The following is a 55,395-nucleotide window of genomic DNA, read 5'->3' as shown; positions in this document are numbered from 1 at the left end:
AACGATGTCAACTATCAACTACACGACGGCGGCGGCATCCTGTTTCGACGCAGCCTGCGTCATGACTGTGGACCAATTCGCGCCTGGAGCTTGAAGAAGAACGGGACTCAGTGTCTTCTGCAGACAACTTTCAGGAGAATTCATGTCGGGGAACTCTTTTCAGCAACGGGTCTGGCAATGGGTCGTTGCATGCTTCCCGCCCCATTCCCATGCCGATGCACGGGAGCGGACCCACCGCTTTCTTGAGGAAGCAGTGGAGCTTGCGCAGGCGAACGGATGCTCCAGGCAGGATGCGCAGGATCTCGTCGACTACGTCTACAGCCGGGCGCCGGGAGACCGCGCGCAGGAGACCGGCGGCGTACTCGTGACGCTCGCCGCGCTCTGCAACGCGAACGGCGTAGACATGCAGGAGGCAGGAGAGCGCGAGCTGGATCGGAACTGGGCCAGGATCGACAGGATCCGAGCGAAGCAGGCCGCCAAGCCACATGGTTCAGCACTGCCGCAATGAAGTTTCATCCCGCTCAGCAGCGTCGCACAAGCCTCAAGGCTCATTGTCAAAGTCGCGGACAGTAGCGAGAATCGTATGCAGATTTCCTACGATACCGCAGACCTGAAGCGATGCTGTCAGAAGCGCGAGGTAGCCGAAGAACGCTTCGGTCGGACCTACGCCGACCGCCTGGTTTCGGAAATCGCGGACGCCGAGGCATTCGACTACGTCGATGAGTGGCACCAGATTCTTGGGGGTAACGTGACGACCTTTGCTGACAATTCCTTTCAAGTGGTGATCGGTTCGAGCTACATGGCGACCTTCGTCAGCGTGGACGAGAACGCAGCCTTCGACGTGAATGGACGGATCGTCTGGGCAAGTGTTGAATACATTAAGTTGATGTCCATATCGGAAGTACAATGATCGAAGAGCACGCAACAGCGAATTGGTTTTCGAAGCCAGGCGACTCGATACGGGCGATCATGCAGCGCCGCGAGATCGGCGCGAACGATCTCGCGCAGTGCTTCCGTGACGGCATCGAGACGGTTAGGACACTGCTCGACGGATCGCGCCGTATCGACGAAGAGACCGCGAACACTCTGTCCGAGGCGCTAGGCGCATCACCGAAGTTCTGGCTAAAGCGTCAAGAAAATTTCGAAGCGGCCGTCCATCGTGCGGTCATACAGGTTCAGGAAAGCGGCCTCGAGGACGTTCTACTGCGCCTTCCTGCTCCCGGACGAAAAGCCGGCGGGAGGTTGTCGTCCGAGAAGCGCGCGGAAGAAATCCGCAAGCGGCTGGTCTTCTACAACGTTCCAAACGCTGAATCCTGGACTGCTCGCTACGGCCGGTTCGTTGGTGAGACCGACTACCGGACGTCCAAGTCCTTCGCCGCGAAGGAAGACGCCACTCTGCTGTGGCTGAGACGCGGCGAGCTCGAGGCCGACATGGTCCAGACGCGGGTCTGGAATACGGGAAACCTTCTGGATCGGCTCGAGGCGATCCGAAAGCTTTCGATGATCAGGCATCCCGAGGCTTTCCTGCCGAAGCTTCGCACCCTGTGTGCCGAGGCTGGGGTGGCCCTCGTCATCGTCAAGGCGCCCGAAGGGTGTCGGGCAAGCGGCGCGATCAGGATGGTCGACCCCGACAAAGCCATGCTTCTTCTCAGCTTCAGGTACAAGCGGGATGACCAGTTCTGGTTCACCGTCTTCCATGAAATAGGACATCTCGTCCTCCATAAGGCGGATACGTTCGTCGATGACGACGCCGTTCCTAGCGACGCCGACCGGGAACAGGAGGCCAACGAGTTCGCGGCCGAATGTATCATCCCACCGCTGAGGGAATCGGAGTTCCAGCGGGTTCCTCCGAAAAGGGACGACATCCTTCGGTTCAGCGTGTCGATCGGCATCGGCGCGGGCCTCACGGTCGGGCAGATGCAGCATCGCGGAATGCTAGGACCGGACAAGTTGAACTACCTGAAGAGAACTTGGGATTGGGCTCAGATCAACCCGGTTCGGGTCTAGCCCTTGTAGTGGACGAAGGACGAAGGACTTTTCTGCCAGTTGCAGAGCGCGTCCTCCATAACCGCCATTCCGACGTCGAGGCTGGCGTCCAGCTCGTCGAGCCAGTTCTGTAGCTGAGTTTCGGTCGCGACGCCCTGAACCGAACCCGTGAAAAGCAGTCGCGCTCCGGACGCCGGCCCGGTCGCTCCTTTCAGATACGCCGAACCCGCCTCGATCGGGGCAATTCCGTATCGGCCGATCATTGCCAAGTAGTCGAACTTCGCCAGTCGACCGAACGTCGAAACCTTCATGCTCCGATACAGCGCGTCGAATATCTGCGTGGGATCGTTTCCCGTCTGCTGGACCATGGCGGCGAAGAACGACTGATGGCCGTCTTCACCGATCCATGCGAGATAGCTGTTCAGAACGCTGCCGAAATTGCGGTTGGAATCCGGACGAAGGCTTTCGTACTTTCGATGGTTACCGAACTTTCCGCCGACGTTTGTCCAGTTCTGTGCAAGCCATTCTATCATCTGGTCGGGATCCGAGCTCACAGTCAACCAATTCCATGTGCCTTGCCCCAGCCGGCCATAGACTTGCGTGAGACGGAGCCAACCAGTCGATGCCGGCCGGGCGAAATGGGTCATGAGGAAAACCAGCCATGCGGCCTCCTCGACGTCGCCATGCTGGAGTTGGTACACCACCGCCCGCTCAGGATCGAAGGCGCCCGAATTTGGATCGGCCTTGGCGGCGCCGATCTGCTTTTCCTGGACCCGGCGATAGTAATCCTCGCGCCGCAGGCTGGCGATGAACTGCATCGCCAGGGTGCTGCGGCTATCGTCATCTGCTACGCCTGGCAGGTCGCGAACGGTCTGGGAGTGCGTTTGGAGCGCCTGCCGGATCTCATCCCATCTACCGCTTCTTGTCGGCCACATCGCAATCTTCTCCAGAAGTCTTTTTGCCTGCATTTCTTATCAGTCGAATCTTGCGGCGTCGTTCAAGAAAGGTCCGGTAAACCTCGTGGTGGAATTCGCCCTTAAGTGCGTCGAGATCTTCGAAGCCTGGCGCGTCCTCCTTCTTCGTCGCCCAAAACACCTGCAGCAGCCGCACGATATCAGCCCAGTACGGATCCTCGAACACCTTCACGGCGTCAATCGTCTTTCCGCTGCGCAGTTCGGCTTCCGCGTCCATCAGGCGGCCGGTCAGCGCAAATGGATCGCCGCCCGGCATCGGTGGCATCTCGATCGTCTTCTGATGGCCCTCGTGAATGTAGCGCTTCATCGCCTCCATCGACTCGTCATAGACGTGCATGCTCGCCGCGTAGTGGAGATAGTTCCCGAGACCGACGCCCAGCCGCGAGGCCATCATTTCCTGGATCATGGTGAAGCAGAACACATCATGCGGGAGTCCTTTGTAAGCGTCGTTTGAACGCATCGTCACGGACATGTGGAGCCGTCGCTCTCGGATCAGAAACTGCAGCGCGGTCGTGCAAGGAATCTCCCTGTGGTAAACATCATTGTCAGCGGCGTCGTAGAGTTGAATGACAGCTCGCTTGGACGTCTGGTTCTTTCGCAACAGGGAAGTGATGTTCTCCAACTGATTGATGCTGCCGCGCATGGCGTGGATCCTTGGGCCATAGGCACCGGCAAGGACACCATCCTCCGCGTCATCGGCATAGTCCGGAATGTAAGCCTTGATGAAATCGAGTGTGTTGAGACCAGCGAGGTACCATAGAAGCTCGCCGAGCGCACTGAAAGGCTTGCCTCGGTCCTGGGATCGGCTGATCCGTGCTCGCGGATTGGTCATCCGGAAGAAGACGCCAAGCTTCTCCTTCATGTCGCCGCGTGAACCTGTGTTCACGGCTCCTTCGGCATCGAGCGCTTTGTACAGCTCGATCATTATCTCGTCGATGCCTTCGCCCTCAAGCAACATTCAGCGCTCCGAATCTTAGCACGATCGCATCTTATGCGATGCACCAGTGAATGGAACTGCTACCTGAGCTTGTTCAGGCCTTTTGTTATCGTTCGATGGGGTGCCTCGTATTGTGAGGCGAAGTCATGTCATTAAGCCGAAGCGAACAGATCTTCGCGCGTTGCCCGCCGCAGGGATTCGTAGCACTGCGGCGGACAGACCTGATCCGCCACAGCACCGTCAATGAAGCGACCACCGAAGTCGTTTAGATAGATCAATTTATGCCTTCAGAACCGGCTCCCGCCGCAATTCCAATTTCCGGTCGACGACGAGTTCTGCAGCCATTCTCATCAACTGAGCCTTCTCCTTGTTCAGGAGTTCCTTCGCCGCTCGATATTCACGCGCCAGGATTGAGCTAATTTCCGCATGAGCTTCGGTGGGCGCTATGAACAAGGCGTCGATCTCGTTCCTGTCCGCATGGAACCGAAGGCTCTTGCCCATCCCATAGGATAGCACGAGTTTCGTCGCGATCTGGGTGGCGGTGTCGAGGTCCGAGCCCGCGATGCCGGCGCCGCCGATCGAGCGAGATCCTTGGACGACTTCCTCCGCAGCCATCCCGGCGAGCGATATACGAATCCTTGCAAGCAGCGTCGCTTCGGTAGGCAGGATTTCCTCTGTCATATGGTAGTGAGTCCTTCCTCCCTCCTGCATGTCGGGTCCCTCTTCCAGGACGCTGTCCTCCAGCTCGACGACAATTCCATCGGCCAGCTTGCTAGCGAGGGCAACAAGCGCGTGACCGCATTCATGAACCGCCATCCTAAGGACGATGGATTCAGGCAGTCGCCTTCTAACGGGAAGGCTGGCCCTCACGTCGTCGAGGGTCGGCGCCCGCCCATTGCTTCGCGCGGTCCGCTTTGCTCTCCGGGCAAGCTTCCGAAGATCGGCCGGCGTCGCAGTTCGGAGCCGGTCGGTAATCTTCCGGATTTGCGCGACATCGATCACGTTTGATAGATGATGTCGGAGGATTGCCGCTCGCTCTTCCTCGTTGGGAGGGTCGATATGGACATGTTCCTCCAATCGTCCAGATCGAAGGACGGCGGGGTCGACGTCCTCGAGGCGGTTCGTGGCACCTATGAGGATCACGCCCTTCATGTCGACGAGCCCGTCGGTCAGTTCCAGAAAGCAGTTCACCACGTTGGATTCATAATAGGTATTCTTCCCTCCTGAACCTCGTCGTCCTATTCCATCCAGTTCGTCAACGAAGAGAATGGCGCATCCCTTGGAGCGCGCCTCCGCAAAGGATCCCCTCATCGCCTGAGCATGTCCCCGAGATGTCCCTCCCCGCTGCCCTGCCATGCCGCAACCGACGTCGCGACGAGAGGAACTTCTAGCTCCGCGGCCAAAGCCTCAGCAAAAAGGGTTTTGCCGACCCCCGGAGGACCGATGAGGACGGCGCCATGATCAACGTCACTCCACTCCAAAGCGTTGGCGTTCCAATCTTTCAAATCGCGTTTCAGTGCAGTCACCCAAGGCCAAGCCGAAGCGAAACCCGGCAAGTCACTGAGTTTCTGCCTCGAGGTTAGATTAATCCGTGCCTGTAGTGCCTCTGCGAGTTCATCGCTGGAAAACGATTGGCGCCCGGCGAAGGATTCGACGACGCCGAGATCCGCCTGGGAAAGTCTCCAGACGAGATCGGTAGGAAGCGAAGAAAGGCCGGCGAGACGGCGCCCCGCAGCAATCTGACGTGGGGTAGGGTTCGAGGCATAGACGATGACGTCCGCGGCCTGCCGTACCGCTGGAGGGACGATGTCGAACGAAGTAGAAAGGATGATCAACTGGTGATGAGCACCCAGGGTATCGACCCAGCCGGCCCCCAATTTCCTGGTGGACGGTTCCAGAACCCGGACAGTGCGTCGCGACGCGTCATTGTGAAAGAGCGCCCGTCGATCTCCCCGCATTAGGAGTTCGGCGGCCTTCGCATATCGATTGATCCATCTGGCATCTACGATGACGATGATGATCCCGCGGGTGTTTCCCCTGAACTGACCGAACGGGCGCAATGTCGCGCGCAGTGAGCTGTGAGCAAGAAAATAGCCGAGGTTACGGCGGAGATCTTTGAAAGCGGCACGTGACATATGATGTTTCATGCGTCGAGCCTCCTGTCCAGCGACGCGTTCGCCAGTCGGTACCACCGATTCAGCGTTCTGACGAAAGACTGTCCGTCTTCTTCGAAATAAGCGAAGACTTCGCTTGTCAGGATGACGCCGCCGTCATGCAGGACGGGATGTCCGAAAACGATTCCTTCCAGGCAGGGCGCCTTTCTTGCGGACCAGCGGAATCGCTCGAGCGATGGCAGATCCTCACCAAGGTCAATTGCTCGAAGGTTATTTGCCTTCAAGCGCCGTAGGTCGTCGGCCAGGCTCTCCAGTCCGTCGATGTCCGCCAGCAGTCTTGCGTGCATGATTCGATTTTCCATTAAAAGGCGTTGCGAAAGGATTCGTGATCGCGTCCGAATAGAAGCTGAATGCTTCTTTTTGGACGCCTTGAGCTTCCGTTGTGACGCCCGTAGCTTCCGGCGTCAAGATCCTGCACCTACCGAATTGCCCGCCGCAGGCATCCATGCGAATGAATCCTTATGAAGGTACCACCAGCGATCGTTTTCACCCTTGCGAGAGAGTTCTTGGGACTGACCCAGCAGGACGTCGAAGTTCATTCCCGGATTTCACGATCAAGCATCCAACGGATAGAGCAAGGTAGGCACCGCCTCCTCGACACAGTCATCAGATTGCAAGAGTTCTATGAAGAGCGAGGTATCGTCTTCCTTCAGCCGGCAGACGGGCGCGGATGGGGAGTGGTGAACAACAACCTCATCACCTTGGAAGTTCAACTCGATAGACATCCATCAGCCGACGGTCGAATTTCATAGCTCGATATCGCGAAAAATTGCCAAGACACGCAGTATCCCTCGCATACAATGGCAGTCGCGTAACGATGCGGAATGCGAGCGGAGCTCGCATACATCCTCCCATCCCGCGCTTCAGCCTGCCATGTCGGAGATCGATGTCAACGGCGCTCGGGCAAGCCCTCGACCGTCCTTCGGCCCTCCGGGTGACTTCGATCTCCGACATGGACTCCGAGGCTTATCGGGACGGGGAACATCGTTTCCGCCTGACGGCGGGTTCGACCCCTCCTGGGGATCGAACAGGGAACGGATGGACAAGACGGTAGAACACACATGTCAGGCTTCGTCGGACCCGCGATTTTTTGTGCATCCATTGCCATTGTCGGGATACCTACAGAACGACGACCTGCTCTTGTCAGCCAACAAGTGGGCTCTCTGAACACACGACCAGTTTCCTCGAGCCCCTCGTAATCGCGACGTAGAGGTTCTTCATGTTCCTCTTAGGAACATTGTCGAAGTCGGAAGCATCCAGGATGACGGCAACGTCGGCCTCCAGTCCCTTGAACAGAAGCGGACTGCCGACCGCGCGTGGCGGCACGCGCCGTCCCAGCATCCTGCTCTGCTCGCGGATGCGGATGGTCGCTGCGAGAAATGCGTCGGGTTCATTCGGAGCGGACGAACGTAAAGCGTTGATGCAGACGCGGAGAATCTCCGGCCGGTAGGTTCTTGCCCCTGGGTTGTTTTCGAGCGCTTTGAAGAGATCGATGAGGTGCTGCGCGGAGCCCGTCGCTTTGTAGTCGATAGCCGCGAGCTCCGAAGCGGTCGCATCCTTGCGCCCGGCGCCTCGCTCGAGGACGGCGACCCGCCTGATCAGCTCGTCCTTGGATACCTGCGTGGTGAGTTGCGAGGCGAAGGACAGGACGTATTCAAGATCACCGGGCCGGTCGAGGACGACACCCGCGGCAAAGTCAGTCAGGTCGGTGAGGTCCACCGCCTCTACTGTGACCGCTCCGGGCGTCTGCATGGCGATCCGCTGCTGAAGCCTCTTCTGATTTCCCGCGGCCATAATCAGGACCTCGCCTCCGCGCTGCGGTGATCTCGCGTTGCAGGCCCGGCGCCGTTTCTCTTCGTCGTCATCACCGTCGAGATGAACCCACTCGACCTCCGCGGGGGCGTCCCGAAGGTCAATCTGGTTTCCTGCCAGAAGGGTCTTGCGAGCATCTAGCAGCCACTCTCCGAAATTTTGTGCGCCCGCGTTGATCCACCGCCATGGCGTCTTCAGTTCACCGACCTCGAAGAAGTTCGAGCAGACGTCGTCGTTCCAGTCCGGGTGGTCGCCGTTCCAACTAAAAATCTCCTGCATCGGATCCCCAAGCACGACCGTGGGGAGGATGCCGGAGAGATGGCAGGCGATGGCGTGCTGCTCCCGGCCGCAGTCTTGATACTCGTCGACGATCAGCCGGCTATAGCTGGCGGCCAGAATGTCGTCGATGTGCTGGCCGTGTAGAAGTTCGACCACCGCGTTTTTGATTGCCGGGTAGTCCTTTCCAGGAATCTTCAAATCCAGATGCCTGGCATCGATTCCGGACCGGCCTGGAAACGTTTTTAGCATTCTGAGCGCCCAACCGTCCAACGTGGCAAGCCGGTACGACGACGCACGGACTTCGGCACGTTCCAGCCTCGCTCGAAGTGCGGCGACGCCTGCATTCGTGTGCGTGAGGATCAGTATCGGCTTATTCCCGGAATGCCTTGCAAGGGAATCCGCAATAAGCTGGGTTTTGCCGCATCCCGCCGGCGCCGTCACCGAGCCACAACGGATATCGAGAAGGTCGATCTCGTTATCAGCCATTGATGGTCCAGTCCCGAAGCGCCTTCACGATCTTTCGGAAATCCTGGTCGGATTCCGCCCAGTAGGGCACGACGACGTCCCGGCCGATCTCCTCCATATCGGACACGGTCTTAAACCAGCTCTTCTTGCCTTCCTTGTTTCCCCCGGCGGCATTTCCAAGCGCAAGCCTACTTGCAGCGCTCAGTTCCCCTTCTCCGATTTCCTTTCGCACAACCTCGAGCGTCACCTTGTTGTCGGAGTAGCTTCTGAGCTGGCTGTCGACTTCCTGCTCGGACCTGTCCTCCAAGGATCTATACAGAAGGATTTCTACCGCCTTCACGGGCAGGCTCTCGAACAGCTCCACCTCCAGCTTCCTGCCCTCGCGCCATTTGAATATCCTGCCGTCCAAAGCCTCGAAGGCCGTCTCCTCGACTTCTTCGGGACGATAGTCGTCGTCGCGGAACGTTGCGGTACGGTATCCCATCCTCTGGAAGGCCTGGGCACGGGACATGATCTTCTTGTAGCCACCTGCGTCGACAAGGCAGGTGCCCTCGGCGTGCATGGACTTCTTCCCGGCGTCCGACAGGTATTGGTCGACGCCTCGCACAAGGCCTACTTCACTCGCCCCCTCGCATACCAGCACGGAGCGAGCCAGGAAGGCCTCTGGATGGACCCTGAGGGTTCCTTGCAGATCAGGATGATCGCCCGCCCATAGCACGTGATGGCCGCCGGCGATTTTGCGAACGATGAATAGCTGCCCGACGGCGAGCTCCCGGACGGCGATCGGCGAGTGGCTCGTGACGAAGACCTGGAGTTTCGAATCCTTGTTCTTGGCGCCGAGGTTCCCTAGGAAGCGGATGATCCGATGTGGTTCCAACCCGTGCTCGAGTTCGTCCACGAGCAGGAGCGAAGATTTGCTCGCGTTCCTTTGCTGCAGCCCAGAAATCATCAGGCGAGACGAACCGATTCCCAGCTTCTTGAGCGGAACGCCCACCTCGTCGTGCAGCGAGATCGTGCCGGCAGTCACGGAGACCGCATGCGCTTCCAGCTCCGCGCGGGCCTTTGCACCGACGTCAATGCCAAGCTCTCCCGCCACGGTAGTGACGATGTCCAGCGCCTTGGTCAGGTTCTTGTCGGCGTCCTTGCCAAAGACCTTCCTCGCCTCCCGCGCCGCGGCCAGGAGCGCCGTCGAGGCGTCGGCGGTCTCGTCGGAAAGCTTGTTGAGGATGGAACCTCGACGCCATGAGAGATTATGGTCGGACAGGACTCCGATGCGAACGGGCGCGAGGTCGACACGGTCCGGCCACAAAAGATTCCTGCTCTGGCCGGCGGCTGCAGCCCGATCGGATTGGAGCGACCAGATAGGCTCGAGATCGCTCTCCACGCGCAAGTTCAGCGTGATGACGGTTTCCAGACCGACCGTAGGCTCGTCGTGGATTTCCATCTTGTCCTTGTCGAAGCCGCGAAGATAGATCCCATAAGTCTCGACTGACATAAGGGGTGGCGCGAGGTCGCCCAGAGTGATGGAGATGTCGATCGGGGCGCCCACTTTCAGCGCATGGAAATCTGCATCCGTGAACTGGGCCGTCCGTCTCGCACCTACGCAGAGGTCGATCGCGTCGAGGATGGTGGACTTGCCGCCGTCGCCAGGGCCGATCAGGCAGTTCAATCCCGGTTGCGGATGCCACTCCAACGATTGGATGCCACGGAAATTCAGTATTTCGATCTTTCGGATCGTTGCCATGTCTGCCTGCGAGAATCATTATGTTCCACCGCAGTAGTTCATGCCCCACTAGGAACAGCAACCGGGAGAATATCCGGCTGAGATTTTCCCGCACGGCATGGGCATTCTGGTCTAGGACTCCTGCGCCTAGTACATGACCGACGTGGATCGGCTTGATCGATCACGACTCAAAGAAGACGAACCGATTGGGGTATACTTCGGTCTTCCCATCGCAAGTAATCGTAATGTGATAGATATCGGCGTCCCTGATAGTTACGGTCATTTCGTAGCCGGCCGGGAATAACTGATCAACGCGACGGAAGAAATGTTTCGCGACTCCGGCGTCACTTCCGAGATGCTTGTTCATCAGTCTTTCGATCCCCACGACGTCCCAGGCCTCGTCGTGGCTGCCATCGGGAAGCGTGAGAAAGTGCAGCGTTTCGTCGAAGACGAAGGACGTGAATACCTCCATGTGGGCGGTGCTTTCTTCCAAGATAAGTTTCCGATCGACGTGCGCCGGTGCAACTTGCACCGGATTGGACTTGCTTTCAGGCTTCGCTCGAGAGGGAATGAGCCGCCGGTTCATTCGATCTGAGCCTCAGGGACACGTCTCTGTCGAGCGACCTCGGATCTGGTCTGACCCCCCTGCCAAACCCGGCTTCTGACCCCACGAGGATGACCCTGTCGATAGCCCTTGTTATGGCCGTGTAGATCATTGCTCGATCCATATTCGCCGTCGGCAGGACGGGCATGACCACGTTCCGGAACTGGCTGCCCTGAGCCTTATGGACGCTGATGCAGTAGGCGAGGCTGAGCTTCTGGATCTCGCCGGCGCCGATCGAGTGCCTCTTCCCGTCGAATACGGCGACGACGCTATCACCATAGAAGCCGTCCACCACTCCCATCGATCCGTTCCACAGGTGGCGGTCGTAGTCGTTGACAGTCCAGATGCATGGGTCGCCTTCGGCAAATCCATTCATGGCGCTGAATCCGGCATTCGTTCTCAGACCGTGGAAATGAGCATTGATAAAATCGATTCCCGCGACGCCGCCATATACTGCCGCCACGACCTGCACCTCCTCGCTCTGGAGATCGTGAAGAATGTCTTCGATGGTTTCGACGATGCGGGCCTCGGGCGCATCCGCGAAAGTGCAGCCTGCTCGCTCGCGGTTATACGACGGAACTTGCGGGGCCCGGCCCTCGCGTATAGCGACGGAAACCCGAGGAATGCCGCTTTCCTCCGACGCCCTTAGAATCCTGGTGAGTTCTGTCTTCGGTATCCGACTCTCCAGGACGAGACGATGCAAGGTGAGACCGAAACCGATCGGCGGGAGCTGAGCCGTGTCACCCACCAGAAGGCAGCGGGCGTCTTCCGGAAGATGAAAGAGTATGCGGTAGAGCGTAGGAAGATCGAGCATCGAAGCCTCGTCGACTACCCACGAGGGTGTGTCGACCGAGCTCGATACGCCCATCGGCGACGCCCTTCAGCCAGGACGCAACGGTCTGTGCAGGCCTTCCCGTCGCCTCGGCGATCCGTCCCGCGGCCCGTCCGGCGATGGCGAGCTGAAAGACGTTCATGCCGAAGTGGCGGGCACCTGCGTTGATTGCGCGGAGCGTAGTGGTCTTGCCTACGCCGGCGCCGCCGATAAGGAGGGAGAAGGCGTTCTTCAAAGCCATTCCGACTGCGTCGCATTGCTCGTTCGTCAGAGATCTTGATGGATCGAACCTCGCGAGGAAGCTGGCGACGTCTTCGGAGCGAATGCCGTCGAGGAACAGGTCATTGCCGACGGTGCGCCGGACATGGGCGTCGATCCGGGCTTCGATGAATCTCTCCATGTAGGCCGCGCCGGCAGGTTGAAAACCACCGTCAATAGAGATCGCGGCCCCGTCGGAGACAGCAAGTTCCACCGCCGTCAAAGCATCTTCTTCGGACACGCACAGTCGTTTCGCCACCAGACCCACCAGAACTGGTCCCCCGCACCAGGTATGTTTTCGGTCGAGGCGGTCGTAAAGGATGCTCTCTACAGCAGCAACGAGCCTACGGGGGTCGCTCCCGCTGACGCCCAAAGCCGTAGCCACCCTGTCGACCTGCGGCCATGTGCAGACGGTCAGCAGCCGGTAAGGGTTGTCCTTCATCTTCGAGACGGCCTCGTCGCCCCAGAAGGCGACGGCTTTACGGGCGACGTTCAGCTCGATCCCCTGCTCGTCGAAGAACACTACACAGTCGGCGAGCGCCTGCTGATTGCGCCAGGCCTCGACGACGATTGCGGCCTGATTGCGGTCGAGCAGTTCCGACAGGCGGTGGAAATCGCCGTCCCCAAGAATCGCATAGAGGTCCGGTCCGAACGTCTCCCACAGACGCTGGGCAGTGGCCTTACCGACGCCGACGAACTCCGGTCGAGAGGCGAGGAATTCCACGATGTGATGCCCGCGTGGCATTTTCGTCATGGGATCACACGCCTGCCTGTCAAGGTGGCATGCTCGTACCTTGCCAACCTCCGCCGCAGCTCGTAGTTCTCACCGCGTAGTGAGGCGAGCTGCTGCTCAAGAATGGTGATACGCGCCTTGTCGGCTCCGTCCCGTCGCGGCGGCTCTGGAGCGGCTGGCCCATCAAGCCCCAGCGCGACGACTGCATCGCTGAGCCTCCTCTCGAAGCGCTTGTTCTGGGTGAACGTCTCCCGATTGAACCCGCACGCTGTGGCGACGGCCGTCTTGTTGACCTTACCGCCCCGGCTTGGCAGCTTCAGGCCAGCGGCCTCTATCTTTTCGAGGTAGGCTTCGAGGCGGATGAAGTGCTCCTCACTGATCTGTTGGAAGGAGTTCTGGCTCATCGTTCCTTCACACTCCCGTCGCGGTCCACGTCAGGCAGTCGTCTGTTCAGGTCCAACTCTGAGATGCCACGGCTCCGCGCGTTGTAAAGCCATGTCGCGAACTTCTCCTCGAAGCGGCCCCTCTCGGCCTCGATCACGGCAATCTTTGCTCTTAGGCTTTCAATGGTGTTCTGCAAGAGTTCGATTTCAGGCCGCGGCGCCGTATCACGCGGCTTATCTGTCCGCAAACGATCCTTGGCCTGCTGATACGCCGTCTGGATATTCTCCTGCTTGGCAAGGCCTTGTCGTGTAAAGCTTCGGCGGAGAAGCCTTTCCACGCGCTGCAGTAATCGCTCCCAGGTTAGATCGCCGCGCCACGAAGTCAGCATATCGACGATCCGTTCGATTTCATCGGTCTTGAGACGGGCCTTTGCCACCAGTCAATCCTCCCACATGTCCACCAAGGCATCGACCAGATCGTCATCCACACTGCCGGCTCGGGAGGAACGCTCATTGACGTCCCTGTCGCGGAGGGCCATCGCCACTTCGCCATCACGCGATGCACCTGGGAGACTCATTACGGTGCCATCGGGAATCGAGGGATCGTCATGCATTGAGAGCATTAATCGCATCTTGGCGATGCTAGCCTCGTGAGAGCGAACCCATTTGTCGGCTCCAACGTGACCCTCACCCATAGCCCGGATGGCGTCATCGAGCTGTTTCGCGCTCAGTACGAGGCGTTTCGATACTCTCTCCTGATGCTTCACGTCGCCTTTGATAAAGACGTTCTCGGAGCAGTCAATGCAGTGGCCATGCGTCTCGCACGGAAGGAGTGAATAGTCATGTACACAGATGCCGAGTTCCGTTGTTAGGGCTGCACCGATCCGGGCCTCGGCGAACTCCCGGCGGTCGACGGGCCGGTTGATGCCGACCATCTTGCCTTCCTCGAACATGGGGCCATTGCCGGTTCCGTCATCCAGCGCCGCCCTAATCTGACTCAAGGTCTCTTCGGGCGTCACATGATTATAAGCCTTGTTCTGCGGGACTTCTCGCCCGCTCCACTTGGCGATGTCGAGATCGCTCATGCCCTTCAACTGAGCGACCGTGTTCAGCCAATGGCGAAACGCGTGGCTACTGATCTTTATCGGGCTGCCATCGCTTTCCGTGTAACCAAATCGCTCGAATACGCTCGGCTTCCTCCCCCCGTCGTGTCCGGACAGCCAATGGTCGTAAGATTGGACGGTCCCCTTCTCGATCAGCGTCCGATAGGTTCTCTTGTCGGAATGAGCCTGGTTGCCGAACAGGACGATAAGCGTTTCCGAGTATCTTTGATCGTCGTAGCGGTTGAGGTGAGGAAAATCTCCCGGCAGATCTTTGAGGTGCACCGCGGCCAACGACGAGATGCGCGCTTCTTTCATGAAGGGCGTCTTTCCATCGGACCGCCATTCAACCCCTTGCACGTTCAGCCACCGGGCCGCGTCTTTGGCCGGACGAATATCCATCAACCGCACAAGGCCGTCTTTCGGCAGCCAGTCAGACGATCTGAACTTCTCGAGATCGCCGGGTAACCACAACTGTCCTGGATTCTTCTCGTACCACGCCGCTACCAAGCGAGCCTCGGCACACATTTCCCGGATCCGAGCGACTGCCTCCTGTACGAGCGATGCCATCAGCGTCGGCACCCACTTCACCTGCGGCGGGTGTCCCTTTCCGGGAAAGACCCGAATGCCGTAAGTGTCAGATGTATCACCCGTGGCGGGATCCTTTACCTTATCGTAGACCTCGCAGTCTTCTCGGAGCTGAAGGACTTCGTGGATGCGTATGGGGATCGATACGAAGATGGCAGTGATGGCGGAGTAGAGACGATCGACGAAGCTCTCCGAGTTCCGATAAATATGCGCCAACGCGAGGAAGGCTTCTGGACTCGGAAGCTTCTGTTCTCTCCATTCCCTCGCCTCCTTGCCTATCTCCTCAGTCTTTTCCTTTGGCTTCCTCACCCCGTGCTTCCACTGGAAGGGCGCGTGGAGGAACTTGCGGTCTATGCAGAACCGATAGACCTTCTGGATGGTCACGGCGAATTGGTAGTGCCGCCCAGGTCCTACCCCTTCTTGAGCCATGGCGACGGCCGCGTTGAGGACGCTGACATTCAAGGATTCGATGCGCGGTTCGAGATTCAAACATCTGAAGCTCGCCTCTATCAACTGTAAGGCTCCCAGGCGCTTGACCGTGGGCTCGAAGAGGACCGGCGACGTCGAATGATGATATCTGACGTAGGCTTTGGCGAATTCCCTGAATTGTCCGAGGAGAGGAGCTCCACCGACCACCTCCTGCCTGTTAGTAAGCGTCGTATCACGATTGTAGTACGCTAGGACACGGCTGTCCCGGTTCTGCCCTTTCGTGACGAAGGAGGATCCGACCTGCCAGATGTCTAAGTCCCACTCGTCGTTCGACACGAGAGCCTCGATCTCCCGTGCCAGGGCAATGAACTTGGCAACGCGTTCGGACGGGTTCGTGGCCTCGTCGCCGGTGAACTCATGGACCGTGCCGCTCATGCCACCAGCCGCTCCAGGGAGCAGAGCTGAATAACTTCGGCCGCTGCAATGATTGTCCGATCCCTGATTGTGAAGATCTTGCGCGATATTCCATCCCCCTCCATGCGGTTGCGATCGGCGATGAGCGCGGCCATGAATTCCTCGTGCGGCCCGTCGATCCATGGTTGGAAGTGCCGGCACGTATAGCATGCGTATGGTGCGGCCAGACCACAGAAGCTCATCTGCCCGCATGTCCCAAGAGGGTCGGTGACGTTGTCGATAAGGGCTCGGTCGTAGATACGACTGGTTCGATCGCCGCCGCGTCGAGCCTCACCTTCCGTCTTTACGACGACGCCCGCGAAGGCTTGGGCGAGAGGCGCGAGCTCCATGGCGAGGTGCCGATCGAGACGCAGGACCATCGAAGGGCTAGCCTCGAAGTATACTTCGACGTTCTGCGTGTCCGAATGGTCCAGCAGCTCCGCAACGGTCCACTTGTCCTTTCCGTCGTCGACGGCGCGCTGAGCGAGGGTGATCCTAAACCGCTTCGTATTCCCCTTAAGACCGCTTAGGCGGTCGATGGTGCTGTTCACCGCAGCGCCAATGGTTTGAGCGGTCCGGTGGTACTCCAACCCCGGCATAAGGCCAACTTGCCTTGACATAAACAAAGGCGCTTCACCAGGGCGCAGTCGCAGGGTTTCCGGCCGAGCTCTGTTTTGATCGATCACACGTTCAAGCAGCGCCCCGACATCCTTGCTGCAATACCGAGTCTTGAACTGACCTCGAATTCCACTGCCTATCTGTTTCGCTCGCGGGATGCGGAGCGCGTATGACTTGCCCTCGCTGTTTTCGATTACGAGGAGGTCCTTCTCCTTCATTGCGGCGATCTGGATCGGACGACAGCCGTACGCCAGGAACAACCAGACGACTGCGAAACGGAACAGACTAATCTCGCCGCGCGCATATGAATCGTTGAGGGCAGAGTGGATACTCAAAAGCTCTATGTCGTTGAACGCTCCTTGCTTAGAGTCGCGAGTGCGGATCGAAGTGCCCTTGATATTGCCGCGGATGGTCGAGCTGTCGAGGTACTCGAGCAACTCTTCCGAGGCGATACCGAAGCCGAGCCTGCTCATTTCCGTGAGGAAGATACGAACAACTCCAAGCTTCCACTCTGTCCCCTCGTTGAGCGTCGCCTTGAAAGTAAGAACATGGCTGAGTTCGATGCGTTCGCAACAAGTATTCAACCGCGAAAACACCGATCGATAAAACAAGAGGAAGTTTCTGAAAAGGTTGACTGAATGGGCGAACGATGCCTCCTGAAGCTTCGCTATCAATAGCCACTTGAGCCGCAGGACTATCCCTTCCGAGAGACGGTCAAATTCGTCGAATTTGAAGATCTGCCTATTGGAAAGGCCACCCAGCGACCACTGATTTAAGTGAGGATGAAAGGTTACTCCATCGCGTGTGATTGCCTCCGTCGGAAGCCGCGGGAGGTCGTCGGAACCGGCAGATCTACGAACCGACGTCATACGTCACTCTCCTCACTGCAAATTCGAATGTCCAAGTCTCCTTGAATTTCGGCAAGGAACTCGTCCGACCTCCGCCGTATGGTACGACGCAGATAGTGCTGAGCTGTCGAATCGCTCCGCCACCCCATGAGCCTCTTCCTCCACTTGATCTCGTCTTCCGGAGAGATGGTGCCCTTGAGGTCGATCAGTTCAGAAAAGGCATCATTCCACGAGTGGCGCAACGGATGCGGCCCTATCTCATCCGGCAGTCCAGGAACACGTTTACGTATCGCCAGGAAGATCTTATTGACGTTTGAAAGCGACATTGGTTTGCCGTCGGGCATGCTGACAATCAGGAAGGGATTCAGCTTTGCGAACGGTAGTTTCGATCGATACTTGACGACCCATTCATGAACCATTTCCGTGGCGCGGGCGCTCAACGGCAGTATCCGCGCTGCAGTCTTGGCGGCTGGTTTTTCCCGGCGGTTGTCTTGCTTGTCATCCGGCCGTCGATGCACTGTGACAGAGCCCTTTGCCCCGCTGAGCGCCAAATCGGCTACGTAGAGACCCAGAAGCTCTCCGCGCCGAATGCCGAGCTCTATGAGCAGCCTCACGATGAGATAGTTTCGGAAGCGTACTTCCGTTCGGAAGGGGTTCTCGGGGTGGTCCGGCTCAAGGATGGTCAACAGCCGCTGCACCACCTGCGGGTCGACGCCCTCTCGCTGTCCGACATCGTCGCGCTTCGGCGCTCTGATGCCCCGAATGTACGCTCTAATTCGATCGAGACATTCCCGCCGCATCTTGTCGTAGGCCAACCATCGATCAGGCCATTTTTGAAGTTCGGCAAGGTGGTCAGCGCTCGTGAATTCGAGGAACCCATAGATCACGTTCAGTCGGTTTCGCTTCTCGGCCGATACAACTGAACGCCCTCGCTGCGGCTTTGCCCGCTTCACCAGTTCCACGACATTTGAAGAACGCTGTTCAAGTTCGGGAAGTATGTCCGCCAGGTACCGGCCACAGAAACCGGTCAGATCAATGATTTCACTCAGGGACAGGAAAACGCCTTCCCGGAGGCGCCCGTGGACATCGATATCCCGCAGGTCCGCCCAGAGGTAGAGGTGCATCAGCGACCGGAGTTGGTTGAACATGGTGTTTGGCTGATGGCCGAGAGGCCGACTGCTCGCCATGATCCAGAAGGTGGCAGCCTCGAGAGGCAACCCGGCGTCCGCTCGCACCAAAAAGGGCATGCGCTCGCCGGACGAAAAAATCGACCATCGAACGCTGTAAGGATTTTGCGAAGACTTCAGCACAAAAAGCTCCCACCGAAACAACGGTGAAAGCTACAAATTATAATCCATTTGTCAATGTATGAACTAACTGGAGTCCTGCCGACACGTCAACATATTTTTTTCTTGCCGGCCTAGATTTTCTTTCAACCTGCTCCCAGGCCTGACTTTCGCACTGGATAGCGGTAAACGGCTGGGGTGTAAGTTTACGGTGTTAGCAATTCCTCTACTAGGTTTTGTAGCGCGACGGATCTCCGGTCAAAGAAAAAGCCGTAAGTCGTTGTCTCTAAACGACTTACGGCTCTTAGTTGACAAAAGCGTTGACGCTCCCTCCTAGAACGGGATGTCGTCGTCGAGATCGCGCGAGAAATTGCCGCCGGCCGGCTGGCTGCCGGAAGACGGACCGCCGCGGCTCGCACCCCCCGCAGCAGGCCTGCGCTCGTAATCGTCGCCGCCGCCGAAGTCGTTGCCGCCGAAATCGCTGCCTACCCGATTGCCGCCGCCACCGCCGCCGAAACCAGCACGGTCACCGCCGCCCTCGCCGCGACCATCCAGCATGGTCAGCGTCGAGTTGAAGCCCTGAAGCACGATTTCCGTCGAATAACGGTCGTTGCCGGTTTGGTCCTGCCACTTGCGGGTCTGCAGCGCGCCTTCGATATAAAGCTTGGCGCCCTTCTTCACATATTGCTCGACGACCTTGCAGAGGCCCTCGTTGAAGACGACGACCGTATGCCATTCGGTCTTCTCGCGGCGTTCGCCATTGTTGCGATCGCGCCAGGTTTCGGACGTGGCGATGCGAAGGTTGGCGATCGGCCGGCCGTCCTGCGTCCGGCGGATTTCAGGATCAGCCCCCACATTCCCCACCAGGATTACCTTGTTCACACTACCAGCCATATTCGTCACCTCATCTGCCGCCCGGTAACGGCACCAAAAATCAATCGCGGCACTCTAGCCCATCGGACCCAGCCATTGGGTCTTTGCGATCTTTAATCCACAGGCAAATTTGTTCTTTATTTGTTCTATTTTATTCCTATAGTGCTGTCAACCGACTCGGGAACGGCGTTGCACGGCAGCAGTTTCGTCTCGACAGTCGTGGATCAATCACTACATAAGGGCCTTCGATCCTCCCGAGAGCATGAAGATGAGCGAACTGAAGAGCATTTCCATACGTGGTGCGCGCGAGCATAATTTGAAGGGCATCGATCTCGATTTGCCCCGCAATTCGCTGATCGTCATGACCGGCCTGTCCGGTTCGGGCAAGTCTTCGCTCGCCTTCGACACAATCTATGCGGAAGGCCAGCGGCGTTATGTCGAAAGTCTTTCGGCCTATGCGCGCCAGTTCCTGGAGATGATGCAGAAGCCGGATGTCGACCAGATCGACGGGCTTTCCCCGGCAATCTCCATCGAGCAGAAGACCACCTCCCGCAACCCTCGCTCGACGGTCGGCACGGTCACCGAAATCTACGACTATATGCGCCTGCTTTTTGCGCGCGTCGGGGTGCCCTATTCGCCGGCAACGGGCCTGCCGATCGAAAGCCAGACGGTCAGCCAGATGGTCGATCGCATCCTCGCCTTCGAAGAAGGCACGCGTCTTTATATTCTGGCGCCGATGATCCGCGGGCGCAAAGGCGAGTACAAAAAAGAACTCGCCGACCTGATGAAAAAGGGGTTCCAGCGCGTCAAGGTGGACGGCCAGTTTTACGAGATCGCCGACGTCCCGGCGCTCGACAAGAAATACAAGCACGATATCGATGTCGTCGTGGACCGGCTCGTGGTCCGCTCCGATATCGCCGCGCGCCTGGCGGACAGCCTTGAAACCTCGCTGAAGCTGGCCGATGGGCTGGCGGTTGCCGAATTCGCCGACAAGCCGCTGCCGCCGGAAGAGACTTCGGCCGGCGGTTCCGCGAACAAATCCCTCAACGAAACACACGAACGGGTGCTGTTTTCGGAAAAGTTCGCCTGCCCCGTTTCCGGATTCACCATTTCGGAAATCGAGCCGCGGCTGTTTTCGTTCAACAATCCATTTGGCGCCTGCCCCACCTGCGACGGTCTCGGCTCGCAGCAGAAGGTCGATGAAGCGCTGATCGTGCCGGAGCCTGCCCGAACGCTGCGCGACGGCGCGATTGCGCCCTGGGCGAAATCCACGTCGCCCTATTACAACCAGACGCTGGAAGCGCTGGGCAAGGTTTTCGATTTCAGGCTTTCCAGCCGCTGGAACGAGCTTTCTGCGACGGCGCAGAAAGCCATCCTCGAAGGCACCGAGGAAAAGATCGAATTCCACTATGCCGACGGCGCCCGCTCATACAAGACGGTCAAGAATTTCGAAGGCATCGTGCCGAACCTCGAGCGCCGCTGGAAGGAAACCGACAGCGCTTGGGCGCGCGAGGAGATCGAACGCTATATGTCAGCGGCCCCCTGCCCGGCCTGCAACGGCTATCGCCTGAAGCCGGAAGCGCTGGCCGTGAAGATCAACAAGCTGCATATCGGCCAGGTCACGGAGATGTCGATCCGTGTTGCCCGTGATTGGTTCGAGGTGCTTCCGGAACAGTTGAACGCCAAGCAGAACGAGATCGCGGTCCGCATTCTGAAAGAGATCCGCGAACGCCTGCGGTTCCTGAACGATGTCGGCCTCGATTATCTCAGCCTGTCGCGCAATTCCGGCACGCTCTCCGGTGGCGAAAGCCAGCGCATCCGGCTTGCCTCGCAGATCGGGTCCGGCCTGACTGGGGTGCTCTACGTGCTCGACGAACCGTCGATCGGCCTGCACCAGCGCGACAACGCCCGGCTGCTCGATACGCTGAAACACCTGCGTGATATCGGCAATACGGTGATTGTCGTCGAGCATGACGAGGACGCGATCATGACCGCCGACTACGTGGTCGATATCGGCCCTGCGGCCGGCATCCATGGCGGACAGGTGGTGGCCGAAGGCACGCCCAGCGAAGTGATGGCCAATCCGAAATCGCTGACCGGCAAATATCTGTCGGGCGAGCTCGGCGTGCCGGTACCGGCGGAACGCCGCAAGCCGAAAAAGGGCAAGGAGATCAAGGTTTTTGGCGCCCGCGGCAATAACCTCAAGAATGTCACGGCTGCCATCCCGCTCGGCGTCTTCACCGCCGTGACAGGCGTGTCCGGCGGCGGCAAGTCGACCTTCCTGATCGAGACGCTTTACAAATCCGCCGCGCGCCGCGTCATGGGCGCCCGCGAAATCCCGGCCGAGCACGACAGGATCGACGGTTTCGAGCATATCGACAAGGTGATCGATATCGACCAGTCGCCGATCGGCCGTACGCCGCGTTCGAACCCCGCCACCTATACCGGCGCCTTCACGCCGATCCGCGACTGGTTTGCCGGCCTGCCGGAGGCAAAGGCACGCGGCTACCAGCCGGGCCGTTTCTCGTTCAACGTCAAGGGCGGCCGCTGCGAAGCCTGCCAGGGCGACGGCGTCATCAAGATCGAGATGCACTTCCTGCCGGACGTCTACGTCACCTGCGACGTCTGCCATGGCAAGCGCTACAATCGCGAGACGCTCGACGTCACCTTCAAGGGCAAGTCGATCGCCGACGTGCTCGACATGACGGTCGAGGAAGGCGTCGAGTTCTTCTCGGCAGTGCCGGCGGTCCGCGACAAGCTGCAATCGCTCTTCGATGTCGGTCTCGGTTACATCAAGGTCGGCCAGCAGGCCAATACGCTTTCGGGTGGCGAGGCGCAGCGCGTCAAGCTAGCCAAGGAATTGTCGAAACGTTCGACGGGGCGCACGCTTTATATCCTCGACGAGCCGACGACCGGCCTGCATTTCCATGACGTCGCCAAGCTTCTGGAAATGCTGCAGGAACTGGTGAACCAGGGCAATTCGGTGGTGGTCATCGAGCACAATCTCGAGGTCATCAAGACAGCCGACTGGATCATCGATATAGGCCCGGAAGGCGGCACCGGCGGCGGCGAAGTGGTCGCAGCCGGCACGCCCGAGCAGATTGTCAAGGAAAAGCGGTCCTATACCGGCCACTTCCTGAAGGAACTGCTGGAGCGCCGACCGATGAAGAAGGTGGAAGCGGCGGAGTGAACCTCCGCACAAGGGAGGCAATTCATGACCAAAGCCGGCACAATTCGCACTGGCATCGGCGGCTGGACCTTCGAGCCGTGGGAAGGCACGTTCTATCCTGAAAAACTGGCGAAGAAGAAACAGCTCGAATATGCGGCCAGCAAACTGAAGGTCATCGAGGTCAACGGTACCTATTACGGTTCGCAAAAGCCCGAGACCTTCGCCAAATGGGCATCGGAAGTGCCGGACGGCTTCATCTTTTCGCTGAAGGCGAGCCGCTTCACCACCAACCGCAAGGTTTTGGCCGAGGCGGGAGAATCGATCGAGAAATTCCTGACTCAGGGGCTGACCGAGCTTGGCGACCATCTCGGGCCGCTGCTCTGGCAGTTCGCGCCGACCAAGAAGTTCGAAGCGGATGATTTCGAAGCCTTCCTGAAACTGCTGCCGAACAAGCTGGACGGGCTGAAGCTGACTCATGTGGTCGAGGTCCGCAACGACACGTTCAAGGCGCCGGAATTCATCGCGCTGCTGGCGAAATACAATATCGCACCCGTCTGCGCCGACCATTTCGACTATCCGATGATCGCGGATGTCACGGCGGATTTCGTCTACGCGCGCCTGCAGAAGGGGTCGGACGATATCAAGACCTGTTATGCGGAAGAGGATATGAAGGTTTGGGCGAAAAGGCTGGAAACCTGGGCGGAAGGCGGTGTGCCGGACGATCTGCCGCTGGTTGACGAGAAGCGTGAAGTCAAGAAGGAGCCGCGCGACGTCTTCGCCTTCTTCATCCACGAGGGCAAGGTGAACGCGCCCTATGGCGCAATGGCGATGCGCGAACTCCTGGAAAGCCGAAGCTAGGGATCCAGCCAGATGCGGGCATGGGCGGCGAGGTCTTCGGCCGTCATGCCCCTGCCTGCCCGCTTGCCGGCTTCGCCATGCAGGTAGACGCCTGCAGCGGCCGCCTCGAATGCGGGCATGCCTTGGGCGAGCAACGCGCCGATCATGCCGGCCAGAACGTCGCCGGAACCGGCGGTTGCCAGCCATGGCGGTCCGTTGGTGTTGATGTAGGCGCGTCCGTCGGGGCTGGCGATCACCGTATCGGCGCCCTTGTAGACAATGGCGGCGTGGGCGCGGGCGGAAGCCGCCACCGCCTTTTCCACCTTGCTCAGGTTGCCATCCGCGGCGATGTCGGGAAAAAGCCGGCCGAATTCGCCCTCGTGCGGTGTCAGCACCAGATGGGGCTCTCCGCCGGCAAAGGCATCGAACAGGTCCGAAGGCTTTTCCTTGAAGGAGGTAATCCCGTCTGCGTCGAGCACCAGCGGGCGATCCTTAAGCGCCAGCGCGAACTGTCGTGTTTTCTTGCCGACGCCAAAACCCGGTCCGAGCACAAAAGCGGCGAGTTTTGCCGAACCGAGCCAGTTTTCCAGATCTTTCACCGTGTCGACCGGATGCAGCATGATTGCAGTCAGCGAGGCCGCGTTGACCTGCATGGCATCGCTCGGCGAGCCGACGGTCACCAACCCTGCCCCCGCCTTCAGGCCCGCTATCGCCGACAGCCGAGCCGCACCGGTCTTGCCGGCCTCTCCGGAAAACACGGCCAGATGCCCGCGTCGGTATTTATGAGTTTCGCTTCCCGGCTCAGGCAAGAGACTGCGCCACAATTCCGGTCGGTTTTCCCTCGTCTCGCCGGCAACCTCACGGATGACACGGGCAGGAATGCCGATATTGAAAACCTCGATGTCACCGCAGAGCGACCTCCCCGGCAACAGCAGATGTCCCGGTTTTCGGGTCATGAAGGTGACGGTATGCACGGCCTGGAAGGCGGCCCCGAGCGGGACGCCACGCCTTCCGCAGAGACCGGACGGCAGGTCGACGGCGATAACCGGTATCCGCGCCTCGCCGACATTGCGGATCACATCCGCGACGATGTCGGGCACGTCGCGCGTCAGGCCGGCTCCGAACAGCGCATCGACCACCACGTCACCCGCGATCGGCCGGTAGGTCTGGAGCGGCTCAGAGGGCAGATTGCAGTGCTCGCGCGCCTGCCTGGCATCCCCCGTCAGCTTCTGCGGGTCACCCAGATGATGGACGCGAACGGACGCGCCGGCTTCGGCAAGCGCGCGGGCCGCCACATATCCGTCGCCGCCGTTGTTTCCGGGGCCGCACAGCACGGCAAAACGCAACGCGCCTGGAAATTGTCGAAGCGCGGCCGCTGCAACGGCCTGCCCTGCCCGCTCCATCAGATCGAAAGACGGAATGCCGTATCGGGCAGAGGCGGCGTCCGCCGCCGCCATCTCGTCGGGTGTGAGGAGCAATGAGCCAAGCGAAGCATCCATAGGCGCAATTGAACGGAAAGCTGATCAGAAAACAAGCGCCGTCTCGCCACCCAGATAGACATAAAAATTATGCAAATGCCTAAATTTAAGCCATCACATAGCGTACATTTATAAACTCTAAAATATCGAAAAAACTTCGAAAAACTCCGATTCTTGTGCCGCAACGCACAAATTTTGAGAAAAACGGAAGCGATTTTGTCGCTGAAGCTGCTGTTTTGTCGGGAATTAGTGAAAAACCCTATTATTCTTTTGAAAGTGTCGTATGAGTTTGGCACGATAACTGCATTGGCATGGGCGAGCGGGTAACAGCCTGCTTCAAGAGAGAAGCGGAGATATGGTTTCTCATGAAAAAGATCGAAGCGATCATCAAGCCTTTTAAGCTGGACGAAGTGAAGGAAGCCCTTCAGGAGGTCGGTTTGCAGGGTATTACAGTGACCGAAGCCAAGGGTTTTGGCCGCCAGAAGGGCCATACCGAGCTCTATCGCGGCGCAGAATACGTCGTCGATTTTCTGCCCAAGGTCAAAGTTGAGGTCGTCCTGGCGGACGAGAACGCGGATGCCGTCATCGAAGCCATCCGTAATGCGGCACAGACTGGACGGATTGGAGACGGCAAGATATTCGTTTCCAATGTGGAGGAAGTCATCCGCATCCGCACCGGTGAAACGGGCGTGGACGCCATCTAAACGCCCCCAATAAACGCCCTAGGGCCAAAAGGCCGGGGTTTCATCGTCATCGTACATCGAGGAAGGTCATATGACGAGCGCAAGCGAAATCATGAAACAAATCAAGGAAAACGACGTCAAGTTCGTGGACCTGCGCTTTACCGACCCCAAGGGCAAGCTACAACACGTCACCATGGACGTCGTCTGCGTCGATGAGGACATGTTCGCCGACGGCGTCATGTTCGACGGTTCCTCGATCGGCGGCTGGAAGGCCATCAACGAGTCGGACATGGTGCTGATGCCCGACCCGGCGACGGTCCACATGGATCCGTTCTTCGCCCAGTCGACCATGGTCATCTTCTGCGACATCCTCGACCCGATTTCCGGTGAAGCCTATAACCGCGATCCGCGCGGCACCGCCAAGAAGGCAGAAGCCTATCTGAAGGCATCCGGCATCGGCGATACCGTATTTGTCGGCCCGGAGCCGGAATTCTTCGTCTTCGACGACGTCAAATACAAGGCCGACCCTTATAACACGGGCTTCAAGCTCGACTCGTCCGAACTGCCGTCCAACGACGACACGGACTACGAGACCGGCAATCTCGGCCACCGCCCGCGCGTCAAGGGCGGCTACTTCCCGGTTCCGCCGGTCGACAGCCTGCAGGACATGCGCTCCGAAATGCTGACCGTGCTCGCCGAAATGGGCGTGGTCGTGGAAAAGCATCACCACGAAGTGGCATCCGCCCAGCACGAACTCGGCGTCAAGTTCGATACCCTGGTGCGCAACGCCGACAAGATCCAGATCTACAAGTATGTCGTGCACCAGGTCGCCAATGCCTACGGCAAGACGGCGACCTTCATGCCGAAGCCGATCTTCGGCGACAACGGCTCGGGCATGCACGTGCACCAGTCGATCTGGAAGGACGGCAAGCCGACCTTCGCCGGCGACGAATATGCCGGCCTTTCGGAAAGCTGCCTCTTCTATATCGGCGGCATCATCAAGCATGCCAAGGCGATCAACGCCTTCACCAACCCGACGACGAACTCCTACAAGCGTCTCGTCCCGGGTTATGAAGCGCCGGTTCTGCTCGCTTACTCGGCTCGCAACCGCTCGGCTTCGTGCCGCATCCCCTTCGGCACCGGACCGAAGTCGAAGCGCGTCGAAGTCCGCTTCCCGGATCCGCTGGCAAACCCCTATCTTGCCTTCGCCGCCATGCTGATGGCCGGCCTCGACGGCATCAAGAACAAGATCCATCCCGGCAAGGCCATGGACAAGGATCTCTACGACCTGCCGCCGAAGGAGCTGAAGAAGATCCCGACCGTCTGCGGTTCTCTGCGCGAAGCCCTCGAAAACCTCGATCGCGACCGCAAGTTCCTGACCGCCGGCGGCGTCTTCGACGACGACCAGATCGACGCCTATATCGAGCTCAAGATGGTGGAAGTCATGCGCTTCGAAATGACGCCGCATCCGGTCGAGTTCGACATGTATTATTCGGCCTGATCCGACTGGGCGCGATTTCGCGCTTGGCTGCGTTGAGAACGGCGGGCCGCAAGCCCGCCGTTTTCCATTTCGCCGAGCCTTGTGGCTTGCGCCTCCATTGCCGGTGTGCCGATGACCTCCCCCAACTCTCCACGACCGCGCCCGACCGACTGGGTGATCTTCGCGCTTGTTCCCGTGTTCTTTTCCAGCAACCTGATCTTCGGGCGCGGCGTGATCGGCGAGATCGGGCCGTTCATCACTGCCTTCATCCGCTGGGCCGGAGCAACGCTGATCATCGTGCCCCTGCTGTATTTCGACTGGGCGGCCGCCTGGACCTTTGTGCGCCGGCATACCTGGCTCTGGCTGTGGCTGGGTTTCCTGAGCATCGGCATCAGCGGCGGCTTGGTTTATTGGGCGCTGACGCTGACGACGGCATCGAACGCGACGCTGATCTACACGACCTCGTCGCTGTTCATCATCCTTTTCGAATGGCAGTTTTCCGGTCGCCGGATCGGCGGCCGGGAGCTTTTGGGCATGGCGGTCGCATTCGCCGGCGTGGCGGTGATCGTGCTGCGTGGCGATGTCGGCGCCTTGGCGCACATGGATTTTAATGTCGGCGACCTCGGCATGCTCGTGGCGGCGATCGCCTTTGCGATCTATTCGCTCCTGCTGCGCCGCCCGGCGGCCCAGGCGATCCGGCCATTTACGCTGTTCGGGCTGATCGGCTTTTCAGGGTCGCTCCTCCTGCTGCCCCCGGCACTCTGGGAACTCTTCCATGGCGGGCTTCTGCCGACGACGCTTTCAGCCTGGTCGAAGATTGCCGGCATCATCCTGTTTGCCTCGCTCGCAGCCTTCTTCTGCTTTCAGCATACGGTGAGGATATTTGGGCCGGCGACGGCGGGAGTGACGCTTTACATGATGCCGCCGGTCTCTATCGTCATGGCGGTGATATTCCTTGGCGAGACTTTTGAAAGATATCACGCGCTCGGCATCGTTCTGGTGCTTGGCGGCATAGTGCTGGCGACGACCCGACCGCGGAGGCTTGCTAAGCCTTAAGTCTATCCCGTGGAACGAAGCCGGCCGGTCTGCATTAATCTCTTGATGTCGGAGAATTTTATTCCCACATTAGGATGCGAAAGGACATCGCACCATGAAACAACGCAACGCTAAATTTACCATCGGAGAAGTGGTCCGCCACAAGGTCTTTCCGTTCCGGGGCGTCGTGTTCGATGTGGATCCGGAATTCGCCAATACGGAAGAATGGTGGAATTCCATTCCCGCGGAAATCCGGCCGAACAAGGACCAGCCCTTCTATCATCTCCTCGCGGAGAATGACGAGACGGAGTATGTGGCCTATGTTTCGGAGCAGAATCTGGAACACGACGAAAACGATGCTCCACTGCGCAATCCGCAGGTCTACCAGATCTTCGATCGCGGCCCGTCCGGTCAGTTGAAGCCCAAGATCATACTGGCCCACTAACCTCTATTCGCAACATCCAGAAAAGGCGTCGGCATTCTGCCGGCGCTTTTTTCATGTCCAGAATCAGAAAGCCCGGCGCATGGCCGGGCTTCGAACTGTCGGTTCCGACTGGAACTTACTGACCCTGCTTTGCAGAGTTCTGGGCGTCTTCCAGCTTCTTCCGGGTCTCTTCTGCCTTGCGCTGCATGCCTTCTTCGAGGCTGCGCTGGCTCTGAGCGATCTGTTCCTGCGGCATGGCCGGACCGTCGAATACGCCGGTGAAGCCGGTGAGCGGAACCTTGATCGGGTTTGGAGCGCGGCGGAAGTTGATCGAGGTGAAGACCACCTCGCCGCCCTTCTTGAGGCTGGCGATCATCGCGTCCGTCAGCGGCACTTCGGCGGTGCACTTGTCCGGAAGGCAAACGATGTAATCGAGCTTCTGGCCCTTGCCGCCGTCGATCTGCATGACGATGCCGGGCGGCACGAGGCGCGCGGTCGGTACCGAAACCTGCATGATCTTGCGGTTAACCTTGCCTTCAACCGTGATCAGGCCGACGGCGGTGATGAGCTGACCGTTCTGGGCGGCAATGACGTTCTGCACGACGCAGAGATCGCTGTCGTCCTGCTTGGTGCAGGTCTTGAACCAGCCGAGCGGCGGTGCACCAGGAGCGGCCGCGGCCGGAGCATCCTGTGCAAGGGCTGCAACCGGCAGCGCCATCGCGCCGGCCGAGAGAGCGAGAGCGGACATCGCCGTCCGCAGAACTTGGGTTGCCTTAAGCATCATAACGAGATCCGTCTCCTGAAATCCGCTGGGTACGGCAGACGCCGTCAACTCCCTCGGGGTGTCCTACTGCCTGTGACCTGTCGGTCAAATGAGGCAATTGAATGACCCGCCCGTGTGGCCAACCTGTTACATCGGGCAGACATCGATATCCAGTCCTTCTTTCGTATTTTTTGACAAGGAGTTAACGTCGGCGATCATTCTTTTGCACATGGCGGTGGTTGGTGGGCCTCATGGCATGCGCTATTTTGCAGGCGAATCAGCGAGGATTTCACCGCCATGGGTCCCATGCGACGCTTTCTCCCCCTTATCGCCGCGCTTGCCATCAGCACCCCAGCCCTTGCCGAACCGGTCCATGGGGTAGCCATGCACGGCAGTCCGGCGCTCGGGCCCGATTATAAGCACTTCCCATATGTGAACCCGGACGTGAAGAAGGGCGGCCGAATAACCTATGGCGTCGTCGGCACGTTCGACAGCCTCAATCCGTTCATCCTGAAAAGCATGCGCACCTCGGCGCGCGGCATCTGGGACCCGGCTTTCGGCAATCTCATCTTTGAGTCCCTGATGACCCGTTCCAGCGACGAGGCGTTCACGCTTTACGGGCTGCTGGCCGAGAGCGTCGAATGGAATGACGACCGGACCTTCATCCAGTTCAATCTCAATCCGAAGGCGAAATGGTCGGATGGCCAGCCGGTCACCCCGGATGACGTGATCTTTTCGTTCGAGTTGTTGCGCGACAAGGCCCGCATTCCCTTCTCATCACGGCTGACGCCCGTCGCCAAAATGGAGAAGGTCGGCGAGCGTGGCGTACGGTTTACCTTCAACGAAAAGGCCGACCGGGAATTTCCGCTCATTCTCGCCACCGGCACCCCGATCCTGCCGAAACACGCAACCGATCCGGCCACCTTCGATCAGTCGACGCTGAAGCCGCCGGTTGGCTCCGGCCCTTACCGGATCAAGTCCATTTCGCCCGGAGAACGCATCGTCTATGAACGGGACCCGGGCTACTGGGGCAAGGATATTCCGGCCAAGGTGGGCTTCGACAATTACGATCAGATCAGCGTCGAATATTTCCTGCAGGACAACACGTTGTTCGAAGCCTTCAAGAAGGGCGCGATCGACATCTATCCCGACGGCAGTCCGACACATTGGGCGCGGGCCTATGATTTCCCGGCGGTCCAGAACGGTGACGTGATCAAGGATGCGTTCAAGCCGCAGCTGCCGACCGGCATGCTCGGTTTCGTGTTCAATACGAGAAGAGCACTCTTCGCAGACGTGAACGTGCGCGCCGGCCTTTCACTCGCCTTCGATTTCGAATGGGCCAACAAGAACCTTTTCGAAGGCGCCTATACCCGAACGGAAAGCTTCTGGCAGAACTCGCCCCTCTCCTCGCTCGGCAAGCCGGCGGACGAGCGGGAGCTCAAGATCCTCGGGGCCATCAAGGACAGGATCGAGCCGGCAGTGCTCGACGGCAGTTATCATCTACCGAAGACCGACGCTTCCGGTGCGGATCGCAAAGTGTTGCGCGATGCGGTCGATCTTCTCAAGAAGGGCGGTTACGCGATCAAGAACGGCAGGATGACGGACGCTTCGGGCAGGCCGTTGACCTTCGAGGTCATGACCCAGACCCAGGACCAGGAAAAGCTCGCGATCGCCTATCAGCGGACGCTGAAGATGATCGGCGTCGACATGTCGATCCGCACCGTCGACGATGCCCAATACCAGGCCCGCTCGGGCAATTTCGACTATGACATGATCGTCAAATCCTATCCCGCGTCCCTTTCGCCCGGCATCGAACAGGTCGGGCGCTGGGGATCGGATTCCCGCAATCGCGACGGCAGCTTCAATTTTGCCGGTACTGCGGATCCCGACCTCGACAAGCTGATCGGGACCATGCTGGCGGTGCGCAGCAAGGAGGATTTCGAGGCGGCGGTGCGGGCTTACGACCGGATGCTGATTTCCGGTCACTATCTCGTTCCGCTCTATCATATCCCCGATCAATGGGTGGCGCGTCGCAAGCATATCGGTTATCCGGAAAAACTCCCGCTCTATGGCTACCAGCTCAACACCTGGTGGGATAAACGGGCGCAATAATCCAGTCTCTCCGGTTACCGAAGAAAGGACGCCGCCATGGAGCGCGTAACCATCGACATCGTTTCGGATATCGTCTGCCCCTGGTGCTATCTCGGCAAGGCAAGGATGGAACTGGCGGTCGCCGAAGTGCAGGACGAGATCGGCGTCGACATCAACTGGCGCCCCTATCGGCTCAACCCGGACCATCCGCCCGAGGGCGTCGACCATCAGGCGGACCTTGCCGCCAAGCTCGGCGGCACGCAAGCCGTCGAACGTGCCCACGACATGCTGAAGAAACTCGGCGAAGAGGTCGGCATCAAGTACAATTTCGAGGCGATCAAGATCGGTCCCAATACGCTCGATGCACATCGCCTGTTGCATTGGGCGATCGTGGAAAGCCGGGAAATTCAGGACAAGGTCGCGACCGCCCTGTTCAAGGCGAATTTCGAGGAAGGCCGCAATGTCGGCGACCACGCCGTGCTGGCCGATATCGCTGAAAAATCGGGCCTGGACCGCAAGGTCATCGAGAACCTTCTGGCAAGCGACGCCGACAAGGACACCATCCTTGGGGAGATCGAGGCGGCTCAGAAGATGGGCGTGACCGGCGTGCCGTTCTTTATCATCGACGGACAATATGCGGTCAGCGGAGCGCAGACGCCGGATGTCTTTGCCAATGCGCTGCGAGAAATCGCCAAGCTGAAGGCGGAAGCCCGCAAGGGCATGATCTGAGAACGGACAACCGCGTGCGTACCGACCAGACCCTGAAGGGCGTTCTACTCGCCTTCGGCTCGTTTGCCGCCTATTCCTGGAGCGATGCCAGCGTCAAGATGATCGAGGGCGCCCTGACGCCCTATGAAATGGGCTTTTTCGGTGCCGTCTTCATGCTCGCCGGTTTTCCCTATCTCATGAAACCAGGCGACAGCTGGCTCGACGTGGTAAGAAGCACCAACCGGCCGCTATGGGTCCTGCGCTTCTTCTCCGCGGCCGTGGGGACGATCGGCAGTGTTGCGGCCTTCACCTATCTGTCGATGGCGGAAGCCTTTGCTCTGATCTTCCTGCTGCCTTCCTTCGTGACGATCATGTCGGTGCTGTTCCTCAAGGAGACGGTCGGCATCCGGCGCTGGAGCGCGGTGATCATCGGCTTCGTCGGCGTGCTGGTCATATTGCGCCCGGGTTTCCGCGAGCTTTCGATCGGGCATGTCGGTGCGGTGTTTGCCGGGTTTTCCGGGGCGATCTCGATCATCGTCTATCGCGCCGTCGGACCATCGGAGAAGCAGATCTCGCTTTACGGCGCCGGCGTCCTTGGCGTTCTCGTCATCCTCGGCGTCCTGATGATCCCGGACTTCCGCTGGCCGACCCTTCCGCAATGGGCCATGCTCGCGGGATACGGTCTGCTGGGGGCACTGGCTACCGTCTGGCTGATGTATGCCGCCAACTACGCGCCGGCCGCAGTGATCGGACCGACACAATACAGCCAGATGCTCTGGGCCATCCTGTTCGGCTATCTCGTCTTCGGCGACAGGGTCGACCTGCCGATGCTGATCGGCATCGTGCTGATCATCGGCTCCGGCCTCCTGACGCTCGCCCGCGAGCGGGCACGCGACGTTGCCCTGCCCGCGTCCGTCGCGACGGATCAGCAAGCCGCCGTGGTCACAGTCCCAGACAATAAATCCGACATATAGTCACGATTTAGCCAGTTCCGCGAACTGGGTCATCACCTGCGCCGCGGCCGTCAACCGCTTTTCAGGCGACGGCAGGTCGCGGGTGAGGAACACGCTGTGGTCCGGGCGGATCTTCGCGAGCGTTCCCTGCTTGGCGATATAACCGACAAGATTGGCCGGGTTCGGGAACTGCTTGTCGCGGAAAGTGACGACGATGCCCTTGGGGCCGGCGTCGAGCTTTTCGACATTGGCCTTGCGGCAGAGCGACTTGATATAGACCACCTTCAACAGGTTCTGTACCTCGACCGGCATCGGGCCGAAGCGATCGACCATTTCCGCTCCGAAACCGTCGATCTCCGACAGTTCCGTGACTTCGCCGAGACGGCGGTAGAGGCCCATGCGCAGATGCAGGTCGGGCACGTAGCTTTCCGGGATCATCACGGTGATGCCGACGGAAATCTGCGGCGACCAGCCGGTATCGGTAATCTCGTCGTCGCCCTTCACCTCAGCCACGGCTTCCTCCAGCATCTGCTGGTAGAGCTCGAAACCGACTTCCTTGATATGGCCTGACTGTTCCTCACCCAAGAGATTGCCGGCGCCGCGGATATCGAGGTCGTGGCTGGCGAGCTGGAAGCCGGCGCCGAGCGTATCGAGCGACTGCAGCACCTTCAGGCGGCGCTCGGCGGTCGTGGTCAGCGTCTTGTTGACCGGCAGGGTAAAGAGCGCGAAGGCGCGCACCTTGGAACGGCCGACGCGGCCGCGGAGCTGGTAGAGCTGCGCCAGGCCGAACATGTCGGCACGGTGGACGATCAGCGTGTTGGCGGTCGGCACGTCGAGCCCGGATTCGACGATGGTCGTCGACAGAAGCACGTCGTACTTGCCGTCGTAGAACGCATTCATGATGTCTTCGAGTTCGCCGGCCGCCATCTGGCCATGGGCAACCGCGACCTTCAGTTCCGGCACGTCCGACTGGAGGAAGGCCTGGATTTCCGGAAGGTCGGCGAGCCGCGGGCAGACGTAGAAACTCTGGCCGCCGCGATAATGTTCACGCATCAGCGTCTCGCGGATGACCAGCGGATCGAAGGGCGAGATGAAGGTGCGGACAGCCATGCGATCGACCGGCGGCGTGGTGATCAGCGACAGTTCGCGGACACCGGTCATGGCAAGCTGCAGCGTGCGCGGAATCGGCGTTGCCGAGAGCGTCAGGACGTGCACGTCGCTCTTCAGTTCCTTCAGCCGTTCCTTGTGCTTGACGCCGAAATGCTGCTCCTCGTCGATGATCAGCAGGCCGAGATTGGCGAACTGGATGCCGGCGCCGAGCAGCGCATGGGTACCGACGACGATATCGACCTTGCCATCGGCAAGGTCCTTCTTCGTCTGGGCCAATTCCTTGGCAGGCACCAGCCGCGACGCCTGCTCGACCTTGATCGGCAGCCCGCGGAAACGTTCGCGAAACGTCTTGAAATGCTGGCGGGAAAGAAGCGTGGTCGGCACGACGACCGCGACCTGGGCGCCGTTCATGGCGGCGAAGAAGGCGGCGCGCAGCGCCACTTCCGTCTTGCCGAAACCGACGTCGCCGCAGACGAGGCGGTCCATCGGCCGGCCGGCGCCGAGATCGTCGCGCACGGAATCGATCGCCGTCGCCTGGTCCTCGGTCTCGTCATAAGGGAAGCGGGCGGCGAATTCGTCGTAGAGACCTTCCGGCGCGGTAAGCACCGGCGCGCGGCGGGTGATGCGCGTGGCGGCAATGCGAATCAATCCGTCCGCCATATCGAGCAGGCGTTTCTTGAGCTTCGCCTTGCGAGCCTGCCAGGCGCCGCCGCCGAGCCTGTCGAGTTGGGCTTCCGCCGCATCCGAACCATAGCGCGACAGGAGATCGATGTTCTCGACCGGCAGGAAGAGTTTTGCCTGGTCGGCGTAATGCAGCTCCAGGCAGGCGCGCGGCGCCCCGGCGGCCTCGATTGTCACCAGGCCGACGAACCGGCCGATGCCGTGCTCCGCATGGACGACCAGCGAACCTTCGTCGAGGCCGGCAACTTCGGTCAGGAAATCCGCGCCACGCTTGCGGCGCTTGCCGCGGCGGACCATGCGGTCGCCTAAAATATCCTGTTCGCCGATGACGGCGATCCTGTCGGTCTCGAAACCAGCCTCGAGGCTCAAAACCGCGGATGCCGCCTCGCCCTTTTCGAGCTTATCGAGATCGGCGAGCTTTTCGATCTGCCGGATTCGTTTCAGGCCGCGCTCGTCAAGAACCTGCAGAAGACGGTCGAGCGAACCGGCAGACCAGCCGGTAACCAGAACCTTGATACCTTCGGCGCGCTTGTCGGCGATATGCTTGACGACGAGGTCGAAGACGTTGACGCGTTCGTCGCGGTCCTTTTCCTCTGTCTGGTTTTTCGCCCAGCGCGGCCCGGCATGCGCATCCAAAGTCACCACCCGGCGACCCTCGGCATCCATCTCGTTGAACGGCGTCAGGCGCAGCGCATTGACGGCGTCGAGCGCTGCGGCGAATGCCTTGCCGTCGAGATAAAGCTGACCCGGGGACACCGGCTTGTAGGGGGCCGCCTGCGCCGCCGCGCCCTTGCCCTGCGGGCCGGAGTCGCGCCGTGCCTCATAATAGTCGGCGACCAGCTTCGAACGTTCGTTGGCCGCCTCGCGCGCGGTGTGGTCGGTGACGATGCGAAACCCGCTGAGGTAATCGAAGGCGGTTTCGAGCCCGTCGTAGAACAGTGGCAGCCAGTGTTCCATGCCGGGGTAACGCCGGCCTTCCGAGACTGCCTGATAGAGTGCGTCGTCGCGGGTCGCAGCCCCGAAGAGCGACAGGTAGTTCTTGCGGAAACGGCTGATCGTGTCCGGCGTCAGCGTCACCTCGCTCATCGGATTGAGATCGAGGGCCCGCGACTGGCCGGTGGTGCGCTGGCTGGCGGGGTCGAAGGAGCGGATCGATTCCAGCGTATCGCCGAAGAAATCGAGGCGCACCGGTTCTTCCGTGCCCGGCACGAAAACATCGAGAATGCCGCCGCGTACGGCGAATTCGCCGACTTCGCGCACCGTCGCGACACGCTCGAACCCGTTGCGTTCCAGCCGCGCCGCGATGTCGTCCATGCGGATCTGGTTGCCGGGCTTGGCCGAGAACGCCAGGCTCTCGATAATCTCGGCAGGCGCAATCTTCTGCAGCATCGCATTGACGGTGACGAGCACGATCGCCGCATGCGGCTTTTTGCGATGGGAAATCAGTCCGGACAGGGCCGCCAGCCGGCGGGCAGAGACATCGGCGCTCGGCGAGACGCGGTCATAGGGAAGACAGTCCCAGGCGGGCAGCGTCAGGACGGGAATTTCCGGCGCCACGAAGGACAGCATCTGCTCCAGGTCGAGCATGCGCTGGCCGTCCGACAGGACATAGGCAACCGCCTGGCCGGCGCGGGCGAGCTCGGCCACGATCAGCGGCTCCATGCCCGGCGGCACGTTGCCTATGGTCAGCGGGCTTTGCGCCGCCGCAATCTTCTTCGCGTCGAATCCGGGAATCATCGGGCCAGAATTCATATCTTGTGTCCGAGCCTTAGCTCCAGGGAGGCTTTGGTGACGGGATCGAAATCCGGCGTATAGGCGGCGACGCGCGCAAAAAGCGGCGTCTTCATATGCTCGGGCAAAGCTTGAGCACCGGTGATCCAGGCATGAAGGTCATGATCGTCCTCGCCCATGATCGCCTCGAATTCGTCGAGTTCGGCTTCTGCGAGCTTGCCGATCTCGGCTTCCGCAAAACTCCCGAGAACCAGGTCCATCTCCCGGATGCCGCGATGCCAGCAGCGATAGAGGATGCGCCTGCGGCGCGGGTCGAGATCCGCGCTGGTGCGGGATAGTCCTGTCATGGCCGTGTCCTTGTTTTGCCGTTCATATAGGACGCTTTTCCGCCCTCGTCACCTTGCCAAATGGGCAAAATCCATCGCATTTTGCGCGCCATGCGTCCCGCCATACTCGATCCGCTGTTCTCGCCCGTCGCCTCGCTTGCCGGTGTCGGGCCGAAGCTTGCCGAACTGATCGCCCGCGTCACCGGCCGTGACGATCCGGACGACTGCCGTGTCGTGGACCTGCTTTTCCATGCCCCCTCCTCGCTGATCGACCGGCGCAACCGACCGGGCATCGCGCTCTCGCCGCAAGGAGCGATCGTCACGATCGAAGGCCGGGTCGACCGGCATCAGCCGCCACCGCCCGGCAAATCCAATATGCCCTATCGCGTCTTCCTGCATGACGACACCGGTGAACTGGCGCTCACCTTCTTCCGCGCCAAGGGCAACTGGCTGGAAAAATCGCTGCCGATCGACGAGATGGTGATGGTGAGCGGCAAGGTCGACTGGTTCAACGGCCGCCCTTCGATGGTGCATCCGGATTTCATCGTGAAATCCTCGGAGGCTGAAAACCTGCCACTGGTGGAACCGGTCTATCCGATGACGGCCGGCCTGACGCCGAAAGTGCTGCGCAAGGCAATAGACGGTGCCGTCGCCCGCATGCCGGACCTGCCGGAATGGGCGGATGCTGCGCTGGCCTCGCGCCAGGGTTTTCCCTCGGTGGCGGAGGCCTTTCGCGGGCTGCACGATCCGCGCGACGCGGCGGATATCGATCCGCAGGCCCCTGCCCGCCGCCGGCTTGCCTATGACGAGTTCCTTGCCGGCCAGGTATCCTTGTCGCTGGTGCGCCAGAAGGTGCGCAAGGTCCCAGGCCAGCCGATCCGGGTGAAGGGCGATCTTGCCGCGAGGATCATCGCCGGCCTGCCCTTCTCGCTGACACCGAGCCAGAAAGCGGCGGTCGAGGACGTCATCAAGGACATGGCCGGCGAAGATCGCATGCTGCGGCTGCTGCAGGGCGATGTCGGCGCCGGCAAGACCCTGGTGGCACTGCTCGCCATGTCCGCCGCCGTCGAGGCCGGCGGCCAGGCGGTGCTGATGGCGCCGACCGAAATCCTCGCCCGCCAGCATTTTGCGACGATCTCGAAGCTCGCCGGTGCCGCCGGCGTGACGGTCGAAGTGCTGACCGGCCGCACCAAGGGACGTGAGCGCGACCAGATCATCGATCGGATCGCCTCGGGCGAAGCGCAGATCATCATCGGCACCCACGCGCTTTTCCAGGATGCGATCAACTATCACAATTTGATGCTTGCGGTGGTGGACGAGCAGCACCGGTTCGGCGTGCACCAGCGCCTGCGGCTGACGGCCAAAGGCATTTCTCCGCATATGCTGGTGATGACGGCGACGCCCATTCCCCGCACGCTGGTTCTCGCTGCGTTTGGTGACATGGATGTCTCGAAGCTCACCGAAAAACCGGCAGGCCGCAAGCCGATCCAGACGGTCACCATTCCCACCGAGCGGATCGGCGATATCGTTGCCCGGCTGCGTGGCGCGATCGGTGAAGGAAAAAAAGCCTATTGGATCTGCCCGCTCGTCGAAGAATCGGATGTCTCGGACCTGATGTCGGCGGAGGAGCGTTATGCGGTGCTCGCCAAGGAACTCGGCCGCGATGTCGGTCTCATCCATGGTCGCATGAGCGGACCGGAAAAGGACGCTGTGATGGGCGCCTTCAAAGCCGGTGAGATCCGGCTGCTGGTCGCGACCACCGTCGTCGAAGTGGGCGTCGACGTGCCGGATGCGACGATCATGGTGATCGAGCATGCGGAGCGATTCGGGCTCGCCCAGCTGCACCAGCTGCGCGGCCGTGTCGGGCGCGGCGACGAGGCGTCGACCTGCATCCTGCTCTACAAGGGACCGCTCAGCGAAACAGGCCGGGCGCGGCTTTCGATCCTGCGTGACAGTGAGGACGGTTTTCTGATCGCCGAGGAGGATCTGAAATTGCGCGGTGAAGGCGAATTGCTCGGCACCCGCCAGTCCGGCACGCCGGGTTTCCGGATCGCCAGTCTGGAGGCGCATGCGGACCTGCTGGAAATCGCCCGCAAGGATGCGGCCTATCTCCTGGAGCGGGATCCGGAACTCACCAGCGAACGCGGCCAGAACATGCGCGTGCTGCTTTATCTGCACCGCCGCGACGAGGCGATCCGGTTCCTGAGAGCCGGGTAGGTCTCAAGCCTGCATTTTAGGAGCCGGCAGGATGGCGGTCGGCGCGCCGGGGACAGGCTTGTAGTCCGGTGCGATCAACCCGCCCGATATCAGCAGCTTGGCGCCCTCTTCCGGCGTCATGTCGAGCATGACGATCTTGCTCTTCGGCACGAACATCAGAAAACCGGCGGTCGGAACCGGCGTCGGCGGCAGGAAGACGCCGACCATTTCATCGCCATCCGCATTGAGCTTCGCGGCGATCTCTCCCTGCGCGTCGCCGGAAATGAAGACCAGCGCCCACATTCCGGGGCTCGGAAACTCGATCAAACCGCATTTCTTGAAGGAGGTCGACTGTTCCTTCAGCACCGTTTCGAAGATCTGTTTGATGCTCTTATAAATGCTGCGGATCAGCGGCATGCGGTGCAGGATCGACTCGCCGAACTTGACGATCGAACGGCCGATCAGGTTCTTGCCGAGAAAGCCGATGATGGTGATGAACACCACGGCGATCAGAAGGCCGGTGCCGGGAATGGTGATGTTGAAGTAATATTGGGGATCGTAGCGCTGCGGAATATAGGGCGTGACCCAGCTATCCGCCCAGTCGATGAAGGTGAAGGTGAGCCAGATGGTGATGGCAAGCGGCGCGCAGATGATCAGGCCGGTTAGGAAGTTGTTCCTGAGACGGCCGGCCAGCGATATTCGCTCTGGACTGTCGCTCATTCGGTTTCCCTGCATACTTTAAGCATTGCCGCAATCATTGGTGCGACAATGCCGGATGCGATGTTGCGATGCAAGGAAAAGCCGGTGGATATCACTCCACCGTGACGGATTTCGCCAGATTGCGCGGCTGATCGACATCGGTCCCCATGAACACCGCCGTATGATAGGCGAGAAGCTGGATCGGCAGCGAGAAGATCATCGGCGCGATGATCTCGTCGACATTCGGTAATGCGATCGTCGCCATAGTGGGAAGCTTGGAGGCCGCCGCACCCTTCTCGTCGGTGATGAAGATGATCTTGCCGCCACGCGCGGCCACTTCCTGCATGTTGGAGACGGTCTTTTCGAAGAAGCGGTCATGCGGCGCAATGACGATCACCGGCATGTGCTCATCGATCAGCGCGATCGGGCCATGCTTCAGTTCGCCTGCGGCATAACCTTCCGCGTGGATATAGGAAATCTCCTTGAGCTTCAGCGCGCCTTCCATGGCAAGCGGAAAACTGGTGCCGCGGCCGAGATAGAGCACGTCCTTGAAGCGGGACAGCTCGCGCGACAGCGATTCGATCTGCGGCTGGATGTCGTTCAACACTCGGCTCATGATCCGCGGCATTTCGGCGAGGTGCCTTACCATCTCCTTCTCGTCGCCCGCCGTCACCGTGCCGCGAGCACGGCCGGCGCCGATCGCGAGCGCGGCGAGGACCGCAAGCTGGCAAGTAAAGGCCTTGGTGGAGGCGACGCCGATTTCCGGGCCGGCCAGGATCGGGAAGATCGCGTCCGCTTCGCGGGCGATGGTCGATTCCTTGACGTTCACCACCGCGCCGATCTTGAGGCCGTTATCCTTGCAGTAGCGCAGCGACGCCAGCGTATCGGCCGTCTCGCCGGACTGGGAGATGAACAGCGCCGCCTGGCTCGGTGACAAAGGCAGTTCGCGATAGCGGAATTCGGAGGCGACATCGATCTCGACCGGCAGGCGGGCATAACGCTCGAACCAGTATTTGCCGATCAGGCCGGAGAGATAGGCGGTGCCGCAGGCGGCAATCGCCAGGCCCGTCACCTTGCCGAAATCGATCGCCGTATCGTTCGCCTTCACTGTATGGGCGGCGAAATCGATATAGTGGCTGAGCGCATGGGAGATGATCTCCGGCTGCTCGTAGATCTCCTTCTCCATGAAATGGCGATGGTTGCCCTTGTCGACCATGAAGGCCGACGCCTGAGAAATCTGGCTCTGCCGCGTCACCGGCTTGCCGTCGTAATCGATGATCTCGGCGCCCTTGTGGGTCATGACGGCGCAGTCGCCATCGACCAGATAGGTGATCTCGTTGGTGAACGGCGACAGCGCGATCGCATCCGAGCCCAGGAACATTTCGCCGCGGCCATGGCCGATCGCCAGCGGCGGTCCGAAACGGGCGGCCATGATCGTGCCCGGGTCGTCCTCGAACATCACCACCAGCGCATAGGCGCCGGCAACGCGGTTCAGCGTCGCCAGCATGGCGGCGCGATGGCCGAGGCCCTGGCGGGTGTATTTGGCGAGCAGGTGTGCCACGACTTCCGTATCGGTCTGGCTTTCGAAGACCGCCCCTTCGGCCAGCAACTCGTCCTTCAGCTCGGAAAAATTCTCGATGATGCCGTTATGGACGACGGCGACGCCATCGACGAAATGCGGATGCGCATTGGTCTCGTTCGGAACGCCATGGGTCGCCCAGCGGGTGTGGGCGATGCCGATCGTGCCGGGCAGCGGCTCGGCGTCGAGCTTCTTTTCGAGATTGAAGAGCTTGCCTTCGGCGCGGCGGCGATCCATCCGGCCCTCGTGGACGGTCGCGACGCCGGCGGAATCATAACCGCGGTATTCGAGCCTTCGCAACGCATCGACCAGACGCGCCGCCACCGGCGAATTTCCGACGATCCCGACAATTCCGCACATGAACGACCCTCTCCGCTTCATGGAACCCGCGCGAACTCCTAGCCGATTGCTGGTTTTGCGCAATCGGCCCGCCGGTCACTTTCGATGTCGGAAAGTAACGCGCAAACGTTAATAGCCGCGTTACTTCTGCGCCTTCCGCGCGGCCTTGAGCGCCAGCGCCCGCTCGCGAAGGATTTTCGCGCGCTCCGGCTTCACCTCCTGGCGGGCACGGCCAAGCGCCAGCGCATCGGCCGGGACATTTTCGGTAATGACGCTTCCCGAGGCGACATAGGCGCCATCGCCGATCGAGACGGGTGCGACGAGCGACGAGTTCGATCCGACAAAGGCATTGGCGCCGATCCGCGTCTCGTGCTTGTTGACGCCGTCGTAGTTGCAGGTGATCGTGCCGGCGCCGATATTGGAATGGGCACCAACGAATGCGTCGCCGATATAGGTCAGGTGGTTGACCTTAGCCCCCTCGTCGATCCTGGCATTCTTGACCTCGCAGAAATTGCCAACCTTGGAGCCCGCGGAAAGATCGGCGCCGGGGCGAAGCCGCGCGAAAGGCCCGACGGTCGCGCCGCCGCTCACATGCGCACCTTCGATATGGGAAAAGGCGTGGATCACCGCTCCGCTGTCGATCCTGACGCCCGGGCCGAAAACGACGTTCGGCTCGATCAGCGCGTCCTGGCCGATCTCCGTATCATAGGACAGGAAGACGGTTTCCGGCGCGATCATGCTGACGCCCGAGATCATCAACTCATGGCGCCGGCGTTCCTGCCAGAGCTTTTCGAGCATGGCCAATTCGGCGCGGTTGTTGCAGCCCGCAACCTCCGTTTCCGGCGCATCGACCGCCACGACCTTGCCGCCGGCAGCACGGGCGATCTCGACGAGATCGGTTAGGTAATATTCGCCCTTCGCATTCTGATTGGTGATGCCCTCCAGAAGCGACAGCGCCTTTTTTCCGTTGATCGCCATCAGCCCGCTATTGCACCAGGTGACCTTGCGCTCTTCGTCCGTCGCATCCTTCTCTTCGCGGATGGCGATCAGCTCGCCATTTTCGACCAACAGGCGGCCGTAACCAGTCGGCTTGTCCGTATGAAAACCGATCACCACGACATCAGCTCCGGCGGCCAGCTTTTCCCGCGCCTCGGCGAAGGAAGCCGAGGTGACCAGCGGAACGTCGCCATAGGCGACCAGGATGTCGTCGTAACCGCGGGCGATGGCCTGTTTCGCCGTGAGGACCGCATGGCCTGTGCCGCGACGCTCGGTCTGCAGGAAGGCCTCGACCGTAACACCCTCGACCGCGCCGGCCTTGGCAACCCCGTCCGCATCGCGGCCGACCACCAGAGCCGCCTCGGTCACGCCGGTCGATGCCACCGCCGCCATGACATGTGCAATCATCGGCCGGCCGGCGATCGGATGCAGCACTTTCGACATCGACGATTTCATGCGCGTGCTGTCGCCGGCGGCGAGGATGACGGCAAGGCAGGAACGGCTCATAAGGGTTTCTCCTTCTCAGGCATTTTGCCGCTTCATAACAGCAAGATGATTGAAGTGCGATAAACGCCTTATGTCTGGCCGAAACAAAAATGTGGCCCGACAGCCTGGGGAAATTTGACCAGATCCTTGGAATGGCGGCATTGGAAGAGATGCGCCCGCTTTATGGGATGCCGGGAGGGCGGACCGCGGTCAGGTTTGGTTTTGGCCGGGCCTTGTCGGAGAAATCCGGGCGCCATACCGGAACCCCTTTCACATCAAGCCAATTCGCTCTCGTCGTATTTCACGCGCGCGGCCTTGACGGACGGATGATTGGCTTCCGCCCACATAATCACCTTGGAAAGCGGCTCAAAGAGCGAGCGGCCGAGATCGGTCATCCGGTATTCGACGCTCGGCGGCTTGGTCGGAAACACCTCGCGTTCGATGTAACCGTCGCGCTGCAGGTCGCGCAGCGTCTGGGTCAGCATCCGCTGCGAAATATCCGGCACCAGCCGGCGAAGCTCGCCGAAGCGGTAGGGCTGGCGCGCCAAGGCCCCGAGAAGCAGTGCCGACCATTTGCCGGCGATCCGGTCGAGAACGTCCCGGACCGGGCAGTTATCCATGTCCCACCCGGACACGTCGCATTCCTCGCCGTCCAGGACCGGCTTGCGGCTTGCATTGAGCGCCATGGAGTTGGTTCCCTTAAAGTAACGATCTCCCTCGAAACTGCCTCCTTTACAGATCGAAGTCAATTCTTATTATAGTGCTAGTCTCTTTTTGAGACCAACAATCACTGCCGCGCCCATCAGCCGGCCATTGCCAGTAAGGAACACTCATGACCAAACTTCTCGTCACCGGCGCCACCGGCCATCTGGGCCGCGCAGTCCTCCGTCACCTGCTGGAGACATCCAAGGTCGCGCCCGCCGACATCATCGCTGCCAGCCGCGATCCGAACAAGCTCGCCGACCTCGCCGCCAACGGTGTGGAAACCCGGGCAGCCGATTTCGACGACGAAGCCGGGCTCGTGAAAGCATTCACCGGCGCCGACCGCGTACTGATCATCTCCACCGACGAACTTGCGACGCCCGGCAAGCGCATCACGCAGCACAGGAACGCCGTTTCCGCCGCCGCCAAGGCCGGCGTAAAACACGTTGTCTACACGTCCTTGCCCAACGCGGACAAGTCGCTGATCACGTTCGCACCGGACCACCTCGGCACCGAAGAGGCCATCAAGGCAAGCGGCGTCGCCTACACGATCCTGCGCAATGCCTGGTATCACGATAACTATCTGATGGGCATGCCGCACAATCTTCAGGTCGGCAAATGGTACACGTCCGTGGGTACGGGCAAGATCGCCACGATCAGCCGCGACGACTGCGCCCGTGCCGCAGCCGCAGCACTTGCCAATCCGCCGGCAGGCAGCCGCATCTTGACCCTCACCGGCTCGGAATCCCTGACAGCCGCGGAAATCGCCGCCCGCGCATCCGCCGCGACCGGCAAGCCGCTTGAGGTCGTTGACGTCACCGACGAGCAGCTGACCCAGGGCCTTGCCGGCGCCGGCCTGCCCGCCTTCGTCGTCGCGATGCTGGTCTCGGCGGATGCCAATATCCGCGCCGGCAATTTCGAGCAGGTGACGAGCGACTACGAGATGCTGACCGGCCAGAAGCCGCAGACCCTCGCCGCCTATTTCGAGACCCAGAAGGCCGCCCTCGCCGCCTAGCGTCTCGCCGGATTGCGGCTCTCCGAATTTCGCGATAATGAGATGGAGTTACCAAATTCCATCTCGTTTGGAGAAAAAATGCGCAAGATCGGCTTGATTGGCGGGATGAGTTTCGAAAGCACGGCCGTGTATTATCGGCTGATCAACGAGATGGTGCGCGAACGCCTGGGTGGTTTTGCGTCGGCCGATCTCCTGCTCCATTCCGTCAATTTCGCCGAAATCGTCGACATGCAGAAAGCCGGCCGCTGGGATCTGGCGGCCGAGCATCTTGCAGGCAGCGCCCGCGCACTGAAAACGGCCGGCGCCGAATGCGTGCTGATCTGCACCAACACCATGCATCTCGTGGCGCCGGAAGTGCAGGCCGCGGTCGACGTGCCGCTCATCCATGTCATCGACGAGACAGCCAGGGCGCTGGCATCGAAAGGGCTGAACCACCCGCTGCTGCTCGCGACCCGCTACACGATGGAGCACGGTTTCTATTCCGAGCGCATGAAGATGCTCGGCGTCGATGTCATGGTGCCGGACGCGGACGATCGCACCGATATTCATAACATCATCTTCAACGAACTCTGTGCCGGCACGGTCCTCGACACCTCCCGAACCCGGGCCATCGCCATGATCGAAAAGGCGAAGGCTGAAGGCGCCGACAGCATCATCCTCGGCTGCACGGAAATCTGCCTCCTCCTCGACCCCTCCGGCCTGCCGCTCCCCGGCGTCGATTCCACCGCCATCCACGCCACCGCCGCAGTCGATTTCGCACTCGGCCAGTCACCGGCAAAACAGGCAGCAGCATAAGTTTGCTTGACTCAGTCAAGTAAATATTGGACAGGATCTTCATAGAGGAGATTCTGCCGATGACAGATCCTGCCGTTCTCGACGCCGTCCGCGCCTTCAACCGTTTCTACACCAACAAGCTCGGCATTCTCGCCAAGGGCTATCTCGACACCGACTACACGCTGACCGAGGCGCGCATCCTGTACGAGATGGGCGCCCGCAAACGGGTTTCGGCGACCGAACTCAACCGCGATCTCGGCCTCGATCCCGCCTATCTGAGCCGGCTGCTGAAGAAATTCCGCGAGGCGGGCTTCATCGACAGCGAGCCGGATCCCGACGACAAGCGCAGCCAGATCCTTGTTGTCACCGCCAAGGGACAGGCCGAATACGAGACGCTCGGCGAACGCTCCCGCCAGCAGATCGCCAATGATCTCAGGGGGGTAGACGCGATGGGGCATGAAAAGCTGGTCGGCTCCATGCAGGCGATCCGCACCATTCTCGATCCGGAATCTGCCGCCCCCTCGCCACCGGTCGTCATCCGTCCGCACCGGATCGGCGACATGGGCTGGCTCATCGAAGCCCAGGCGGTCGCTTACGCGCGGGAATACGGCTGGAACGACAAGTTCGAAGGGCTGGTCGCCGAGGTCGCCGGCAAATTCATCGCCAACTTCAACCCGGAACGGGAGCGCTGCTGGATCGCCGAACGCGGCGGCAAACGGGTCGGCTCGGTGGTCGTGGCCGACGGCGGCGGCGACACAGCCAAGCTGCGCCTCCTCTATCTCGACTCCGCCGCCCGCGGCCTCGGTCTTGGCCGGATACTGGTCGAGCAATGCATCAAATTCTCGACCCTCGCCGGTTATAAGAAGCTGTCGCTCTGGACCAACGATTGCCTGACGGCCGCGATCCGCATCTACGAGACGGCTGGCTTCAAGCTCGTCGCTGAGGAAAAACACAGCCTGTTCGGACCGGAATGCAACGGCCAGACCTGGGAGCTGGAGCTCTGCGAGGCGAAGCTTTCGTCGTCGAACTAGACCGTCTGACCGCAGGCGCGGCGAAAGCGGCGCACGGTTTCCGCCATGCCGTATTCCAGCGCATCCGCCGTCAGGCCATGGCCGATCGAGACTTCTGCCATCTTCGGAATGCGCTTCACCAATGCCGGCAGGTTGGCGACCGTCAGATCGTGGCCGCCATTGACGCCGAGTCCTTCGGTGAGCGCCGCATCCGCAGTCAGTCCCAGCTTTTCAAGCAGTTCGGCGCCAAGCGCCGGATTGTCGAAACAGCCGCCGTAAGGACCGGTATAGAGTTCGATACGGTCGGCGCCCGTCATCCTTGCAAGCTTGACCGCCTCGACATCGCCGTCGCCGTCGGCAAACAGCGACACCCGCATGCCGCCCTTCTTGAGCCGCGCCACGATCGGCTTCAACATCTCGTGGGTGGCACGGAAATCGAACCCATGGTCGGAGGTTGCCTGGGTCGGGTCGTCCGGCACCAGCGTCACCTGTTCCGGCTGGGTCGCTTCGCAGAGCGCCAGGAAATCCTCGCTCGGATATCCCTCGATATTGAACTCGGCCGCTGGAAACTCGTCGTCGATCAGCGCCCTGAGAACCGGCAGGTCGGTGAAGCGGATATGGCGCTGGTCCGGGCGCGGATGCACCGTCAGGCCGGCGGCGCCCGCCTGGAGCGCGATGCGCCCCAGGCCTTCGACGCTCGGCCAGGGAAGATCCCGGCGGTTGCGCAGCATGGCGACGGCATTGAGGTTCACGGAAAGCTTGGTCGGCATGGCAATACCCGGTCTTTGAGAAATCGATCCGCTTTTAGGCCAAGCGCCTTCGCAATGCCACTAGGTTTGGGAAATTGCACTTATAAAGAGTTTTGATGGACGAGAATTCACGAGGAACCGGGGCTACCATTTACTAAAGTTTTAGCTAATCTATAACTAACAGAGTTCGCTGAGCAGGCCAAAAAGCGGCGGAATACGGTTTGAACAGCGAATTCTGCCATCCATTTTAATCGGGTCCGCATTTTCAGTACCGAGGTTCCATCCAGGAGGTTCGACGCAAGGTCGCAACCTGTAGATGCACATCTGACCGCGACGCCAAAACGCAGGCGCAAGGGAACTCGATGCAGAGCGATATCATGCAGGCCATGACCGACGGTGCGCCCCTTGCGGGAGCAGCCCGAAATTTCCCTTATCTCCCCCAGGTCTCACTGCCTTTTGAAATGCCCACCCAGCCGGTGGCGATCGCTGAAATGGCGGATCTCTTTGGCGTCACCCATCGCACTCTTCACTTCTACGAGGAAAAGGGCCTGATCACCGCTCGCCGCTCCGGCAGCATGCGTGTCTATGACAGGGTCCAGATCCATCGCATGGCGGTCATCAATGCCTGCCGCGAGATCGGCATTCCGGTTGCGGTCATCCAGGAACTGATGGAAGAGCTTGCCGCAGCGACCTCGGAGGCGGAAGCGGACGAGATGTTCCACGACATGCTGGCGCGGCGCAAGCGGGAGCTCACCGCCGACATTTCCAACATCCGCCGGCAGATGCAGCAGATCGAAAGCCTGCTGGTGGCCGAGGAGGAAAGTCAGGCGGTTGTCACGCCCAAGCCGATGTCCCTGGTCCTGAGCGACATCGAGAAACAGTGCCTGGGGCTGATGGCCGAAGGTTATTCGGCGCCGCGGCTTGCTCGCGCGCTTAACCTCGAATTCGAGGACCTGCGCCGGATGGAGGATGACATCATCCAGAAATTCCAGGCCACCAACCGCTTTCAGGCCGTCGCCAAGGCGATGCTGCTCGGTTTCGTACCGAACTGATCGGCCGACGAGCTTTCAGCGGACGCTAACTCCTATCGAACGATGGTCAGCGTCTCGGCCGCGCGCGTGATAGCCGTATAAAGCCAGCGCTCCCGGCTGTCGCGAAACGCCCAGCTTTCATCGAACAGCACGACATTGTTCCACTGCGACCCTTGAGCCTTGTGGACGGTCAGCGCGTAGCCATAGTCGAACTCGTCATAGCGCTTGCGGGTCGCCCAGGGGATTTCGCCTTCCTGCTCCTCGAATGCCTGTTTCAGGAGCTTGATCTTGGCCGCGCCGCGATCCATGTCGTCGTCTTCCGGCCGGATCATCAGGTTGATGCCGGGCTTTACCGTTTCGCGCGACGAACTCATCACCTGCCAGAGCGAACCGTTGAGCAGCCCCTTGGCCGGGTCGTTGCGCAGGCAGACCAGCTTGTCGCCGGATTGCGGATAATCGGCCGTAAAACCTTTCAGTTCCCGGAGCCGCTGATTGTAGCGCTTGCGGGTCTTGTTGGTGCCGACCAGAACCTGGTCCGCCTCCATCACCAGCGGCTGCGTCACCTCGTTGCGGGAAATCACCTTGGCGGTACCGTAGTCGCCATACATGATCTCCTTGCCCTCGCGCACGTTCATCGCGAGCTGGATGATCGGGTTGTCGCGCGCCTGGCGGTGGATATCCGTCAGCAGGTAATCCGGCTCCTGTTCGGTGAAGAAACCACCGCCGGTCACCGGCGGCAGCTGGCCGGGATCGCCGAGCACCAGGATCGGGGTGCCGAAACTCATCAGGTCCTTGCCGAGCGCCTCGTCCACCATCGAGCATTCGTCGATGATGATCAGCGCTGCCTTGGCAACCGGGCTCTGGCGGTTGATCGAGAACATCGGTGAGATCGAAGTCTTTCCGGCATCGTCCTCGACCGCCTCCTCGCCGCGCGGCCGGTAGATCAGCGAATGGATCGTCTTGGCGTTGCGCGCCCCGCGGGAACGAAGAACCTGCGCCGCCTTGCCGGTGAAGGCCGCAAACAGCACCTCGCCATCGACATTCTCGGCGAAATGTTTGGCAAGCGTGGTCTTGCCGGTGCCCGCATAACCGAACAGCCGGAAGACCTGGCTGCGGCCCTCTTTCAACCATTGTGAAACGGCCTTGAGGGCCTCGTCCTGTTGCGGCGCAAATTGCATGACGGGACTTGGCAGGATTCTGCGGCCAAGCGCAACCGAAAAAGAACGAAAGATGAATCAAAGGCCGGGATGAGCGCCGTTGCCGGCCTCTGGAGGACGGCGACAACCTTTCTCTCCGCCCATCCGCCCGGGAGGGATTGCCGCTGTTCAGTTTTCATCACCGCCCCCTATGATCGCGGCATGAAGATCCTGATTCTCGGCGCAACCGGCTTTATCGGCTCGGCGATCCTGCAAAGGCTTGTCGCCGACGGCCATCGGATAACCGGCCTCGGGCGAAACCCGCACAAAGCCCGCCTGAAATGGCCCGCGGCCGAGTGGATAAAGGCCGATCTCGCACAACTGACCGCCGCCACCTGGCGTCCGCTGATCGAGGACCAGGATGTCGTCGTGAATTGCGCCGGCGCGCTGCAGGACGGTCTTTCCGATGATCTTGCGGCTACCCAGGAAAAGGCGATGCTGTCGCTCTACGAGGCGGCACGGGCGCTCGGCGGCAGACGTATCGTGCAGATTTCCGCCCGCACGGATGGCACAGCCGCCGACTTGCCCTTCCTCGCCACCAAACGTCGTGCCGACGAGGCGCTTTCGGCAAGCGGCCTCCCCTTCGTCATCCTGCGGCCGGCGCTTGTGATTGGCCGCAATGCTCATGGCGGCACGGCGCTTCTCCGGGCGCTCGCGAGCCTTCCCGGCGCGCTGCCGCTCATCCATGCGGCAAATCCTGTCGAAACCGTCTCACTCGACGATGTCGCGACCGCGGTTTCCCTTGCAGTCGAGGGCACTATTCCAGCCGGCAGCGATCTCGATCTCGCCGCCGACAAGACCCTGACCTTGTCTGACCTCGTGCGGCTTCACCGCACCTGGCTCGGCCTGCCTGCAGCCACCGTCATTGCATTGCCGGCAGCCATTGCGAAACCCGTCACCTCGGCGGCCGACATTGCGGGGCGACTAGGCTGGCGTTCGCCGCTTCGCTCGACGGCGATGACGGTGATGTCGGAAGGCGTCAGGAGCCTGAGGCCGAAACCGGCCGGCCTCGTCCTGGCAAATGCGGCAGAGACCCTCGCCGCCCATCAGAGCGGCGTCCAGGACCTCTGGTTCGCGCGGCTCTATCTCCTGAAACCCGCAATCATTCTCACACTGTCGCTGTTCTGGCTGCTGTCCGGCCTGATCCCGCTCGTCGACCTGAGCGCCGCGGCAGCCCAATTTCCGCCCATCATGCCGGGCTCCTTCGCCATGGCGATAACCGTCGCGACATGTCTCCTCGACATCCTGCTCGGGTCTGCCGTCCTCGTCCGTCCCCAGGCACGCAAGGCAATGCTCGGGATGATCGTCACCAGCCTCGCCTATCTGGCCGGCGGCACGCTGCTGGAACCGCAGCTCTGGCTCGATCCGCTTGGGGTCTTCGTGAAGGTCCTGCCGTCGATCGCCCTCACCTTCGTCTCCCTCGCCATTCTGGACGAACGCTGATGGATGCCGACAGCCTGTTGCGGCTCCTGCATGTGATCGGCGCCGCGGTGCTGCTCGGAACCGGCGCCGGCATCGCCTTTTTCATGGTGATCGCCCGGCGGACCGAGGATCCGAAACTGATCGCCCACACCGCCGGCACGGTCGTGCTGGCCGATACCGTCTTCACCGCCACGGCCGTCGTCCTGCAGCCGGTCACCGGCTACCTGCTGGCAAGGAGCATCGGCTGGTCGCTGGCGGATGGCTGGGTCGCCCTGTCGCTCATTCTCTACGTGGTGACGGGACTGTTCTGGCTGCCGGTCGTCTGGATCCAGATCAAGCTGCGCGATATCGCCCGCATCGCCTGCGAAGATTCCGCGCCGCTGCCGCCGGAATGGTACCGGCTCTATCGGATCTGGTTTGCCTGCGGTTTCCCGGCTTTCTTCGCCGTCATCGCCATCTTCTGGCTGATGCTGACCAAGCCGGACATCCCGCTGTTCTGACGCCCGGAACACTCGGATCAAGAGATAAGCATTATCATCTCCGAAAAATCTTTGCCCGCCGAGGGAATAAATCCGCCATTCCCGGTGTCTTGACTTATGTGGCCGATGTGAGGCCGCCATCAACCAGGGAGACACCCCATGAAAACCTTCATTCTCGTGCCTTTCGCGCTCGCAGCGCTGACCTCGGTGGCCTTTGCCGCCGGCCCGTTCAAGACCGTCAAGACCTCCACCAAGGGCGACGTCCTTGCCGGCGAAAAGGGCATGACGCTCTACACCTTCAAGAACGACAAGCCCGGCACCTCCAACTGCTACGACAAGTGCGCCACCAACTGGCCGCCGGTCATGGCCGCTTCCGATGCGAAGGCCGATGGTGCATACTCCATCGTCACCCGCAAGGACGGGGCCAAGCAGTGGGCGAAGGATGGCATGCCGCTCTATTACTGGGTCAAGGACACCAAGGAAGGCGACACCACCGGTGACGGCGTGAACGGCGTGTGGGATGTCGCAAAACCCTGATCAATCCACCTCCGGAACGGCGCGCGAGGCACAGGCTCCCGCGCCGCTTTCCTTCGAGGCGCAGATCCTCGCCCTCTTGCCCTCGCTCAGGCGCTATTCGCGCAGCCTGACGCGCTCGGACACGGAGAGCGAGGACCTGTTGCAGGATTGCGTCGAAAAGGCGCTGGTCAGCCGCGGCCAGTGGCGCGGCGCGAATTTCAAGTCCTGGGCATACAGGATCATGACCAATCTTCACCTCAACGCCCGCCGCTCGGTGGCGCGGCGCCCGTCTGTCGGCATCGAGGAGGCCGAGAGCTTGGCTGCAGGCACCGGTGCCGACGATCCGCTGGAAAAGAACCGTCTCGTGGAGGCGCTGGAGACGCTGCCGAAGGAGGCGCGCGCCGTGCTGATGCTGGTGGTCGTCGAAGGCTACGCCTATCAGGAAGTCGCCGACATGCTGGATATTCCGGTCGGCACGGTGATGTCGCGCCTGTCTCGGGCGCGCCAGGCCTTGCGGGAAAAAATGCGGGAGGAAAACGTCATACCATTGCGGAGACCACGATGACCGAAGCCAGATCCGTAACCGACGCGGAACTGCACGCCTATGCCGACGGCTTCCTCGACGAGGCCGACCGCGCTCGCGTGCAGGATTTTCTGGCAGAAAACCCGGACGCCGCACAGATGGTGGCCGACTGGAAGGAGCAGAACGACGCGTTGCGCGCCGCCTTCGCCGGTCATGAAAGATCGAAACCAACCGATATCCAGCTTCTCACGGGCGGTCTGGCGCGCATCAATACCCCACCGTCCCGCCGCTTCGCGCTGGCAGCCGTGGCGGTCGTGATCTTCGCGGCCGGCGTGCTCGGCGGCCATTATGGTCCGGTTCTGTTCGAGCGCCCGGATATCCAGCTTGCCTATACCGAAATCCTGCCTCGCGAAGCCCGCAACGCCTTCCTCGTTTATGCAAGCGAGGTGCGCCACCCGGTCGAAGTCTTCGCCAACGAGGAAACGCATCTCGCCAACTGGCTCGGCAAGCGGCTGTCGATCGCCAATCTCAAGGTTCCGAACCTGCAGGGACAAGGCTTCAAGCTGGTCGGCGGCCGCCTCCTGCCGGTTGGTGGCAAGCCGGGCGCCCTGTTCATGTACGAGGACCAGACGGGCCAGCGCCTGACCGTGCTCGTCGGCCGCAACAAGGAAAACCGCACGACCAGTTTTCGGTTCGCCTCCGCCGACACCGTCGAGACCTTCTACTGGATCGATGGCGAGCTCGGATACGCCGTCACCGGCGAAATCTCCCGCGACATGCTGCGCCGGATCGCCGAGGAATGTTACCGGCAGTTTCCTTCGTGACCGCGAAGGAGCCTTTCGAAAGCCCCTCATCCGGCTGCCGCCACCTTCTCCTCGCGCGCGGGAGAAGGACTCAAGCAGCACCGTCTCCCACAAACATCGAACGTGGCGCATCCCTGTGCCTGATGCAAAGACGGCAGAGAAGACCTGAGAGCTCGCGGCTCGATCCCTTCTCCCCGTTAAAACGGGGAGAAGGTGGCGGCAGCCGGATGAGGGGCTATCCCCTCCGACACCTGTCTGCGCCGAATCTCCCTACCGCAGCGGATCGTTGGCCAGCTCGATCGGCTGGCCATGCGGCGTCGCCTCGGCGGCCCGCTGCCAGCTCTGCTGCAGCTTGAGGATCGTCTCGCCGTCCGCGACGCCCTTGCCCACCAACAGGCCGGAGAGTGCCGCCACCCAGCAGTCGAAATAGTCGCTGCCGTCCTCGGCCCTGCCGGACTTGTGCACCTCGCCTGAAAGAGCCTCCGCCCATTCGCTCCAGCTGAACAAGCCGCGCTCGTGCAGGTGCACGGTCATCGCGAAGGCTTCCGCGGCCCAGGGCTCCGGAAACACCGGGTCACCTTCCGGTGACCTCAGCAAGCCCGGCGATTGCACGAATGCCGAGGGGATCTCACACGCGCTCAAGATAGCTCTCCCAGGCATCGATCGAGACCGTCAGCGTCGGATCGGCGCCCTCGCCCCAGATTTCTGGCCCGTCGAACACGACCGTGTAGACCCATTGCGGGTTCTCGCCCTTGCCATGCGCATTGTCGTTGGGGAACACGAAGGAGCCCTGCACGGCCTCGACGACGCCGGTCTTGGCGCGGGCATAACGCGGCAGCCGCGTATGGGTCTCCGGGTTGAAATTGCGCGTCCGCACCCGGTCGCCCGGCTCGAATCGTGGTTCGGTCCCGACGGGCCGGTCGCAGGGGCCACCTTTGGCCAGCACGCCGGCCACCATGTCCGCCCTCAGGATGCGCTTCGGCGTAGCCGGCTCCATCTGCTTGCGGCCCGCGTCGATTTCCGCCTTGGTTGCGAAACCATGGCGTTCCAGCAGCACTTCCAGCGCCCGTGTCCAGATCTCGTAATAGCTGGCGCCCAGATATTCCGCCGGCGGAATATTTTCGCGCGCATGCCGGCTTTCGTCGATCGTCCATGCGCCGAAGGCACCGCTCGACAGTGTCAGCCCCAGCGCCCGCTTTTCCCATTCCGCATGGAAATAGGGCTCGTCCTTTTCCGGCGCCACCGGCCCGAAACCCATCTGTCCCCCGAGATCGTGCGGCCCGTTCATGCCCGTGGCCCCGCAACGGCCGTGCCGATCATCGCATCGCGGCTGACGAGATCGGCAAGCGCCTCCTCACTCAGGCCGTCCGTGCCCTCCGGCCGTTCCGGGATCACCAGATAGCGCAGTTCGGCGGTCGAATCCCAGACGCGGATCTTCTTCGTCTCCGGCAGCGCCACGCCGAATTCCGCAAGCACGCCGCGTGGATCGATGACCGCGCGCGAACGATAGGCCGGCGCCTTGTACCAGACCGGCGGCAGGCCGAGCACCGCCCAGGGGTAACAGGAGCACAGCGTGCAGACGACGAGATTATGGGTGTCGGGCGTATTGAACACCGCCCGCATATGCTCGCCCTGCCGGCCCGTATAACCGAGGCTTGCGATCGCCGCCGTCGCATCGGTACGCAGCCATTCGGCGAAATCCGGATCGCTCCAGGCCTTGGCCACCACATGCGCGCCGTTGCGCGGGCCGATCTTCGTCTCATAGGTCTCGACGATCGCGTCGATCGCCTTCGGATCGATCAGCCCCTTCTCCGTCAGCACCGTTTCCAGCGCTTTCACCCGCGCCTGCATGTCGCTGTAGCGATTGTCGTGGTGATGATCATGGTCGTGATCGTGGTGATGATGATCGTCGTGCATGTCTGTGCATCCTCAACGGCTGGCAAGGCTTTTGCCGATATCGCCTTCCAGCAGATGCTGGAAGGGCCGAGGCTCCAGCTTGCCGGGATTCGCATAAGGGTTGGCGAAGGCAAAGATAAAGAAGAGAATGACGCCCGAA

53 protein-coding genes (1 of these 53 only partly in view) are annotated in these 55,395 nt (G+C 60.7%); 23 read left to right on the top strand and 30 right to left on the bottom strand.

The features are described 5' to 3' along the window. Positions 1–142 precede the first annotated feature (142 nt). The 3 genes from ACZ9EJ_RS07140 (at position 143) to ACZ9EJ_RS07130 (ending at position 2,007) form a co-directional block, all read left to right on the top strand. A complete protein-coding gene (locus ACZ9EJ_RS07140) occupies positions 143–508 on the top strand; it encodes a hypothetical protein (protein ID WP_046639278.1) in 366 nt (121 codons plus the stop codon). 75 nt (positions 509–583) lie between these two features. After that, a complete protein-coding gene (locus ACZ9EJ_RS07135; RefSeq protein WP_046639277.1) occupies positions 584–910 on the top strand; it encodes a hypothetical protein in 327 nt (108 codons plus the stop codon). After that, positions 907–2,007 carry an ImmA/IrrE family metallo-endopeptidase gene (locus ACZ9EJ_RS07130; RefSeq protein ID WP_046639276.1) on the top strand — a complete coding sequence of 367 codons (1,101 nt, stop codon included), beginning with the start codon at positions 907–909 and terminating at the stop codon, positions 2,005–2,007. The genes ACZ9EJ_RS07135 and ACZ9EJ_RS07130 overlap by 4 nt, the downstream gene beginning before the upstream one ends. Here ACZ9EJ_RS07130 and ACZ9EJ_RS07125 read toward each other — a convergent pair. The 5 genes from ACZ9EJ_RS07125 to ACZ9EJ_RS07105 form a co-directional block, all read right to left on the bottom strand. After that, the gene (locus tag ACZ9EJ_RS07125; protein ID WP_046639275.1) at positions 2,004–2,921 is read right to left on the bottom strand and encodes an alpha-glutamyl/putrescinyl thymine pyrophosphorylase clade 3 protein; all 918 of its coding nucleotides are present in this window, start codon (positions 2,919–2,921) and stop codon (positions 2,004–2,006) included. The two genes, ACZ9EJ_RS07130 and ACZ9EJ_RS07125, sit on opposite strands and share 4 nt — an antisense overlap. Continuing rightward, on the bottom strand, positions 2,899–3,918 hold the full coding sequence (locus tag ACZ9EJ_RS07120) for a thymidylate synthase (protein WP_046639274.1): 1,020 nt from the start codon (positions 3,916–3,918) through the stop codon (positions 2,899–2,901). The genes ACZ9EJ_RS07125 and ACZ9EJ_RS07120 overlap by 23 nt, the downstream gene beginning before the upstream one ends. A gap of 258 nt (positions 3,919–4,176) precedes the next feature. Beyond that, positions 4,177–5,208, bottom strand: a complete 1,032-nt coding sequence (locus ACZ9EJ_RS07115; protein WP_476098884.1) for an AAA family ATPase — start codon at positions 5,206–5,208, stop codon at positions 4,177–4,179. Continuing rightward, positions 5,205–6,044, bottom strand: a complete 840-nt coding sequence (locus ACZ9EJ_RS07110; protein ID WP_476098882.1) for an AAA family ATPase — start codon at positions 6,042–6,044, stop codon at positions 5,205–5,207. The genes ACZ9EJ_RS07115 and ACZ9EJ_RS07110 overlap by 4 nt, the downstream gene beginning before the upstream one ends. After that, complete coding sequence (locus tag ACZ9EJ_RS07105; protein WP_046639273.1) at positions 6,041–6,358, bottom strand: hypothetical protein; 318 nt, start codon at positions 6,356–6,358, stop codon at positions 6,041–6,043. Before ACZ9EJ_RS07105 ends, ACZ9EJ_RS07110 begins: the two co-directional genes overlap by 4 nt. Before the next feature lie 174 nt (positions 6,359–6,532). Between ACZ9EJ_RS07105 and ACZ9EJ_RS07100 the strand changes: the two genes are divergently transcribed. Further along, positions 6,533–6,823, top strand: a complete 291-nt coding sequence (locus tag ACZ9EJ_RS07100) for a helix-turn-helix domain-containing protein (protein ID WP_046639272.1) — start codon at positions 6,533–6,535, stop codon at positions 6,821–6,823. Between the two features lie 391 nt (positions 6,824–7,214). On the opposite strand, the gene ACZ9EJ_RS07095 is transcribed toward ACZ9EJ_RS07100, so the two are convergent. From ACZ9EJ_RS07095 to ACZ9EJ_RS07045, 11 genes are all read right to left on the bottom strand, one after another. Continuing rightward, positions 7,215–8,648, bottom strand: coding sequence for a UvrD-helicase domain-containing protein (locus tag ACZ9EJ_RS07095; RefSeq protein ID WP_046639271.1), 1,434 nt, complete (start codon positions 8,646–8,648; stop codon positions 7,215–7,217). After that, positions 8,641–10,371 (bottom strand): ATP-dependent nuclease, encoded by a 1,731-nt coding sequence (locus ACZ9EJ_RS07090; protein ID WP_046639270.1) that lies wholly within the window; start codon positions 10,369–10,371, stop codon positions 8,641–8,643. Before ACZ9EJ_RS07090 ends, ACZ9EJ_RS07095 begins: the two co-directional genes overlap by 8 nt. Before the next feature lie 160 nt (positions 10,372–10,531). Next, on the bottom strand, positions 10,532–10,843 hold the full coding sequence (locus ACZ9EJ_RS07085; RefSeq protein WP_476098880.1) for a hypothetical protein: 312 nt from the start codon (positions 10,841–10,843) through the stop codon (positions 10,532–10,534). A gap of 55 nt (positions 10,844–10,898) precedes the next feature. Next, positions 10,899–11,768: an ATP-dependent DNA helicase gene (locus tag ACZ9EJ_RS07080; protein WP_476098878.1), complete on the bottom strand. Its 870-nt coding sequence runs from the start codon at positions 11,766–11,768 to the stop codon at positions 10,899–10,901. Beyond that, positions 11,695–12,798, bottom strand: coding sequence for an AAA family ATPase (locus ACZ9EJ_RS07075; RefSeq protein WP_046639267.1), 1,104 nt, complete (start codon positions 12,796–12,798; stop codon positions 11,695–11,697). The genes ACZ9EJ_RS07080 and ACZ9EJ_RS07075 overlap by 74 nt, the downstream gene beginning before the upstream one ends. Next, the gene (locus ACZ9EJ_RS07070) at positions 12,795–13,181 is read right to left on the bottom strand and encodes a hypothetical protein (protein WP_046639266.1); all 387 of its coding nucleotides are present in this window, start codon (positions 13,179–13,181) and stop codon (positions 12,795–12,797) included. Before ACZ9EJ_RS07070 ends, ACZ9EJ_RS07075 begins: the two co-directional genes overlap by 4 nt. Beyond that, positions 13,178–13,597, bottom strand: a complete 420-nt coding sequence (locus tag ACZ9EJ_RS07065) for a hypothetical protein (protein ID WP_046639265.1) — start codon at positions 13,595–13,597, stop codon at positions 13,178–13,180. The genes ACZ9EJ_RS07070 and ACZ9EJ_RS07065 overlap by 4 nt, the downstream gene beginning before the upstream one ends. Positions 13,598–13,600: 3 nt before the next feature. After that, complete coding sequence (locus ACZ9EJ_RS07060) at positions 13,601–15,712, bottom strand: hypothetical protein (RefSeq protein WP_046639264.1); 2,112 nt, start codon at positions 15,710–15,712, stop codon at positions 13,601–13,603. After that, positions 15,709–17,217 carry a site-specific integrase gene (locus ACZ9EJ_RS07055; RefSeq protein ID WP_052764536.1) on the bottom strand — a complete coding sequence of 503 codons (1,509 nt, stop codon included), beginning with the start codon at positions 17,215–17,217 and terminating at the stop codon, positions 15,709–15,711. The genes ACZ9EJ_RS07060 and ACZ9EJ_RS07055 overlap by 4 nt, the downstream gene beginning before the upstream one ends. Beyond that, positions 17,214–18,506: a tyrosine-type recombinase/integrase gene (locus tag ACZ9EJ_RS07050; protein ID WP_476098876.1), complete on the bottom strand. Its 1,293-nt coding sequence runs from the start codon at positions 18,504–18,506 to the stop codon at positions 17,214–17,216. Before ACZ9EJ_RS07050 ends, ACZ9EJ_RS07055 begins: the two co-directional genes overlap by 4 nt. Positions 18,507–18,815: 309 nt before the next feature. Further along, the gene (locus ACZ9EJ_RS07045) at positions 18,816–19,376 is read right to left on the bottom strand and encodes a single-stranded DNA-binding protein (protein WP_046639262.1); all 561 of its coding nucleotides are present in this window, start codon (positions 19,374–19,376) and stop codon (positions 18,816–18,818) included. Positions 19,377–19,623: 247 nt separating this feature from the next. Here ACZ9EJ_RS07045 and uvrA point away from each other — a divergent pair, with 247 nt between their 5' ends. Together uvrA and ACZ9EJ_RS07035 are read left to right on the top strand one after the other, a co-directional pair. Next, on the top strand, positions 19,624–22,545 hold the full coding sequence (gene uvrA, locus ACZ9EJ_RS07040; RefSeq protein ID WP_046639353.1) for an excinuclease ABC subunit UvrA: 2,922 nt from the start codon (positions 19,624–19,626) through the stop codon (positions 22,543–22,545). A gap of 24 nt (positions 22,546–22,569) precedes the next feature. Continuing rightward, positions 22,570–23,382 carry a DUF72 domain-containing protein gene (locus ACZ9EJ_RS07035; protein WP_046639261.1) on the top strand — a complete coding sequence of 271 codons (813 nt, stop codon included), beginning with the start codon at positions 22,570–22,572 and terminating at the stop codon, positions 23,380–23,382. Here the strand turns inward: ACZ9EJ_RS07035 and ACZ9EJ_RS07030 are convergent. Then, the gene (locus ACZ9EJ_RS07030; protein ID WP_046639260.1) at positions 23,379–24,860 is read right to left on the bottom strand and encodes a bifunctional ADP-dependent NAD(P)H-hydrate dehydratase/NAD(P)H-hydrate epimerase; all 1,482 of its coding nucleotides are present in this window, start codon (positions 24,858–24,860) and stop codon (positions 23,379–23,381) included. The two genes, ACZ9EJ_RS07035 and ACZ9EJ_RS07030, sit on opposite strands and share 4 nt — an antisense overlap. Before the next feature lie 344 nt (positions 24,861–25,204). Here ACZ9EJ_RS07030 and ACZ9EJ_RS07025 point away from each other — a divergent pair, with 344 nt between their 5' ends. The 4 genes from ACZ9EJ_RS07025 to hspQ all read left to right on the top strand — a co-directional run bounded on the left by ACZ9EJ_RS07025 (position 25,205) and on the right by hspQ (position 28,482). Next, positions 25,205–25,543: a P-II family nitrogen regulator gene (locus ACZ9EJ_RS07025; protein ID WP_007753933.1), complete on the top strand. Its 339-nt coding sequence runs from the start codon at positions 25,205–25,207 to the stop codon at positions 25,541–25,543. Positions 25,544–25,613: 70 nt separating this feature from the next. Then, the gene (gene glnA, locus ACZ9EJ_RS07020) at positions 25,614–27,023 is read left to right on the top strand and encodes a type I glutamate--ammonia ligase (protein WP_037087011.1); all 1,410 of its coding nucleotides are present in this window, start codon (positions 25,614–25,616) and stop codon (positions 27,021–27,023) included. A gap of 111 nt (positions 27,024–27,134) precedes the next feature. Then, complete coding sequence (locus tag ACZ9EJ_RS07015) at positions 27,135–28,058, top strand: DMT family transporter (RefSeq protein WP_046639259.1); 924 nt, start codon at positions 27,135–27,137, stop codon at positions 28,056–28,058. 94 nt (positions 28,059–28,152) lie between these two features. After that, positions 28,153–28,482 (top strand): heat shock protein HspQ, encoded by a 330-nt coding sequence (gene hspQ, locus ACZ9EJ_RS07010; protein ID WP_007753924.1) that lies wholly within the window; start codon positions 28,153–28,155, stop codon positions 28,480–28,482. Between the two features lie 115 nt (positions 28,483–28,597). Here the strand turns inward: hspQ and ACZ9EJ_RS07005 are convergent, their stop codons facing one another. After that, positions 28,598–29,245 carry an invasion associated locus B family protein gene (locus ACZ9EJ_RS07005; RefSeq protein WP_046626145.1) on the bottom strand — a complete coding sequence of 216 codons (648 nt, stop codon included), beginning with the start codon at positions 29,243–29,245 and terminating at the stop codon, positions 28,598–28,600. A 285-nt stretch (positions 29,246–29,530) separates the two neighbouring features. Here ACZ9EJ_RS07005 and ACZ9EJ_RS07000 point away from each other — a divergent pair, with 285 nt between their 5' ends. From ACZ9EJ_RS07000 to ACZ9EJ_RS06990, 3 genes are read left to right on the top strand one after another with little or no spacing between them, the layout of a single operon-like run. After that, complete coding sequence (locus tag ACZ9EJ_RS07000; RefSeq protein WP_046639258.1) at positions 29,531–31,336, top strand: extracellular solute-binding protein; 1,806 nt, start codon at positions 29,531–29,533, stop codon at positions 31,334–31,336. A gap of 36 nt (positions 31,337–31,372) precedes the next feature. Beyond that, positions 31,373–32,044 carry a DsbA family oxidoreductase gene (locus ACZ9EJ_RS06995; RefSeq protein ID WP_046639257.1) on the top strand — a complete coding sequence of 224 codons (672 nt, stop codon included), beginning with the start codon at positions 31,373–31,375 and terminating at the stop codon, positions 32,042–32,044. 14 nt (positions 32,045–32,058) lie between these two features. Beyond that, a complete protein-coding gene (locus tag ACZ9EJ_RS06990) occupies positions 32,059–32,997 on the top strand; it encodes a DMT family transporter (protein ID WP_046639256.1) in 939 nt (312 codons plus the stop codon). Here the strand turns inward: ACZ9EJ_RS06990 and mfd are convergent, their stop codons facing one another. Together mfd and ACZ9EJ_RS06980 are read right to left on the bottom strand one after the other, a co-directional pair. After that, positions 32,998–36,504, bottom strand: a complete 3,507-nt coding sequence (mfd, locus tag ACZ9EJ_RS06985) for a transcription-repair coupling factor (RefSeq protein ID WP_046639352.1) — start codon at positions 36,502–36,504, stop codon at positions 32,998–33,000. A gap of 11 nt (positions 36,505–36,515) precedes the next feature. Next, complete coding sequence (locus ACZ9EJ_RS06980; RefSeq protein ID WP_046639255.1) at positions 36,516–36,845, bottom strand: succinate dehydrogenase assembly factor 2; 330 nt, start codon at positions 36,843–36,845, stop codon at positions 36,516–36,518. Between the two features lie 90 nt (positions 36,846–36,935). Between ACZ9EJ_RS06980 and recG the strand changes: the two genes are divergently transcribed. Further along, complete coding sequence (gene recG, locus ACZ9EJ_RS06975) at positions 36,936–39,041, top strand: ATP-dependent DNA helicase RecG (protein WP_046639351.1); 2,106 nt, start codon at positions 36,936–36,938, stop codon at positions 39,039–39,041. A gap of 3 nt (positions 39,042–39,044) precedes the next feature. Here the strand turns inward: recG and ACZ9EJ_RS06970 are convergent, their stop codons facing one another. The 4 genes from ACZ9EJ_RS06970 to ACZ9EJ_RS06955 form a co-directional block, all read right to left on the bottom strand. Further along, on the bottom strand, positions 39,045–39,740 hold the full coding sequence (locus ACZ9EJ_RS06970; RefSeq protein WP_046626134.1) for a DUF502 domain-containing protein: 696 nt from the start codon (positions 39,738–39,740) through the stop codon (positions 39,045–39,047). A 91-nt stretch (positions 39,741–39,831) separates the two neighbouring features. Further along, on the bottom strand, positions 39,832–41,658 hold the full coding sequence (gene glmS, locus ACZ9EJ_RS06965) for a glutamine--fructose-6-phosphate transaminase (isomerizing) (RefSeq protein ID WP_046639254.1): 1,827 nt from the start codon (positions 41,656–41,658) through the stop codon (positions 39,832–39,834). 120 nt (positions 41,659–41,778) lie between these two features. Then, positions 41,779–43,140 carry a bifunctional UDP-N-acetylglucosamine diphosphorylase/glucosamine-1-phosphate N-acetyltransferase GlmU gene (gene glmU / locus ACZ9EJ_RS06960; RefSeq protein ID WP_046639253.1) on the bottom strand — a complete coding sequence of 454 codons (1,362 nt, stop codon included), beginning with the start codon at positions 43,138–43,140 and terminating at the stop codon, positions 41,779–41,781. Positions 43,141–43,394: 254 nt separating this feature from the next. Continuing rightward, on the bottom strand, positions 43,395–43,805 hold the full coding sequence (locus tag ACZ9EJ_RS06955; protein ID WP_046639252.1) for a winged helix-turn-helix transcriptional regulator: 411 nt from the start codon (positions 43,803–43,805) through the stop codon (positions 43,395–43,397). Positions 43,806–43,951: 146 nt separating this feature from the next. On the opposite strand from ACZ9EJ_RS06955, the gene ACZ9EJ_RS06950 reads away from it, so the two are divergent. From ACZ9EJ_RS06950 to ACZ9EJ_RS06940, 3 genes are all read left to right on the top strand, one after another. Further along, complete coding sequence (locus ACZ9EJ_RS06950) at positions 43,952–44,836, top strand: SDR family oxidoreductase (protein WP_046639251.1); 885 nt, start codon at positions 43,952–43,954, stop codon at positions 44,834–44,836. A gap of 78 nt (positions 44,837–44,914) precedes the next feature. Further along, complete coding sequence (locus ACZ9EJ_RS06945) at positions 44,915–45,631, top strand: aspartate/glutamate racemase family protein (protein ID WP_046639250.1); 717 nt, start codon at positions 44,915–44,917, stop codon at positions 45,629–45,631. Between the two features lie 59 nt (positions 45,632–45,690). Next, positions 45,691–46,641: a bifunctional helix-turn-helix transcriptional regulator/GNAT family N-acetyltransferase gene (locus tag ACZ9EJ_RS06940; protein ID WP_046639350.1), complete on the top strand. Its 951-nt coding sequence runs from the start codon at positions 45,691–45,693 to the stop codon at positions 46,639–46,641. On the opposite strand, the gene ACZ9EJ_RS06935 is transcribed toward ACZ9EJ_RS06940, so the two are convergent. Further along, complete coding sequence (locus tag ACZ9EJ_RS06935; RefSeq protein WP_046639249.1) at positions 46,638–47,390, bottom strand: pyridoxine 5'-phosphate synthase; 753 nt, start codon at positions 47,388–47,390, stop codon at positions 46,638–46,640. The two genes, ACZ9EJ_RS06940 and ACZ9EJ_RS06935, sit on opposite strands and share 4 nt — an antisense overlap. Positions 47,391–47,731: 341 nt before the next feature. Between ACZ9EJ_RS06935 and ACZ9EJ_RS06930 the strand changes: the two genes are divergently transcribed. Continuing rightward, complete coding sequence (locus ACZ9EJ_RS06930; RefSeq protein WP_251089875.1) at positions 47,732–48,421, top strand: MerR family transcriptional regulator; 690 nt, start codon at positions 47,732–47,734, stop codon at positions 48,419–48,421. Positions 48,422–48,453: 32 nt separating this feature from the next. Here the strand turns inward: ACZ9EJ_RS06930 and ACZ9EJ_RS06925 are convergent, their stop codons facing one another. Next, positions 48,454–49,578: an ATP-dependent DNA helicase gene (locus tag ACZ9EJ_RS06925; RefSeq protein WP_046626115.1), complete on the bottom strand. Its 1,125-nt coding sequence runs from the start codon at positions 49,576–49,578 to the stop codon at positions 48,454–48,456. A gap of 180 nt (positions 49,579–49,758) precedes the next feature. Here ACZ9EJ_RS06925 and ACZ9EJ_RS06920 point away from each other — a divergent pair, with 180 nt between their 5' ends. From ACZ9EJ_RS06920 to ACZ9EJ_RS06900, 5 genes are all read left to right on the top strand, one after another. Next, the gene (locus tag ACZ9EJ_RS06920; protein ID WP_046639348.1) at positions 49,759–51,039 is read left to right on the top strand and encodes an SDR family oxidoreductase; all 1,281 of its coding nucleotides are present in this window, start codon (positions 49,759–49,761) and stop codon (positions 51,037–51,039) included. After that, positions 51,039–51,518, top strand: a complete 480-nt coding sequence (locus tag ACZ9EJ_RS06915) for a DUF2269 family protein (protein ID WP_046639248.1) — start codon at positions 51,039–51,041, stop codon at positions 51,516–51,518. Before ACZ9EJ_RS06920 ends, ACZ9EJ_RS06915 begins: the two co-directional genes overlap by 1 nt. Before the next feature lie 138 nt (positions 51,519–51,656). Continuing rightward, positions 51,657–52,034, top strand: a complete 378-nt coding sequence (locus tag ACZ9EJ_RS06910) for a COG4315 family predicted lipoprotein (protein WP_037086987.1) — start codon at positions 51,657–51,659, stop codon at positions 52,032–52,034. Beyond that, on the top strand, positions 52,018–52,578 hold the full coding sequence (locus ACZ9EJ_RS06905) for an RNA polymerase sigma factor (RefSeq protein ID WP_251089873.1): 561 nt from the start codon (positions 52,018–52,020) through the stop codon (positions 52,576–52,578). Before ACZ9EJ_RS06910 ends, ACZ9EJ_RS06905 begins: the two co-directional genes overlap by 17 nt. Further along, positions 52,575–53,360, top strand: coding sequence for an anti-sigma factor family protein (locus ACZ9EJ_RS06900; RefSeq protein WP_046639247.1), 786 nt, complete (start codon positions 52,575–52,577; stop codon positions 53,358–53,360). Before ACZ9EJ_RS06905 ends, ACZ9EJ_RS06900 begins: the two co-directional genes overlap by 4 nt. A gap of 249 nt (positions 53,361–53,609) precedes the next feature. On the opposite strand, the gene ACZ9EJ_RS06895 is transcribed toward ACZ9EJ_RS06900, so the two are convergent. The 4 genes in view from ACZ9EJ_RS06895 to ACZ9EJ_RS06880 are tightly spaced (at most 12 nt apart) and all read right to left on the bottom strand, a layout consistent with a single transcriptional unit that may run on beyond the window. Next, the gene (locus ACZ9EJ_RS06895; protein ID WP_046639246.1) at positions 53,610–53,981 is read right to left on the bottom strand and encodes a nitrile hydratase accessory protein; all 372 of its coding nucleotides are present in this window, start codon (positions 53,979–53,981) and stop codon (positions 53,610–53,612) included. Next, positions 53,968–54,627 (bottom strand): nitrile hydratase subunit beta, encoded by a 660-nt coding sequence (nthB, locus tag ACZ9EJ_RS06890; protein WP_046639245.1) that lies wholly within the window; start codon positions 54,625–54,627, stop codon positions 53,968–53,970. Before nthB ends, ACZ9EJ_RS06895 begins: the two co-directional genes overlap by 14 nt. After that, positions 54,624–55,256, bottom strand: coding sequence for a nitrile hydratase subunit alpha (gene nthA, locus ACZ9EJ_RS06885; protein WP_046639244.1), 633 nt, complete (start codon positions 55,254–55,256; stop codon positions 54,624–54,626). The genes nthB and nthA overlap by 4 nt, the downstream gene beginning before the upstream one ends. 12 nt (positions 55,257–55,268) lie before the next feature. Next, positions 55,269–55,395 carry the end of a bestrophin-like domain gene (locus ACZ9EJ_RS06880; protein ID WP_046639346.1) on the bottom strand. It continues 671 nt past the right edge of the window, so only the last 127 of its 798 coding nucleotides appear in the window; its start codon lies beyond the right edge, outside the window — the gene reads right to left on this strand; it ends in the stop codon at positions 55,269–55,271.

Source organism: Neorhizobium sp. USDA 3394, assembly GCF_056280385.1.
Note: the sequence above shows the minus strand (reverse complement) of the source record. Positions and strands in the feature narration are given on the sequence as shown.

Excerpts from the sequence above, each read along its gene's own strand:
- ACZ9EJ_RS07025 (WP_007753933.1), top strand. The coding sequence starts at position 25,205 with ATGAAAAAGATCGAAGCGATCATCAAGCCTTTTAAGCTGGACGAAGTG.
- ACZ9EJ_RS07055 (WP_052764536.1), bottom strand. The coding sequence starts at position 17,217 with ATGACGTCGGTTCGTAGATCTGCCGGTTCCGACGACCTCCCGCGGCTT.
- ACZ9EJ_RS07060 (WP_046639264.1), bottom strand. The coding sequence starts at position 15,712 with ATGAGCGGCACGGTCCATGAGTTCACCGGCGACGAGGCCACGAACCCG.
- ACZ9EJ_RS06930 (WP_251089875.1), top strand. The coding sequence starts at position 47,732 with ATGCAGAGCGATATCATGCAGGCCATGACCGACGGTGCGCCCCTTGCG.
- ACZ9EJ_RS07100 (WP_046639272.1), top strand. The coding sequence starts at position 6,533 with ATGAAGGTACCACCAGCGATCGTTTTCACCCTTGCGAGAGAGTTCTTG.
- ACZ9EJ_RS06910 (WP_037086987.1), top strand. The coding sequence starts at position 51,657 with ATGAAAACCTTCATTCTCGTGCCTTTCGCGCTCGCAGCGCTGACCTCG.
- ACZ9EJ_RS07015 (WP_046639259.1), top strand. The coding sequence starts at position 27,135 with ATGACCTCCCCCAACTCTCCACGACCGCGCCCGACCGACTGGGTGATC.
- ACZ9EJ_RS07090 (WP_046639270.1), bottom strand. The coding sequence starts at position 10,371 with ATGGCAACGATCCGAAAGATCGAAATACTGAATTTCCGTGGCATCCAA.
- ACZ9EJ_RS07135 (WP_046639277.1), top strand. The coding sequence starts at position 584 with ATGCAGATTTCCTACGATACCGCAGACCTGAAGCGATGCTGTCAGAAG.
- ACZ9EJ_RS06920 (WP_046639348.1), top strand. The coding sequence starts at position 49,759 with ATGAAGATCCTGATTCTCGGCGCAACCGGCTTTATCGGCTCGGCGATC.
- ACZ9EJ_RS07045 (WP_046639262.1), bottom strand. The coding sequence starts at position 19,376 with ATGGCTGGTAGTGTGAACAAGGTAATCCTGGTGGGGAATGTGGGGGCT.
- ACZ9EJ_RS07105 (WP_046639273.1), bottom strand. The coding sequence starts at position 6,358 with ATGCACGCAAGACTGCTGGCGGACATCGACGGACTGGAGAGCCTGGCC.
- ACZ9EJ_RS06970 (WP_046626134.1), bottom strand. The coding sequence starts at position 39,740 with ATGAGCGACAGTCCAGAGCGAATATCGCTGGCCGGCCGTCTCAGGAAC.
- ACZ9EJ_RS07115 (WP_476098884.1), bottom strand. The coding sequence starts at position 5,208 with ATGAGGGGATCCTTTGCGGAGGCGCGCTCCAAGGGATGCGCCATTCTC.
- ACZ9EJ_RS06925 (WP_046626115.1), bottom strand. The coding sequence starts at position 49,578 with ATGCAATTTGCGCCGCAACAGGACGAGGCCCTCAAGGCCGTTTCACAA.
- ACZ9EJ_RS06905 (WP_251089873.1), top strand. The coding sequence starts at position 52,018 with ATGTCGCAAAACCCTGATCAATCCACCTCCGGAACGGCGCGCGAGGCA.
- ACZ9EJ_RS06915 (WP_046639248.1), top strand. The coding sequence starts at position 51,039 with ATGGATGCCGACAGCCTGTTGCGGCTCCTGCATGTGATCGGCGCCGCG.
- ACZ9EJ_RS07005 (WP_046626145.1), bottom strand. The coding sequence starts at position 29,245 with ATGATGCTTAAGGCAACCCAAGTTCTGCGGACGGCGATGTCCGCTCTC.
- recG (WP_046639351.1), top strand. The coding sequence starts at position 36,936 with ATGCGTCCCGCCATACTCGATCCGCTGTTCTCGCCCGTCGCCTCGCTT.
- ACZ9EJ_RS06980 (WP_046639255.1), bottom strand. The coding sequence starts at position 36,845 with ATGACAGGACTATCCCGCACCAGCGCGGATCTCGACCCGCGCCGCAGG.
- uvrA (WP_046639353.1), top strand. The coding sequence starts at position 19,624 with ATGAGCGAACTGAAGAGCATTTCCATACGTGGTGCGCGCGAGCATAAT.
- ACZ9EJ_RS07075 (WP_046639267.1), bottom strand. The coding sequence starts at position 12,798 with ATGACGAAAATGCCACGCGGGCATCACATCGTGGAATTCCTCGCCTCT.
- ACZ9EJ_RS07130 (WP_046639276.1), top strand. The coding sequence starts at position 907 with ATGATCGAAGAGCACGCAACAGCGAATTGGTTTTCGAAGCCAGGCGAC.
- hspQ (WP_007753924.1), top strand. The coding sequence starts at position 28,153 with ATGAAACAACGCAACGCTAAATTTACCATCGGAGAAGTGGTCCGCCAC.
- ACZ9EJ_RS07035 (WP_046639261.1), top strand. The coding sequence starts at position 22,570 with ATGACCAAAGCCGGCACAATTCGCACTGGCATCGGCGGCTGGACCTTC.
- ACZ9EJ_RS07110 (WP_476098882.1), bottom strand. The coding sequence starts at position 6,044 with ATGAAACATCATATGTCACGTGCCGCTTTCAAAGATCTCCGCCGTAAC.
- ACZ9EJ_RS07125 (WP_046639275.1), bottom strand. The coding sequence starts at position 2,921 with ATGTGGCCGACAAGAAGCGGTAGATGGGATGAGATCCGGCAGGCGCTC.
- nthA (WP_046639244.1), bottom strand. The coding sequence starts at position 55,256 with ATGCACGACGATCATCATCACCACGATCACGACCATGATCATCACCAC.
- ACZ9EJ_RS07000 (WP_046639258.1), top strand. The coding sequence starts at position 29,531 with ATGCGACGCTTTCTCCCCCTTATCGCCGCGCTTGCCATCAGCACCCCA.
- ACZ9EJ_RS06945 (WP_046639250.1), top strand. The coding sequence starts at position 44,915 with ATGCGCAAGATCGGCTTGATTGGCGGGATGAGTTTCGAAAGCACGGCC.
- ACZ9EJ_RS06995 (WP_046639257.1), top strand. The coding sequence starts at position 31,373 with ATGGAGCGCGTAACCATCGACATCGTTTCGGATATCGTCTGCCCCTGG.
- ACZ9EJ_RS06940 (WP_046639350.1), top strand. The coding sequence starts at position 45,691 with ATGACAGATCCTGCCGTTCTCGACGCCGTCCGCGCCTTCAACCGTTTC.
- glmU (WP_046639253.1), bottom strand. The coding sequence starts at position 43,140 with ATGAGCCGTTCCTGCCTTGCCGTCATCCTCGCCGCCGGCGACAGCACG.
- ACZ9EJ_RS06950 (WP_046639251.1), top strand. The coding sequence starts at position 43,952 with ATGACCAAACTTCTCGTCACCGGCGCCACCGGCCATCTGGGCCGCGCA.
- ACZ9EJ_RS07095 (WP_046639271.1), bottom strand. The coding sequence starts at position 8,648 with ATGGCTGATAACGAGATCGACCTTCTCGATATCCGTTGTGGCTCGGTG.
- ACZ9EJ_RS06900 (WP_046639247.1), top strand. The coding sequence starts at position 52,575 with ATGACCGAAGCCAGATCCGTAACCGACGCGGAACTGCACGCCTATGCC.
- nthB (WP_046639245.1), bottom strand. The coding sequence starts at position 54,627 with ATGAACGGGCCGCACGATCTCGGGGGACAGATGGGTTTCGGGCCGGTG.
- glmS (WP_046639254.1), bottom strand. The coding sequence starts at position 41,658 with ATGTGCGGAATTGTCGGGATCGTCGGAAATTCGCCGGTGGCGGCGCGT.
- glnA (WP_037087011.1), top strand. The coding sequence starts at position 25,614 with ATGACGAGCGCAAGCGAAATCATGAAACAAATCAAGGAAAACGACGTC.
- mfd (WP_046639352.1), bottom strand. The coding sequence starts at position 36,504 with ATGATTCCCGGATTCGACGCGAAGAAGATTGCGGCGGCGCAAAGCCCG.
- ACZ9EJ_RS06935 (WP_046639249.1), bottom strand. The coding sequence starts at position 47,390 with ATGCCGACCAAGCTTTCCGTGAACCTCAATGCCGTCGCCATGCTGCGC.
- ACZ9EJ_RS07070 (WP_046639266.1), bottom strand. The coding sequence starts at position 13,181 with ATGAGCCAGAACTCCTTCCAACAGATCAGTGAGGAGCACTTCATCCGC.
- ACZ9EJ_RS07140 (WP_046639278.1), top strand. The coding sequence starts at position 143 with ATGTCGGGGAACTCTTTTCAGCAACGGGTCTGGCAATGGGTCGTTGCA.
- ACZ9EJ_RS07120 (WP_046639274.1), bottom strand. The coding sequence starts at position 3,918 with ATGTTGCTTGAGGGCGAAGGCATCGACGAGATAATGATCGAGCTGTAC.
- ACZ9EJ_RS06955 (WP_046639252.1), bottom strand. The coding sequence starts at position 43,805 with ATGGCGCTCAATGCAAGCCGCAAGCCGGTCCTGGACGGCGAGGAATGC.
- ACZ9EJ_RS07080 (WP_476098878.1), bottom strand. The coding sequence starts at position 11,768 with ATGCTCGATCTTCCTACGCTCTACCGCATACTCTTTCATCTTCCGGAA.
- ACZ9EJ_RS07030 (WP_046639260.1), bottom strand. The coding sequence starts at position 24,860 with ATGGATGCTTCGCTTGGCTCATTGCTCCTCACACCCGACGAGATGGCG.